The following is a 55944-nucleotide window of genomic DNA, read 5'->3' on the forward strand; positions in this document are numbered from 1 at the left end:
CATCGAGCGCGTCGACGTCGACGTCGCCGCTCGGCTCATTCAGCCAGTCGAGTTCACACCGCAGGAATTCGTCGACCACTACGAGGCTGGGCGGCTGCAGTACGAGTTTGGCCCGGCAGAACAGTACGATATCGTCGACGAGGAATCAGCGGACGCCGAGTCATCCGAAGCAGACCCCGTTGTCGACGGCGGTACAGCAGCCACGAGCGTCCCCGATCATCACGTGACTGTTGGGGACTCAACCCTGGAACTAGCGCCGCCCGATGCACTTCCAGACGACGAGGAAGAGCGACGGGCCATCGAGAAGCCGACGATGACACCGGCGGGAACGATTCTGGCTCGCCCGGCACAAGACGCTGTCTCGCCGCTCGGGGTTCGGTGGTGTGGCGCCGCGTCGCGGAAGCAGGACTGGATGACCTCGCTGACGCCGTTCACAGCGGAGGAAACGAACGGCGACCTTTCGTCCGTCGACGAACCGGGTGCGGCGCTGGCGTCGTTGATCGACCACCTGATGGAGGCGACAGCGCCGACCGCGTTCCAGGTCGTCTTCCAACGGCGTGCCAGCTGGCAATCCGACGCGGAGGTACGGAAAGAGGACCTCGTCGACGGCCGCGACACGTTCTTCCAGGAGGTCGTCGGGTCGTTGCTCGAGGTCGAGGAGCAACGGAGCGACCAGGACGACCGGCAGCTCAGCGAGGCCGTCGAGAAGCGCATCGAGTACATCGACGCGAAGAACGCCAAACGGTCGTTCACGGTCAACATCCGGGCCGTCGGCGTCCCCACCGACACCACCCGCGACGACCTCGATGGTCGGATGGACTCGCTCCTCCCGGTGTTCGACCCGCTTGATGGTCCGTTCTACGAGGTCGAGGGGCAACGCCTCCGGGACAGCGGCTTCCGTGAGAAGACGAAAGAGAAGAAGGCACGGGCCGCTCTCCAGCGCCTCCTCAATCGCGAGTTAACGACGGGCCGGGGGAAGACCCGCCCCGAGCTGGTCCTCTGTGGAACGGAGCTCGCGAACTTCGTCCTCGTTCCCTCCTCCGAACAGTTGACCGTCGAAGGGACGCGAGGAACCAGGGCCGAACAGCAGAGTCGGAACCCGCTCCCGTGGCCGAATCCGGATCTAATCCAGCAGTTCCAAGACGGGATGGCAATCGGCTACGCGCTCGACGAGAACGGTGAGCCACGGCCGGATCCCATTCGGATTCCGCCGGACCTGTTGCCGACGCATTACGGGCGGTTCGCGTCGACTGGTGGCGGGAAGTCGAAGGCCATCATCAACGACGCCCTTTCGCTTCGCGAGTCGACGGGTGGCCCCGTCGTCCTCGTCGACCCGAAGGGGGACGGAATGTGTGAGAACTACCTGCGCTGCCACTACGAGCGGTTCGGTGGCCTCGACGACGTCTACCATTTCCGCGTCCCGGAGACCATCCCCGCGTTCTCGTTCTTCGACATCCGCCCGGCGCTCGAAGCGGGCCGCAACCGTGAGGACGCGATTCAAGACAAGGTCGACCACTTCCACGACATCCTTCGGATGATTATGGGTCGCGAGCAGTACGGGCAGGCGTTCGTCGCGAACGAGATTCTGAGCTATCTGATCAAGGCGCTGTTCGACGAGGAGTACGGGAGCGACGTGTTCGGGCTGGACGATCTCTTCGCTGCTGCCCTCCGGATGCAGCGTGACCAGACGATTCCCCCGGTTTCAGCGGACAACCAGAACATCGAGGAATCGCTGACGCGCCACTTCGCGAAGGACAACCACCAGTTCCAGGTGTCGATGGACGCCGTCGGGAACCGCCTCGACAAGCTCAAAGAGGACGCGCATCTCCGCCGGATCTTCAGCCACGTTCCCGAGCAGAACGACGCCGGCGAGTACGTTGACAACCGCTTTGACTTCCGCGAGTTCCTCGATGAAGACGCGACCATCATCTTCGACCTCGGCGACCTCCGGCCGGAGGCACAGCGCGCGATCACACTCCTGCTGTTGAGCAACCTCTGGGACGCCGTGCAGGTGCGCCGACGCGACAGCCAGACCGACTACGAGAAGCTCACGAACCTCATCATCGAGGAGGCAGCGCCGGTCGCGTCGACGAAGCTCGTCTCCGAGCAGCTACTGCCGCAGGGCCGATCGTTCGGGCTGAGTATGGGACTCGTGATGCAGTTCCCCGAACAGGTGCGGAACCGGAACGAGCGGGCCTACGACGAGGTGCTGAACAACATCAAGACGAAGCTCATTGGCAACATCTCGATCGAACGCGACCTCGCGGAGTCGCTTGCCCACGAGGACCTCAGCCCGACCGAACTCCGCAACCGAATCAACACGCTCCCAAGTGGCGAGTGGATTGCGCAGCTCCCGAGTCCATCGTTCGGCGAGACTGGTCCGCCGCCGTTTTCGCTGAAACCGCTCCCGATTGCGCCGGGGCATCCAGAAAGCGACCAGCCGCTCACAGAGCCCCAGGAAGACCATTTCGAGTCCGTGTCCCGGCCACGGATGGTCGAGCGGACACAGGCCCAGTACGGGCTGACAGAGCCGACTGAGTCGAGCACTTCCCCAGAGGAGACTGGCTGGGGGAGTTCGGGTGCCGAGGCGACGGGTTCGGCTGCTGACGGCGACTCGGGAACGGACACGACGCAATCCGCGTTCATCACCGAATCGACGACCGAGGACGCGTCGACGTCGACCCCCAAACCCGAGACGGACAGCGACCCAGATGCGGACGAGTCAGAGATGAGCCCCCTGTTCGGGCAGGCCACCGAGACGGACGAGGAACGAGCCGCCGACCAAGCAGCGCAACCGGTGAATGGGTCAACGCCCGTCCAGGAAAGCAGCGTGCCCGTTCCTGATGACGAACTCCGAAAGCGGGGTCTCAGTCGTGACGACGTCCGGTTCCTAACTCGGGTTCTCGACGTTATGAACAGAGAGGACGACGAGTACACACTACTGGACAGGATGAGCCAGCTTCGGGACGAATACGACGACCTCCATATGGAGCGGCTCACGGAACAGGACCTCTTGGAAGCGGACTCCGCGGCCGGGCGCAAGTACTACACCGTCCTCCCAGACGGTCGAGACCTCCTCGGGAGAGAGTTGAAGGCGGGGCCAGGAGCGGGCGATCTCGGCGAGAAAACGCCACACAAGGTTGGCGTCCGGCTCCTCGAGCTGTGGCTCCACCAGCGGAACGACATCGTTCGCGTGGAACCGTACTACGAAACCGACGACGGCACCGTACTGGACGTGGCCAGCTTCGACGAGGACGGCGAGCTTGTCTGGGCCGGCGAAGCAGAGCTCGCGAGTAACAACCGGCACGCCCCTGTCGAGGATTACGACAAACTCAGCGCGGTGGACGCCGACGCAATCTGGGCCTTCAACAATCGCGAGACGGCGCTCGACGTCCTGGATAGCCTTGCCGACGCCGATCGGATCGGCGAGCGGGTCAGCGGGCGGGCGGCACGGTCGTTCGCGACCATCAGAGACGCCGTCGACGAGTTCGATGCTGCGGGCCTGACCACCGTTCGGGGCTTCAAAAATCTCGATCAAGAACTCAACCAATGACCTGGCGACAGGCGACCCGCGAGGAGATTTACGCCTACTACGCCGAGGAGTTCCCCCGCTATCTGGACGACCTGCCGGAATTCATCACGGCGACCGGTCCGAAACAGTACGCCATCGCCTTCCGAGAGTCCCACCCGGTGCGCAAAGACGGGGTGCCGGACAAGGACTTCATCCGGCGGGATACGTGGCAGACAGATCCGTCGGGGGACCGAACGACATCCGAGTTCAACGACTTCGAGGACGTCGTCGACTTCATTCAACACCCCGCTCGCAACGACCCGCTGGGGCGGAGCAAGTTCGCGCTTGCTGATCCGGAGGTGCTGGAACAACCGGACCCACGTCCCGACGCCGTCTACTACGCGCTGGATCACTGGGAACGACCCTGGGTCCTCCTCGTCGACATCGACGCGAAAGAGATCGCCCGAGACCGAGCGGACGAGATGGTGTCGGCGGCCGTCGATGATCAGGACGACGATGCGCTCCTCGACGCTGCGGGTATCCTCGACACCGCTCCCGAGGGGTATCCATACGCCTTCGAAGACGTCGACCGCGCCATCGAGTACGGGTTCGAGGTGCGCGACATCTTTGAGGACGATTTCGACGCCGAGGAGACGATGGTCGTCTACAGCGGGCAGGGGGTCCACGTCTACCTGCTGGATACCGACCCGGCGCACCGATACGACGAGCAGAGTCGCGAAGTGTTGAACGACCTCCTCCTCGAGACGTACGACATCCCGATCGATCCCGTCGTGACGGCCGACCGCCGGCGTGTCGCTCGCCTGCCCTACTCGCTGCACGCCGACGTCTGTAGCATCGTTCAACCCATCGAGAGCCCGGCGTTCAACGTTCGGTCGGCGACACCGGAGGTGATCGACGAATGAGTCCGAGTACGCCCACCGACGACGAGGAGATGGCGTATCGGGTTGCGGCACTCCCGCTGGAGTACGGTGAGACCCGCATCAACCAGCTGTTTACGCGTGGCTACAACCGATACGTCGTCGACGGCGAGGACCAACCCGAGGACCTCGTGAACGACGTCGAGCGGTTCGGGACGGCGGCGTTCAAAGAGCAGGTTCGTGCCGATGCTGCCGAGGAGCCGTTCGTCGACGAACCGGGGACGCTTGCTGTGCTCGCGACGCTGAGTGCGATCTGTGTGAAAGAACACCCGAAGTTCGAGCACGCGTCACCCCGGAACATCCAGGTACTCTACGACATCCGGGAGCTGTACGTCAACAATCTCGCCTCCCTCATCCGCGCCCACGGCGATGGGTCACTCCAGCAGGACATCGCCGACGTACTGTACAGCAAGGAGCCAGGTGAGGATGGCCCGCATCCGGGTCGGGTCTGTACAGGCATCACGGAGATGCCGGAGTTCGGGGATGGCCTCTACCTCGAAATCCCGATGGCTGCGGCGTCACGCAAATGCCTTGTTCGGGAGGACGAGGCGTCGACGGGGAGTGACGATGGTGGGGAGATACTGACGCGAGTGAAAGACAACAAGCTGTACGTCCCGGTCGGTGATTTCGACAGCAAGTATCGGGACTACGCTGAGCGGGCGTTCAAGAAGCTCCTGCGGGTGCAAGAAGACGGACTCTCCGACGACCAGCTATCGTGGCTGACCACGAACGAGTCGGCGATTACGGAGCGGATCGACCGCTTCCTCGAGACCGGCCATCACGAGCGAATCTGGCGGAACTGGGACCGTGGAGAACGGACGATCCGCGTCCTCCGACGGGCCCTTAGTGACGCCCCCGACGACGTGGCGCAAAAGGGCGAGTTCCACACGGCGAAGGAGCTCTACCGAGCGGTTACGGCGTACGACGCCGAGGACGACTGGGAATCCTCTGTAACGGACTGGATCTCGAGTCCGAGCAGTCTCGCGAAGACGCTGGCCGACCACGAGTCCCACTCGGCCGTCACGATCGATCGCGACGGGCGCGTCAATACGTACCGAATCGGGCGAGCCGGAACCGGCGCCGAACAGATCGAGGTCCGGGAGATCGAGGACCTCTTCGAACTTCCCTGTATGGCGAATATGGAGGAGCGGCTACACGAGAAGAAGCCCGTCCGGAAGGACCTCTACAACTTCGCGCGGATGGTGATGTGGCTGCCGCAGTACCAAGACAGCAGCCTCGACGAGATCGTCGCGGACCTCAAGGGTGTCTTCTCCCGGTGGCCGTGGTACGACGAACAGGAGACCGAGTACCAGGTTCGATACGAGTTCTCGAACACGATCGACGGCGACACGCCGTTGCCGATGAACTGCGATAACGACGATCTGCAGCGCTACTGCATCGGCCAGGACCAGTGTCCCTACTCCATTTGGGGCAGCCTTCCGTTCCCGGACGAGATGTACGATCAGGTTGAGGAGGAATCCGCTGGGCCTACTGAGCAATTCTAATTCATAGGCTTCCCTCGGGACTCTGATAACTGTGGTACAGCCTGATGCCAGACCCTTCTGGTTCCCCGTCGAGCAATTTCAGCGGCTAACACGACGATAATCGAGTGAATCGGGGTATTTCAGGATTCGAGGCACTGAGTTGAGGAACTTCGAGCGATCCAGAGTGGGTAGAGCAGCGACCCAAAGAAATCCAGATACGCCCGATATCGCTTTCGTTACCCTGTCGTCGAGCAATTTTAGAAGGCATAGAACTGTTCTCGAACTCGTCGAGGTACTTTCTACGCCCTCAAATCAGCCCGACGAAGTTCTTCTACGATTTGAGGGCGTCATAGCGTCTTGCATATCGCGGTTTTCGTCCAAAGAAAGAGGCGATATGCAGTGTGCGAAGGCCGCCGGCTCTCTCAGGCCGAGGGGCCGTCATCGGGATCTTGGATTCAGAAACGTATCAGATTTAGCGCATAGTTTCAGCGGGTGTGTTCAGGTGGAGTCTGTTGCCCCCGGGAGGGGGTGGCGGGGCGCATCAGGTGCCCCCGATAGACGATGGCTTCGGAACGACGCAGCGAAACACGATCAGCGCATCAAGCGGCAAGTACCCCGGACGGCCAGGCGCCGTGGGCAGACCTCGAGGTGGTGGTCCCGACCGACCGAGATCATACGTCGGTCGTTGCCCTCGTGGAGTGTGCTCTCGTCGAACTCACGCACGAGGCCGTGGGCGCCGTCTTCGTCTCACGGCAGGTCGGGCGGTCGACGCGGACGCAGTACGTCGCAGCCGACGACGTCGGCGAGCAGTTCCAGAAACGGCACTTCGACGACCGGCTGGGCTGGCACGAGACCACCGTCCCCCGAGGAACCGTTCGCGACGAGCTCATCGCCCAACTCACACAGTCGCCCTCAACGACGGCGGAACAATCAGGTGAGGGAGCAGCTGGCGAGCCGGATACCTTCGTCGTGAAGTCAGTTCGAGAGCTCCGAACGCCGTAGGGGCTAGAATTAACCAACAATCCCGGCCGAAACCGGCACCGTGTTGGTTAACATTGAGGCTGGATCCATTCCCTCGTCCCCGCCCGCCGCCCTGAAACTCGAGTGAGTGAAGCCTGGCGACCGGTCGACTCGAATGGCCGTCGCGACGGGTTTTATCGGGTCGCTGCTCGTCGAGAGCGAGTATGGTCGTCTTCGAGGAGGTCACCAAGCTAAGCGAGCGCCGCACCCAAACCTCGTCCGAGGCGTTTCCGGATGAATCGCTGGCGTCGATTCAGGCGGCCGTCGAAGCCGTCCCAGCAAGCGTCTTCGACGGCTCGACGAAGCACACGGAGGTCGGGGCGTTCGATGCCGCAATCGCTGACGGCCTCTCGCAGTACGAGTACGAAGGGGACGCCGCCGGCGGCTACAACCCGAACTGCAAGCTCTGGTCGCATCAGGGGTTTAACTACAGCGTCGACCTTTACGACGCCGACACTCGCATCGCCATCGAGGTCGAGAAGAGCGAGCGGAAGAACGTCAGCGACGACCTCCTCAAGTTCCAGAAGGGGTACCGCACCCAGAAGGACGGCCGGCCGAAAATCGAGTTCGGCTGTCTGGTGGTGCCGGTGAACTACCTTGGCCGCCATAACCTCTACCAGCACAGTCTGACCAAGCTTGACTTCATGAAGGGCGTCCTGTTCATCGACGACGTCGCTGTCATCGGCTATCGCGACCCCCGACCGGACTGACGCTGTCACTCCTGACTGTTTATCGGCGCCGGGAGGCGTGCAGCGCGCGACAGCGTGCGCGGCGTGACTCACCATGCCTGGTCCCGATCCTCACGACGACACGAGTGCCGACTACGAACAGTTCGAGAAGGAACAGCTCGCACAGGACCGCGACGCCGCCAGCGTCGACACGGCAGACGTCGACGACGCGACGGCCGAGAACTTGGTCAGCGAGCTCATCGACGCGGACATCGTCACTCCGGTTCCCGAAGACCAAGTTCTGGTTCACGAGTCAAGCGGCACCACGTTCGACTCGGCGACGCAGCTGGCCGCCTTCCACCGTGGTTGGGCGGCCGGCCGCGACGCCGACGCGGAGGACGAGTGATGCAGCAGACCCTCGTCGGCTGTGCGTTCTGCGACGCCCCGCCCGGTACTGAGACTGGCGAGGCCCACACTTGGGGACAGGACGAGCGGGTCACCCACCCGATCTGCGTCGACTGCGCGATTCAGACGGAGCCGGATCCCGAGGAGCGCGATCACGTCGCCTGTGACGGCTGTGGCCTGGTCGTCGACACGCTTGCGGCGCTCACCCGGTTCCGGGTGGAACTCGGGCACCTCGAAGGCCCGTTGCAACTGTGCGCCCGCTGTAGTCCGGGCGGGCTCGCGACGTACTGGACGCGTGACCTCGGGGAACACCTCGTCACGACGCCGGCGGAGTGACCCAAACACTCTTTACTGATTCGCTGTAAACTGTAATCAAGAACGATCCGTGTCACGCACTTCAAATCGCGCTGACGGCGACATCGTTCGCGACTTCCTCTCAGTCGCGGACCTCCTCGAGGAGCCACAGCTGGCTCAGCTGTACGCGTACCTCGCTCGGGAGGGAGAGGCAACCGTCCAGGACGTGATGGACGACCTCGAACTGGCCCAGGGGACCGCCTACAGCTACGTCAACAGGCTCGTCGACGCCGGCGTCGTCGACGTCACCAACGACGAGCAACCCCGTCGGTACGCCGCCCGGGAGATCGACCTGACCGTGACGACGGCTGCCGGCGACCGCGAGTACACGATCACGCCGGCGCTGATCGACGCCGTTGGCCGCCGCGAGACGGACGCCGACATCGACACCTACATCGACCGCCACGGCGTCGCCGGCCTCGCGACGGCGCTCACCTACGCGGTTGCTCGGGAGCGTGGGGAAGTGACCCATCGGCTGATGGCGGAGGACCTCGACATCTCGCCGCTGGCTGCGGAGATGATCCTCCAGGCGCTCCGGCCCGTCGTCCACGAGCACTACGACATCGAGGAGGCGGGGGCAGGACTCGACGAGTTGAACATCGACGACGGCGACGCAGCTGACGACGCGTGAGCCGGCTCCACATCGCCGACACCGGCCTGTTCGTCGCGATGGGGCAGCCGTCGAACAGTCGGTACCAGGCCGTTCGGCGGTTCGCTCGCCGGAGCGACGTCACCTTCGTACTCCCCGAACGAGTGTACGAGGAGCTGACCGTCGACGACCCCAACGTGAAGGAGGTGCCGATTGACGCCGCGATTGACGAGGGCTGGGCGACAGTCGCACCGTCGCTCGAGTTTTCAGAGCCCATCGTCTCACGGGCGATGGACGGCGTCCAGCGGTACATCGCGAACGCCGACGACCGGCCCGCGGACGAGGTCGAGCGTGCCGACGCCGCCCTCGCTGCGCTAGCCGCCCAGCATCTCAGTGCCGGGACAGCAACCGAGGTCTACATCTACACGACCGATATTGCGGCTGGGGAGGGGGCTGAAACCGTACTCGGGAGTGAGGGGTACGGGGATTCAGTGACGTTCGTGAACGGATTCCGGTTCATCGAGGATCTGGTCGCCGGAGACGGCTGACGCTACTCGGGGTCGAGATCACGAGCATCGAGCTCACCGGCGAGATACGCTTTTCCTTGGCGAGTGATGTCGTAAACGCCGTTGCCCAGGTGGACGACGAGGCCATATTCGACCAGCGTCTTGCAGCGGGCGTTGATGTGTTGGCGGGAAAAGCGCACGCGATCGCTGTCCGCCATTTCCTTCGGGGTGTCGGGGCCGTCCTCAGAGAGATGCTCCAGAATGCGGTCATCGGCGCGAGACATCCAGTCGGCGTCAAAGCGCATAATCGCTTCTGGTTGCGCCGACAGTATCCCGAACGCGCTAAGTCAAGTAGCAAAGCGTAGCGCTTCTACAGTTGACTCCAAACGTTTTAAGCGCCAGCCACGTTAAGCGTCGAGCATACAGATGCATTCCCCGTCCATCGGCAGTTCGGATGGATCGAGTGACCTCCTCGTCGAGATCATCGAGACACTGGAAGCGTGTGGGCTCGAGGACGACACCTATCAGCTCCACGATTACGTGGACCCGGGTGCGCTCGAACAGCTGATTGCCTCCGCCGATGAGGAGATCGTCGTTCAGTTCACTGTCGAGGGGATTCCCCTTTCTGTCTCACCGGACGGTGTGGACGTCATCGTCGAGGACGAGTCCGACTCGGTCGACGAATAACGACCGCAGCAGTTGAGATAGCGATTACTCTCGAAAGCCCTCGGCCGCTCGACGTCCCGCGACCACCGCTGCGCGCCTCGTCCCTGCGGTGCTTGCGTCGTCGGGGCACGTCGAGCGCCCGGCCCCTTTCAGTCCCACCCGGAGTCTATTGCTGGGCTAGTGGTTCCCATCGGTTGGCTGGTGTGTCCGTACCGGCCCGCCCCGCTCGCCGCTGCCGCCCTCCGCGTCGCTCGCGACCGACCATTCCGGGCGGTCTGCCTGCAGTAGCGGGCGGACTGCCGGGCTAAAGTGCATGTGCCCTCGGCGCCAGCGCTTCACCCGTTCGGGTCCTCCGGACCTCGGCACAGCCGACCGCGACGGACGTGGTTGCGTCGCGGCGAACGGGGAATGCGCTGGCCGCTCGCTCCGGGCGGGTCGGCGCGCGGTGCTGGTTGGGGCCACCTCATGCAGGCGCGCTCTCGCTCGCGCCCGGTAGGGCGCTCGCGAAGGCGCGAGCGAGAGCGCGCAGATGGTTCTGTCGGTCGTTGTCGTCGGAAAACCGCGATGTAGTAGCATCGCGGTGTCGGCGCGTGAGCGCCTTCAGTGGTACCTTGGTGTGATACCAATGTCTAGTAACAACGCTAGCGGAAAGGTCGTTTCGGTGGATGAACAGGCATTCGAGAAAGCGGGCGGTCAGGCGGTCGATGAAGACGGCTTCCCAGTCGTCGACGAGACGCCGGAGTTCCAGGCCGCGGTCGAGCAGGAGACGCAGGCGAAGGTGGATGCGAACCACCCGGATGGGATCGCGGACACGAGCGAAGACCGGATTCACGGTGTCACCCTCGAACAAGAGGAGCGCATTCGGGCGCGGGAAGCGGAACTGGAGCGCATCAGTGCCCAAGCCGAGCTGGGAACGCAGGAGGGCCGGGAGCAGCGTACGCGGGAGGTCGTCAGCGAACTGTGTGGCCGTGACGAGCCGGCGCCGACGGAGCGCACGGATCCCCGAGAGAAGGTGACGCAAGACGAACTCGCGAAGGTGAACAAGCAGGCGATGCGGATCAGCGACGAGGTGCAGGGCGGCTGGTCGAGAGCGGTCGTCGCGAAGCAGCTGGCCGAGAAGGTGGCACGCGGTCGGGACGTCACGAAGGCGGTGCTGGAGACCCTCGAGGAGTTGAAGGCAGCGCCGGGGGCGATCGTGCCCATCGCGGACGTGCCGGACGTCCCGGTCGGTGAGGTGACGGTCGAAGGCACAGTGAGCGAACTTTGGGATCCTAGTTCCCCAGCAATCGCCCAAGTCGGACTCATCGAAGACGAAAGCGGGCGTACGAAATTCACGATCTGGGAGAAGAGCAAGAAGACGGTGGTTCGAGAAGGGCAGACAGTCCGGTTCAGAGCGGTCAAGAAAAATTGGTACCAAGGACGGTGCAGTCTCGCCATCACGGGCTGGAGCAGGATCGAGTTCCCGGAGCGCGGCCGGTGGTGGGAAGAGTAGCCAGCTGACGCAGCCTTCATTTTTTGCTGTGTGCCGGACCGACCCAGACCCCGCCGCCCCACCCTCCGCTCCGTGCTCGCTTCGCTGCGCGCGCAGCCACAACCTCGTTCAGCGGTCTATATGAACGATTCAATCCTACAGAGGGGTCCAAGCCGAGAGACTAATCAATCTCTCGCCAGACAAGGTCGAAGTGGCCGAGGATTAGGTCAACAGTCAGGTTGAACCAGTCGACAGCGGTGTCGGTATCGATCGCAGGAACAGGATCATCAGTAGGATGGATAATGTCGTGGCGCTGTTGGAGGAAGGTCTGGAACCGGTTCCATTCATCGAAGTACGGGTCCTCGTGGCTGGTGAGAGTCACGCCCGAGATGTCGTTCAAGGCGTCCTTTGCTAGATCCTTTCGGCTAATCTTGTTGCCAGTACGGTATTGGTCGACTGAATTGATGGCCTCGGTGTGATCTTGGCCTTGCCATCGATAGTAGAGGTAGATCTGCCGATAGAGACAGTTGTCGACGGCAGATACGAGAAGTGGCCCAGCTGCTAATGGATTGTCACGGTTGATTGCGCTTTTGGCTTCACGGAGAAGGGTGAGCCAGGGGGGATCCCGTCCTTCTGTCTGGAGCAGATTTCGTTGATAAATCAAGGTGATATCATCACCTTTCGCGATGGCATCTTGGGCATCCTCGTCTTTTCGGAGATTGGCAGTGACAAGGACTTGGCGAGGGGCAACCTGAGTAACCGAGACAAGGAGGATATCAGCTAACGTCGCCCGAGTCATTGAGTCTTCATGGCGATCAATCGGTAACCGATCATCTTGATCAACATCACTGCGCTCAGCACCTTGCAGGATTAGCGACCCGCGCTCAATTTCATAACCTTGGTAGAGGTTGCTCAGTTTGTGTTCGGACGTCTCTCCAACTGTGACATCGGTATAGTTCACTCCTTGATGACCGGCGATACCGAAGGGATAGGATCGGTACGAGTCCCCGGTATCTGCAATATCAGAAAGGCAGACCAGAAATGCATTCTCGGGAAAAAACAGTGCGCCACAGGCTGGACACGGTGTATAACTGTTCGGTGTGATATCCCTGAGCGGGATGTTTTGCTGCTCTAAGTGTCGAAGCAGTTGTACGACTCCGATCCGGTGCTCACAGTTCGGACACATGAGATTCGTCGCACCGGCTTCTGCACCGGGCGGGAGGCGAGAAGCGAAACTCATCTCTTAAACGGATTATGCTCACTCGATTATAAAATCGACCTACTGGATGTGTCCCTATCGTCTCAACCATACGCTTCGGCATAGAGTCTATTGTCCCCTCAATGGGTGAGGGGATCGCCGTAACGGCGAATTCCCACTAAACTGGAGAGAACAATGGCAACGAGAGACATCTACGAAACTGGCTTCGACGAAGACATCCGAACGGAGTCGAGCGCGAACCACTGTCCCGAGTGCGACGGACGGGTCACCACGAACGCGGTCGAAACGGTCTGCGAGGACTGTGGCCTGGTCATCGACGAACAGCGCATCGATCACGGGCCAGAGTGGCGGGCGTACGACGACAGGGAGCGCGAGCGAACGGGTGCTCCACTCACTGCGGCCCGCCATGATCGCGGCCTGTCGACGGAGATCGGTCGCGGCACCGACGCGAAGGGGAACGAGATCTCTGGGCAGAAGCGACGGCGACTCGCGCGGATGCGCCGTGAGCAGACACGTGGTCGCTGGCGGTCGAAAGCAGAACGGAATCTCGCCCACGGACTGGGCGAAGTGCGTCGGTTGGCGAGTGCCCTGGAACTCTCCGATTCGGTCCGTGACCAGGCGTGTCAGCTCTTCCGGAGCGCTCAGAACGAGGATCTGCTTCGTGGCAGATCCATCGAGGCCATCGCCGCGGCCAGCATCTACGGGGCCTGCCGGTGCAACGGCCGCTCGCGGTTGGTGGATGACGTCAGCGAGATGGCTCGCGTGGCGGAGTCACGAGTCACGAACGCGTACAAAACGCTCAACGAAGAGCTGGGCCTTCCCGCCGAGCCCGTCTCCCCCAGCATGTTCGTGCCGCGCCTCGCTTCTGATCTCGAGTGTCCGGACGAGATCCGACAGCGGGCCCGAACCCTCGCAGAGCAGGCCGAGGAGCGCGGCGTCACGACGGGCGTCCATCCGGCCGGGTTCGCAGCGGCCTGCCTCTACAAGGCCGGTCATGAGGAGGGGCGATGGCTGACGCAATGTGACGTTGCCGAGTCCGGGGACGTCACGCCAACCACGGTTCGGACGCATCACGAGACGCTCAATGAGCTCTCTGTCTAGACCGGCCAAGTAGGGAGCGAAGGCGCCCCATTCTCCCAGCGAATTGCCTCTACCGCCGCCGGGAACTGCTGTAGTCGGTCATCGAGGACGGCGAGTGGGTGCGCATCAAGAAACGTCGCGCTATGCCGGTCGACAGGCGTGTCTTCGTGATTGAGTTGGATGTGACAGGGCCCAAGGTCCGGATGGTCGGCGTCTTGATGGAAGCCGAGCATCAGATTCCGCTCCGGTTCGACCCAGTTGATGCGGTAGTATTCGTGGTCGACGCCGGCGGGGTACCAGAAGCGAATCTCCAGTCGGGCGGTCGCCGCGTCGTGGGAGTCACCCAAGAACGTCGTCGGATCGACATCCGCGATGACGTACCGGGGTCGGCGTCGAGACGGGCGATAGCGGACCTCTTCACACCCTGGCTGGTTCGTCAATCGGTCGTGAACGTCGCGGAGAAGGGTCCGCTGTGTATAGCGGTCGCGACCGGCAAGAAAGATCATTCTGTGAGAGAAAGGATTAGCTCGTGGCGCGGTCAGCCACGTCGGTCATCTGCTCACGGGCGGCTTCGACGTCGGAGTAGAGTTCCAGTGCGTGCTTGATGAGGCGGCGATCCTCCTCGTTCTCGCGCCAGAACGCGATGACGTCACGGCGCTCGCGGAGCTCGGCACTTGCGAGATCACGGTCGGCGAGCGACTGTTCGAGCTCCTCCCACGTCTCGACGTCGTAGGTCGCCTGCCACTCCTCGATCTCCTCGGTAATCGCCGCCAGTTCGTTGCGTAGCTCCTCGCGCGTGTTCTCCTCAATGAGCGTCCGGATTTCCTCGAAGAGCAGGCGCGTGTAGTCCGGCTGATAGCGCGTGGTCTCGCCGGCCTCGACGCGACGCAGCTGGCCTTGGTCGACGAGATCCTGGAGTTCCTCGTTGGTCGTACTCCAGGCGGCGTCGGCCTGCTCGCTGATCCAGTTAACCGACCGCGGTTCGCGAAGCGTCTCGGCGACCGCCCGAATACGGTCGCGGGCACTCATCGACTCAGCCCACGTCTGGACGCCATCTCGCGGGGATTCGGACATGCTTGGCACCTCTTGCAACAGTGTTCGCGTTGTACTCCCATATATGTTTGTACTCTCTCGTATAATCGAGAGGATATTGCGAGCGAAGGCCTCCGGACGTTGAAATGCGATACCGACAGAAGCTATGAGCCAACCGATGCACAACCGATATTCTGACTTCGAGGAACTGCGGCCGACTGGCGAGGCGTCCCACATTCCGGACACGAGGCTGGACGACGGGTGTGAGGGTGCCCCCCGGCGGCAACGCGTCGCGACGAGCGCTGGTGGCTACCCTGATGCGCCGACGGCCGCCGACGGCGAGTGTCGGTCCTGTGGGGCGTCAGTCCCGATCGGCCAGACGAAATGCCGGTTCTGTCTCACCAACCATCTCGGGAGTGACGCCACAAGCACGAACGAGACAGCGTCGACGACGTTCCTCGGTATCGTCCACCTGATCGTCGAGTCGACCACGTTCTACGGCGCCGTCGCGAAGGGCGGCGCAGCGGCGAACCTCCTCTCCGCCAACGAGGCGGAGCCGGCCGTCGACAACTACACCCTCATCTACGATCTCGACGAAGCACCGGCGCGCCAGCTGGTCGAGCAATGGCCCTCACTCCCCGACGCGGTACAGGTGGCCTCAAAGGAGGGAGAGCGGCTTCTCAGTGCCGCCCGTGACCGGACTGAGTGGCACGGGCAGGGAGCGTCGGAGCGTCAGGAGCAGGCCCCGACGCGGCTCTACGACCAGCGAGGGGACGGCATCCGCGACGCGTCGCGTCTCGATGCGGTCCTCGACGACGCCGACGACGCGGTGTGGCTGGTTCCAGCGATGGCGCTGACCGAATCTACTGGCCAGGCTGTGGCTGATCGCCAGGTGTCGTCGGTACCGACGACGCAGGAACTCGAGTGTCAAACCTGTGGACGGGCGACCGACCATCGGTTCAACACCCACGAGTCGATCCCGGATGAAGCGTGGACGGGACAACCGATCTGGGAGTGCGGGGTGTGTGGCTCGGCTCGCTACGGCCCCAATCTCGAGTAGCCCCAGTGCTCGGCTTCGATTAACCAACAGACTGCGAGTACCGTCGAGGTTCGTTGGTTAAGGCCGCGAGCTCCTCCAAGCCCGACGCCAATCTCGATGGGGCGTCTTTCCGCGCCGGCGAGCGGTGAGGCGCTTTCGATGGAGCAAGAGTTCAAACAAGGATACCGGATGCATCGTATACTCAGCAATCTCAACCGACTCGACGTCGACCGATTGGACGACGCGGATCGAGAGCGAGTCGAGACCGCGAGAGACCTCCTGGAAGAGGTGAGCCTTCTCACGCGGCCGAGCGACGGAGCCGGGGCGGACGCCCACGCAGATTCCTGACTGGAGTCCCCGGCCACGACCAGGGAGGCAACTCTCGCGTCGGTTTATCGCCCCCGACAGGGGTGCGGGGGCGACCCCGTGAACTCCAGACATGGCGACACTGCAAGCTGCGACGACGTCGACTGGCGCGATCGTATCGGATCCGCAGGCAGTCCGCGAGCTCTGTGAGAGCTACTGCTTCGGGACGCTCGACTGGGAGGTGACCGAAGACGGAGAGCTCACCATCTGGGGGTACGACGACTTTGAGGTGTACGAGGCGCGGGAGAACGGCCTCCCAGACTACGAGGGCGGCATCGTGACCCACGAATTCCTGCGAGAACTCGCCAACCACCTCGAAGCCGACGAAGAGTTCGAGATCCAGACGGCGGGGTTCACCAAGTGCCGCTTCCCAGTCCTGGCCAAGCGGTACGTCGTTCGCGACGGCGAAGTCCTCCACGCGGACCTCAGTTCCCTCGACCCGATCGACGAGTAGAGTTGTTCGTCCCCCGGGAGGGGTGCGGGGCGATCCAGTCGTGGTCGCCCCGTGAGGTGATTGCTCGATGGGACACCGCGCACTCGTTGCGTACGAACGCACAGACGGACAGTACACGCTCCACTACAGCCACTGGGGTGCAGCGAACCTGAAGCTCAAGCACCGAATCTCGGCTGAGTCGCCGTTCGGTGGCGACGACACCGACTCCAAATGGGCGAAACAGCTCCTCGCAGAGCTGGCCGATGGCCTCGAGGCAGATGCGGTCGACGGCTACCTCGCCGGCGAGGATCGACCGTCGACCATTGTCGAGCCGAAGCCCCGCGCCACCGGGCTCACCCTCGACGAGATCGTCGCTGACCATCTCGACTACCTCCACCACGAGGCGTTCTTCGTGGTGTCGACGACGTTCGAGGTGACCGCCTATCGGACGCTGTGGTTCGGGCTCCAGTACGACTCGGAGACAGTCGAACAGGGAGAGACGGTCGGGAACGGTGCGCTCGCGACGGTGCGCTGGTACGACGGCGAGCCGGTCGGCGACGGCCACCTGCAGGGCCAGTTCCAAGCCCTGAAAGACGTCACCGGCGATATGCTCGACAAGGGTGTGTTCACCCAGTCGACGGCTCGTCAGTATCTCAAGCAGAAGCTCGGTGAGTGGGTCGGAGAGCGTCAGGAGTTGCGAATTCCGGGCGGTGAAGCACCGTCTACCGGCGCCACGATCAGCCGCTCATAGGCCGATCTGTGTCGACGCAGATGGTGGTTTGTCTGGGGCAGAAAGGACTGAGCCCCACCGTGGGCTCGTGATCTGATGCCCGAGAAACCAGACGCCGATCCATTCCTCGATTGCGAGTTGGGTCCCGACGCAGTCCTCGGGACACGCACCTTCGAAGATGTCCTGTTCAACGAAGAGACGGAGACACCGGTGAACGTACTGACCGGCGAGACACCCGCACACTCACAGGCGACCGTCGAGGAGGCGACGGCGTTCGCAGCGAGCATCGACACGGACACGCCCCAAATCGCGCTCCCGGCCTCCGTCGAGACGCAAATCGAAACCCAGAGCAAGCCCTACACGGCGGCAGCGTTCTTCCACTTCAAGGCTACCGGGTCGCTCGAACTGCACCGTGCCTACCATGCCGCCTACGAATGCGATGCGTTCAGCGTTGATTTCGAGGCGGACTACGAGGCCGGCGACTTGACGATCACCGTCGAGCGTGCGGCCGACTCCTGAACGCGATCTCACGAACCAGATTTTTCGAGCGCCGGCGATGGGTGCCGGCGCACCGAGCAGACAGAGCGGACCAGAGCCCGGTGAGTCGGCGCTCCGAGGTGAACGAAGATGCATATGGTCATCTACGCCTTAGTCGAAGCACCGACTCAGCACGACGCCCTGATTGAAGGGAAAGCGGTCTTCGACCGTCTCGTCGGCGCGAATCCCCACGGATGCGCCGTGTTTGATTACTACTGCACCTTCGACGAAGACGATACGATGGTCGCCGGGAAGGCCCGCTGGGGTGACCTGCCGACGGCAGCCCCCATCAACTCAGAGGAGGGCGGTGAACTCCTCGACCGGGCCTGGAAGGCCACCAAGGAAGAGTTTCAGCGGAATCTCGACCGCGTGAAGGAGGCCCTCGACGAGCTCAGCGACGAGGCGATCATGCGCGACGAGGACCTCGCTCGGCACGCGTTCCACCAGGTCGGCGCCTACGAGGGGCCGTCCATCCCGATGTACGATCAGCACGCACAGGGGATTCGGCATCGCGGCCAGCTGGATCGTGTCCTCGAGGAAGAGGAGGACAGTCAAACGCTCTGGATCGTCCCCGCGGACGTTCACTTCTAACCGACGATGCCACGGATCACTAACTGGGCACGAGAAAGTCGCACACCGACGCTCGCGTATCGAAACACCGAGACCGGCGCACGGGCTGTCCTGCACCGGGCCCCCGACTCCTACCGGTACAAGTGGCGAGGAGCGATCCTCGTCGACGGCTACCCGGTGTGGTCGCGAGGGTACGAGACGAAAGACGCGAAATCATTCCGGGACGAACTCCGGAAGCGCCCTACGCCCGAGCTGAGTTGTCCCGAGTGCCCGAACGACGATGTCCTCGTCGGTGAGAAGTCAGCAGAGGGGGCGAAGGTTCAGCGCTGGTTCGACTGTCCGGACTGCGGGTACGAAGCACCATCACGCATCGTCTACGGGGCCGAGCGGTGACTGAGCGAACCTCCGTCGCGTTGTTTTTCGTCCGGGCAGGAACGGGTGGCCCGGTTCGATCGGGCCGGTCCAACAATGAGCCTTGAAGTACTCAACCGACACAGTGAGGCACTGTTCGAGTTCCTCTGGTGTCCCGTCTGCGGGCACGAGGTGTTCAGTCACATTCCCTTCGAGGGCGTTTTCTGCAAGAACTGTAACACGCAGGTCGTCCTCCAAGAGTCCCGAGAAACGCGTGGCTACGAGGAAGCCGTCCTCGCCTGCTTCGACACGGACTCGACGTGGAACCTTCACGTCGACGAGAAGCTACGAGGCGACCTCCCTGACGGCTCGGCACGGGTGAAGATACTCGGCGCACCAGGTGCCTACAAGGTCGACTGGTGGAGTCCAGCACCGGGGGACGACTGGGAACCGGTCGAGCGGGGCGAGTTCGACGATGTCGAGGAACCAGACGAGGTGTCACATCTAGCGTAGCAGCTGTCAGTCGCAGCGGCGAGTTTGTTGTTGCGCCGGTGATGGGTGCCGGCGCACACGCGCCGGCGGTGATCGATGTCGACTCGAAGTCAACTCCGATTCGTCCAACGAGTCGAACAGCCTGGTGAAAGCGATAGCGACGCTGAACGGATCGCACAGGTGTACCGCCATTCAGACGGGTATCCGGCGAGTGTCCTTCGGGATCTCGTGCAACTGAAGGACCTTCTCGATGCGACGCGCGCCGAACGCGGCCCAGCCTACACAGCAGCGACGTTCGTGTTCCTCGATAAGCTCTCGACGGTCGAGCTCTATCTGGACGGCGACCCGGAGCGAACGATCGACGAAGCGCAGCCAGCAGACCTTCTCGAGACGTCCAACATGGAGCACCTCGATCAACCACTGTTCCTGCTGGGCCACGGCGTCGAGAATCCAGCTGACGGCATCCACGGCGACGAGGAGTTCCTCTACGTCGTGGAACTCCCGACGACGAACGCATTCGACGAGCCGGCCGAGTGGACAGTCAAGGTGAGCGGCCATTCAGCGTTCCCCCGCTGGGACGGCCCGACCGACGAAGCCTTCGAGCGGGCGACTTGGCAGTTCGAAGGGGCGCTGACGGTCGCTCTCGACGATCTGCTCGCTGAACCCGTGTAGGAAATGTTCTAATCGGTAGCCCTAGAATTGTAGAAGTCTCGAAGGTAGGTAGGTAGTTCTTCGAGAGTGTTTTTGTGGTTGTCCGTAGTTACGTTGAAACAGCATCCAGACAGTCCGTGAGTGTCGTGTAGGTCTGCTCTACGGACCCGATCGTTCTGCCCTTTCCCAACCCCTCGCCAGTGTGCTGAACGATCAGTTGGGAATGAGCAACGGAGTTTCGCAACTTGGTCAAATCGTCAAGCTGGCTCGACGCTCGGTGATCACTCGAAAAGTCACAGGCATCCCAGCAGGCCTCGATACTGCTGATGATTGTCGCAAGCGTTGAGAACTGGGCGTAATGGATTTCATTGAGTTCGATGTTTGATCGGCGGGCGTCAGCGTGTCTCTCTTCGATATCTTCCACAATATCCGGATCGAGGGGTACACGATCCTTCCAGTCGGGGGCCTCGTCAAGAACGAGCTCACGGAATCGCTCTTCGAGTAATGTGATGCGATCGAAGAGGTGGATCATCGCCGGCGACATGTTCAGGTCGGCACGCGTCAGGATGCCCGTCAGCCGATTCCGCCCGCCCAGAAAATAAAACGGGGCCTCGTAGAGTGCCGAAAGTACCTCATCGAACGTGGCGTCGGTACTGATGATCTCCTCGAGTGTTACTGGGCTCGTGTGGGCTGCAATTTGATCGTCGGCCGCTGCTTCCTGCAGGTGGTCGAGTTTGACATATCCGACAACTGTCTCTCCGTCGATTACGGGTGCGACATCATATCCCTCCAACTCAAGCCAGTCAGTGGTCGCAGCGACCGTGGCATCAGGTGATTGTGACGCAATTGACCGCGTTGCGAGATCACCCGCGGTACAGACGTAGAGGTCTCGTCCCATTATCCCAGCCCTCGGCTTCGCGGCGAATAATCCTTCGGCCAGCACAAGAAATAAGTAGAGGTAATCACCAAGTATAAATTGATGAGTATAGGGCATTTTTTCGATGCAGGCGGATATCTCGACTACGGGGACGCAGTTGCGTTGCTGCCGGTGGAAGAGTTGCGGGCGAGAGTTTACACCCACCGAGATGCGGAGTGTGCGCTCGGAGACGCACCATCCAATTCCGTGCTCGCTATCAGACCAACGGGGTTGGCGAGCAGCTACGCGTTGACTCAGCGGCCACTAACGGCAATCGAGGTCGCATCGCTGGATAACGGGCTTCGGAACCAGATCGGCGAAGCCGTCGATGTCAATCTGGCGCAGTTCGAACTCATCCAGATTGGGAGAGCGACGACACCTGCACAGAACCGGAGTCTCGCGGAGTTTTGACGGCTACCGACGACATCTAGATCACCCCGAGTATGACGAAGAGGCCGATGACGAGCAGCAGCGTCGCGACCACGCTTCCCCCGGCCAGTATCTTGTTCTCCATCGCCTTCTCGTGGAGCGGCATGTCGGCGTACTCCTCGCGGAACGCCTCGAGGTTCTGGTCGTCGTAGAAGTACTTCGTCTTCAGCGCGAACCGCTCGGTGACTGCACAGCCCGTACAGACCGGCTCGCCTTCCAGCCGCTCCGTTTTGGTGTGGCTGGGGCAGGCGATGGCCCCACAGTTGGAACAGTACGTGTACGTCTCGTCGAGGCCGCTCGTCTCGCAGTGGACGCACCGATTGATGCCGTCCTCGGCGGTCACTCGTGACGGGCCTGCCGCGTAGTACTCGTATGGATAGGTGTACGCTTGGATGTCGGTGGTGTGCCGAACCACGGGGAGGTACACCGGCTCAATCGACTGGACGGAGATGTCCGAGCGGTTCGGCTCGCAGGTCTTGTTGTACGTGACGTTGTTGTCACCGGTGTAGGTCACCGTCGTCGTGTGGTGGTGCTGGAGGCGGTCCACGGCCCACTCCTTGTACTCCGTTTGGGTCTGTCCGAACCGCCGCTCCTCGACGTCGTCGAACACCTCTCCGAACTGCTCGGCGTCGAGATCGACCGTCGCGTGGAGATTCTCGGTGACCAGCGTCCCGACGTCCTCGTCGACGACCTGCGGCTGCCCGCGTTCGGCGTGGGCGACGAATCGCGTCCGGTCGTTGATCCGATGGATGACACCCACCGACGTCTCGAAGATGGCGTTCGTGTCCGCGGTGACCGCGACCACCGGGCGGAACGACACCGACGAATGCGGTTCTGGAAGATCGGCGGCTTCGATGTTTTCGATGTCGCGGAACGCCTCCGCGACGGCCGCGTCGACGTCGGCGGCCGGGGCGTACGGGCGGAGCGTCTCGTCGCAGAGAATCTCGATGCGCCCGTTGTAGAGGTCGAGGCCGATCTCGTCGGCGATCTCCCGGAGGTCCTCGCCGTCGAGTAACTCGATTGGGTGTGGGTCGTCGTTTTGCTGGAGGCGGTCGGCGTACTCCTGAGCCGGGTTCGTAAACCGGCCGGTCGTGACGACCATTCCGCGTTTGGGGCCGTCGAAGTCGAACGTCGCGATCGCCGAGTGGAGTTTCTGGACGACCGGCCGCCCGACCGTCCCCGTGTGCTTACACTCGACGATGATCGCACGCCGCGTGCCGTCGACGACCTCCTCCATGAGGACGTCGCGGCCCTCGTCAGCGGTTCGGTCGGCCTGGCGGACGTTCTCGTAGCCGAGGTTGCGGAACACGTCCTCCATCACGTCCTCAAACTCGAACCCCGAGAGCTCGTCCAGTACAGCCATCCTCAATTATGTGGACAGTACGTGCAATTGCCAAATACGTTGCCGAACGCTACGCCGTCCTGTTTGTTGAACCCCCAGAGGGGGTGCGGGGGTCACCGAACCACCCGCGAGCAACGATGAACGGGAATGTACCTATGGCCAGTTCGGAATCGGTTCCAGTAGCATCGCCCGCACAGTCTCACCGAGACGCAGTCGAGTACGTAGGCTTCCGCGTCGACGGCCAAGCCGTCGTGCTGAACCTCTCGGAACATCGGCGACTCTCCCTCGAGCGCAGTCTGGACCTCGTCAACCACAGTCCGAGCGGGTTCGAGTGGGGATACAGTGGTAGCGGGCCTGCCCAGCTCGCGTGCGCACTCCTGCTCGACTATTACGACGATGAGCAGGTCGCCCGTGAGCACTACATCGCGTTCCGGAATCAGGTGATCTCACAGCTGGAGTGCAACGGGGCCGCGGCGTGCTGGCACCTCACCGGCGAGGAAATCGACGCCGCGATGGCGACCCTTACCGACGACGTCGTCGCCCTCGCCGATGGCGGACGGCCGTCGCCGACGCTCCCCGAGAACTGGCGAACCGTCTCTCGCCCGGACCGGCGGGTCTTCCAGCGCGCTGATCGCGACCACTACATCGTGCTCGGGGATGGAAGCGACGAATGGCTTGTCGTTCTCTGTAGCCAGGGCGACCGTACATATCCTGCCCCGCTCGCACATCGAACGGTTATCGAGGAGGCTGACGTGGAACGGGTAATCCGAGAACTCGCCGAAGAGAGCAACGACCTCATCGAACCCCCGGAGGGGGAGCACTGATGGAGACACTTCGACTGGCGCGAGCCACCCACCAGCTCCTCGAACGTGGTGTCGAGGCGCTCGAGAAAATCGGGCGCGAACTGGAGCGATACAACGACCGGGAGGAGTGATTCGTGACCCAAGCACAGTTATTACCGCCAGAATTACCAGACTGCTCTGGTAATCAGATAATAATCAGATATGGATATCCCCACGGACCGTTCCGAATACCTACCCGGTTTTCCTTTCAAAGCGACACGGGCTATCCTCGTCGTCCTCGGACTATGTCTGCTCGTCTATTCAGTCCCCGTTACGGGGACGTTTGACCAAGTTGATCCTGTAACGCGCTCAACGTCAGTACCGCTTGAATATACGACTACAGGAGGAGAAACCGAGTACGGGACTTTCGATATCCAAATCACGACTCCGACAACTGGCGTCGCTACAAACGGAAGTGTCCGGATACGGATGCAGACCGGGTGGGGGAATCCATATGCCAACACAGAGAGCCCGCCAAGAGCACCGCTTGAAGTCGCCGTTATCGCCGCACCGACATCATGGCGACCCGAACGGGCGGCCAGAGAGGGGACAGTCCTCTTTGCGAACACTTCCACATACGAGCAGGGCGAATACGCGACGTTCGAACGAGTACTACACTTGCCAGCGTCAATCGCACCGAAAGGGGTCGGACCTACGGAGGCGACATTATACTATTACGCGGCGTCAAACGCTGGAACCAATCGTTTTGAGATACTTCGAACCTACACAGTATATCGACCGTTCTGGGAACGGCCACGGGCATGGGGACTGCTCGCTGCAATAGTTCTCCTAGGTGCAACACTACCGACGTTCAACCAGTCGGTTCGTAACCGTCTCGCCGAACCGGTGCAACGCTACGCTGATCGACAATGGCGCCAGGATCTCCTTTCCAAAGCACAGAGACTCGACGACAAGTTCGACACAGAGACTACAGCCAGCGCGGGATCACCAGTTGAACAGGCTATTCAAGCAGCTCCGCGTGAGAATCTTCAGGATTGGAGTCAGAGGCTGGAACAGTTCGCAGTACTGGACCAGACGCTCTCAAGACTTCCTTTCGAGGAGTTACCGGTTGCAAGGACAAAGGTTCGGTCACTCGCAGCCCAGACGTGGAGTGACAACGATCCCGCAACCGCGAGCGATCTAAATGACGTGCTTACGGGGATTGATATTGGCTTTGAAGTTAGAATTCGTGGCCAAAGCTACGATGGGGCCAAGCTGCTTGACCAAACCCTTGCTGACTTTCCGTCCTCGGAAGATGACCAGCTTGAACAGGCTGCTGCAGAGATAAATCGATTCGAGGACGCCCGAGCAACCGTCGAACAGTGGAGTCAGCCCAGTAGTAGTCCGGCAGACTCGGCGAAAAGTAAGCTGGCTGTTCGTGTCGATAGCCAAGTGGTTGAGCCAACAGCGATCTGGGAACGTCTTGATACCATCTTGACTGAAGGAACTCTCGATCAATTCTGCGAGCAAGCAAAGGCGGTTGAAGATTTCGCAGCTAAGACCGAACCACTACGAAGCAACAGTGGGTCGTCTCATCCCTTATCAGCTGGCCAAGCACAGGATACAACGATCGAGGACGCCTGTAATGCGGTTCGGGAGGGCGATCTAGATGCCATCGAGAAGGCGATGGTGAAGGCAGAGGCATGGGTCGCCGAGCAGGAAGTGGCACAGATGTTCGCAACTACGGACTTGTCTCACAGTTCTATCGACCCGACTGATGTCCAGAATCGGGTTGACCAAGCCCGCGCCACTAACGACTACACTCGCATCAAATCAATCAGGGATGAAGTAATGGCCCAGCTTGACTCGACGTGGCAGCCATCGGATCTGCTTTCATTAACGCCAACGCAGTTTGAAGAGGTTCTGGGACAGCTTTATCAAAAGAATGGATACGACGTCCAGGTCACACAGCAATCGGGAGATAGAGGAATTGACGCTATTGCACGCAACGGCAGGCGAACAATCGCTATTCAGGCCAAACGCTACGATCCTAACGGGGCCGGGAACGTGTCTGGTCCAGAGGTCCGAAACGCAATCGGTGCGACAGTACAAGAAGGCGCAGATGTCTGCGTGGTCGCAACATCGTCTGGATTTACTCAGGACGCAAGGCGGGCTGCTATGGAAACAAAAGGTGTAGAGGTACAGCTACTGTCTGGACGAGATGTAATCGAAAAGCTCTCGAAGAGTCAAATTCCAAATCCGACCTAAGTTCGTTTTCCGAAAGGCAAGAACATCCGATCGAGTCTATTGTCCCAGATTCTATAGTAACATCCGGAGGCAGAAGGCGCCGATAGGTTACAAGCATCACCAGCGGGCGAGAACGGGGGCTCTCAAACATCGAGCGCGTCAGCGACGATCTGCAGGAGAAGGTCGACCAGTTCGAAGAGGGGGAGGACGCGCTTCGTGAGCGGTTCCAAGAGGCGATGGCCTGACGCCACATCGGTGACGTAGTCGTCTGTTCTGTTTTTCTCGCCCTGGAGGGGTGGAGGCCAACCGAGATGGAACAGTCCACGATTAGCGACGGGAGTGACGACGAATTCCCACCCGAGAAACGTCTTGAAGCACCGAATTACCGATTGATCAAGGCCGGTATCGCGACGATCCCGGATATGGAAACCCTCCAAGAGTGTGTTGCCTACGAGAACGCTCACCAGAATCGGACGCAGATCCTGCGCCGGCTCAAGTGGAAGGCTGAAGAGCTGCGTGAGGACGAAGAGTAAGCCCTGTGCTTAACCAACATATTCCGCATTAATTCCCTATTGTTGGTTAAACCGCTGTACCCCGGTTTTTCAGGCCCCTGAACGGGTGCGGGGCAGCCAGCAGCGGCCTCGCGAGCCTAATCATGTCCCTTGATCTGAGCTCCAGCGCCAGCACCACCCGCGAAATCGCCGCCGCCAGACAAGCAGACTATGTGGCGTTTCTGCATCGAGCTCCGTTCGTCGGCGATGCTCTAGCCCTCGGATTTCTCCCCGGATTTCGCGAGGACTGTGGGTACCAAGAGACGCAGTATCAGAACCTCAGCCTCTTCGTCGGGATGCTCGACAACGATTTTCGGAATCCCGATCTGGAGCGGTTCATCGACCGCTTCTACGAGTACGAACCAGAGGTCGGGGTCATCGGGGACGTCGACGAACTCGACGACGTCGACGCCCACGTCGCTGCTGCTCGTGAAATCCAAGCGAGCTATCCCGAGGCCCAGCTCATCGTCGTTCCGAAGTCGCGGGCGGTGATCGACGCGATACCCGAGAACCTCGTCCTTGGCTACTCGCGAGGCTATGCTGACCGGTTGGCCCACGAGTTCTCCGACCCAGCCGATTGGAGAGGGCGGCGCGTCCACATCCTCGGCGGGAGTCCACCCAAGCAGCTCGACGCCATTCGACAGCTGACCCGACCGACACTCACTGACGAGCCACCGGCCGACATCGTCGGCGTCGACTGGAACGGGTTGCATCGTGGCGCACAGTTCGGTGAATTCTGGACGGCCGACGGCTGGGACGACAGCGGTCGCGACGCCGACCACGTCACCGTACGAAAGACGGTGCGCCACAGCCTCGCTCGCGTCCGTGAGTTCTGGAGGACCCACGGAATCTGGCCCGAATCGACACCGCAAGACGAGGGGCTCAACGTCGAGTACGAGGGACCGAGTCCTGCCGACCTCGTGGGCGCCGCCTGTACCGAGTGCGGGGCGAATGTCTGGCGAACTCGCCGCGGCCCGTACGTCGCCGAATATGATACCGGCGCTATCTGTGGATACTGCAGCTACGAGTGCTACTTCAGTCACCGTCACCGGAACAACCTGAAGGAAATTGCCGGCGAGCAGAGCGTCTACATTCCGCCGGCGTGACTTAGCGACCTGTTTTTCGAGCCCCGGGAGAGGGCGGAGGCTCGGTCGTGAACCTTCGTCCAGAGGTGACTTTCCGTGAGTCAGCAACAAACTGCAGACGACGTTTCAGTCGATGAGATTCCAATCGATATCTCGAACACCCAGTCCGGGGATATCGATCCCGCCGATGTCCCCGACGAAATCGAGTCGATCACCCGTGGTCTAGCGAGCGAACAGCCGCCGACGAACCCCCTGGTCGTTCTCAAAGCGGTTCGCTGGTGGTACATCCATGGCAAGGGTGGAACGGATCCCGCCTTCAGGTGGGCCATCGAGTGGACGCGTCATCTAGCGACCGACACGCCCAGCGACGTCGATCGATTCGACGAGTTCCTCGAGTACCTCGTCACGGTCGGCTTCGCTGACGAGACCCACGAACTCCGCTAACCAAGAGGGCGATTTTTTATTCGCCCCAGAGGGATGCGGCGCGTTCTGAACTGATGCAATCGTGGTAAACCCGATTCGGTGAACACAATGGCTACGACCAGTGACTCGTCGGTTTCCTTTGAGGAGACCGACACGCGAGACGACGAGATGAACAGCACCATCGAACAGTGGATCGACGAGCTCGTCGCCGGCGTTGACGACGCGCAGGCGAGCGAGGAGTTCCAAGAGTGGCTCGACGTCCAGAGTCGCTTTCACGACTACTCCTACCGGAACACGCTCCTCATCAAGCGGCAGTGTCCCGAGGCGAGCCGGGTTGCGGGCTACCGGACGTGGCAGGAGGAGTTCGATCGTCACGTCACGGAGGGCGAGTCGGCCATCTGGATCTGGGCGCCGATCATCACGAAGCAGTGCCCGGAGTGCGAGAACTCGCCGAGCTACCACGAGGACAGTGACTGTGAGTACGACGAGACGCCGCCCGAGGAGTGGTCCGAGGGCCTCGTCGGATTCAAGCCCGCGCCGGTGTTCGATGTCTCCCAGACCGAGGGCGAGCCGCTTCCCGACCTGGACACGGCAGCGACTGGGGACGCCGGCGACCTCGTCGAACAGCTGACTGCCGCCGCTGACGACCTCAGCGTGACGGTGCGAATCGTCCCAGCCGAGGAGTGGACCCACGGCGAGGCGAAGGGCATCTGCGAACAACTGAGCCTCGTCGACGTCCAACCGCTCGTCGAGGTGCGAGATCGGGAGAACGAGGCCGACCTTGCGCGGACGTTGATTCACGAGTACGCCCACGCTCTGCTCCACTTCGACGTCGACGACGACACCGAGCGGGCAAAACGCGAAGTCGAGGCCGAAGCCGTCGCGTACGTCGTCGGGCGGTACTGTGGGCTCGACACCAGTGGGTCAGCGTTCTACCTCGCAGCCTGGGAGTCGGACGACTCCGAGGTCGTTCGCGAGCGGCTTGGACGGATTAGTACCACAGCAGAGAAAATCGTCGAGATACTCGAAAATTGAGGAATTAACCAGCACTCGATCCGGTACTCCGCTGTTCGGTTGTTATTAGACTCAGTACCGCTTTGTGTTGCCAGCGTATCGGGTGGCTGTTTTTGTCACTCGGCACTTTAGATGAGATTGTATGCCGGCACCAACGGGAACTGATGGAGTCGGACGAGCTGTCCAAGAGGTTTTCGTGCCGCCGGTGGGCGTTTTCATCATCGTCGTGGTCATCAAGGAGTTCGTGGGGCCGGTGGTAGCAGGACTGGTGTACCTGCTCATGCTTGTTGTTATCTTCTTAGGGATCTACACCTCGGCAAAAAATTGGAACATCCGCTACACGATGGGGTTCGTCCTATCTGGTATCGTCCTGATTTGGATGGCTCCCAGCATTATCTCGACAGTAATCCATCCCGTATTCGGGTTGCTTGGTACCCTAATCGGGATCGTATTCCTTGGCGGAATGGCACTCCTATTGATCGAAAAAGCTGGCCTTGATGAGGTGTTGAAGAGGTAGAGAGAGGCGGCGTTTGCTTCTGTACTAGTTCTTCTCGTAACAGCTGCGTTGCCGCCGGTCGCTGCAGCACGATTTTAAATGATATGTGGTCTAAGTATTTTAGACGAAACGATGTCATCACTAGGGCAACAAGATGAGAAAATAGCGCGGGAGATTCTGAAAGCGCTCTATGATCAGTTCAAAGACGTGCAGTACCGTGGCCTGACAGGGGATGGATTGTACGAGGCATTGGAGGAGTACGAGCAGGACGACGTGGCTTATGTGGCGGAGCGAATCGATGGAGAATACGTCGAAGTACAGGGGGCACTAGGGCAGCGAATCAGCACAATCCAGATTACTGCGGCAGGGATCGAGAAACTGCACGAAGACGGGTGCGAAACCATCATCGACGGCAACACCCGGTACGACATCCTAGAGGAATTGTACCAGCTTGATCGAGAGAACACCGGGGTAGTATTCGCCGAGCGAGACGAACTAATTGACGAAATTGGGGATGAAACGCTCGTCGACCAGAACATCTGGTACCTGAAGGAGAAGCGACTCATCGAGACGCACGGAGGGGGCGGCGGACTCTTCTACCACGGCGCCAGGATCACAGACCGTGGTGCAGATCGGTTCGAAGCATATCGGAACGATGGTGTCGAAATTCCGCGGACAGGGACGCACCGATCACTTCGGCAGGCCTCGATTGGCCCTAACGAGTCGCAACAAGCTGAGCACCTGTTCCGGGATTTCGTGGAACTTGCGCGAGACGAGGTGATTATCATCGATCGGTACGCCCGTGAAGGCCTCTATGATCTGCTCCAGCACGTGCCGAACGGCGTCGAAATCAAAGTGATGACGACGGATCGCGTGACTGGAGGGGGCTACCAGCAGCGCGTATCCCAGTTTGCGCAGCAGCACTCAGATATCGAGGTCCGGTATCTCTCGGACAGCGACTGGGATTTCCATGACCGCTACATCATACGTGACCGGGAGGATGGTTGGGCATGGGGTCACTCGTTCCACGACGCCGGTGATACGCAGCACACCGCCTCTGAGCTCCGACCAATCAATCGGGAATCCATTGAGTCCCAGTTTACGGCCGCTTGGCAGAACGGGACGGTGGTCGTATGACGGATATGGTAGCCAACATCGATTTACCCACCGACGAGGCCGGGATGCTTCCCCGTCAATGCCCGAGCTGTGACGGTCAGTTCACGATCCATGGAGAGACCTACGAACAAGAACACTATCTGAATCTCCGGTGTCCATACTGTGACTGGATCGCGGAGTTCGACGAGTTTCTCACAGAGGAACAGGCAGAGTACGGGAATGCTGTTGCAGAAAATGAGGCGAGGCAGATGCTGGAGGACCAGTTCGCAGATATGTTTGAAGACGCATTCAGCGGTACGGGATCAAGCGATTTCATCGAAGTCGAAACGAATACAGACGATATCGATTTCGGTCACCGGAACACCCCCTCGCCACACCTGGCTATCGAAACAGACCAAGTGACGTGTAGTGACTGCGGATTCTCCTTCGCTGTCGAGGAGGGCTCAGGGAACATCTCTTGCCCTGTATGCCGGTGAATTAACCAGTTTTCGGCATTATTAGCAAAGATACTTTTTCAGCACCAGTAAGTCGGTTTTCTACCTCGCTGCGTGGGAGTCGGACGATCCCGAGGTCGTTCGCGAGCGGCTCGGACGGATCAGTTCCACAGCAGAAGAGCTCATCGAAGTGCTCGAAAGCGAATCTTCGTCCTAATCTAGTTAACCAACAGAGTGATGGATTCCTTCCGCTCTGTTGGTTAAGTTTTTCAGCGCCCGCGGAGGGGCGGAGGCGCATTCAGACCTCCGTCGAATGATGACTGAACCCTATCTCACGACGGTCCTCGAGGAAGCCGAGCACGTTGCCGAGCAACACGACCAGGTCGCTCGAACCACAGACAACCAAGCCCACGAGTACCTTCGATACGCCGTCCTCCGAGTGCTTGAAGGCGAGTCGGACCACCTCCCAGCAGACTGGACGCCGATCGACGGCGTGACCGTCGGCTACGGCAGCGACGAGGCGATGTACGACAGCTGGGGCTCCAGCGAAGACTGGTGGGAAACTGTCCCGCCCCAGGAGGCGTGTACACGCTTCCGGGTGTTCTTCCCGGACGACCACCAGACGGTTCCCCGCGACATCGTCGACGTGATGGCCGCGCTCGGGGCCTGGCGAGTGTGGACCGGACGTGCAGCCGCGTGCGGCTCCTACGACCATCGCGAGCGCCGCGAGGTCCACTACCTGTGGCCGGAAGACCATCCGGTGGAGGAAGTGCTCCACGAGCGGCTCAGTAGCCCTGCGGAAGCCGTCGCTCCCGACGGTGGCCGAACGGGCGACGTTCGCGACCGACTGGTCGTCGACGAGAACGCAGAGTCGAAGGACGATCTCGAGCCCCGCACGAAGCGTGCCGTCGCCGAAGCGATGGACGTCTCACTCCTCTCGAAAGGTGGCCGCTACGAGGTGCAGTCCGCATCCGGTAACAGGTACGAAGTCGACGTCGTCGACGAATCGTGTACCTGTCCCGACTGGCAACAGCGTTCACCCGAAGGCGGCTGTAAGCACCTGCGTCGCGTCGATCACGAGATCAAACGGGGCCGCGTTCCCCGACCAGACGGCCGCCTTCCTTCCCCGTAGGGTCGTGATTTAGCTACTCCACGGGACGGACTGTGTCGCCATCCCAACGAACCCGGTCGAACGTTGAGAGATACGCGATCCGGTCGTGAACTTCGTCGATATCTAGCTCCAGTTCGGCGGCCAGTTCGTCGACGGTCATCGGCTCGTCGAGTGCCTGGAGGACTTCGAGCCCCCGGTAGTACCTATTCGTGAGCTCCTGGACGCGGGCCTCGATCGGCGTGGTCACCCCATACCGCTCCTCGAGTTCGACTAGGGCCTCGTTCGCGAACGTGGCGAACTGATCGTCACCCAGGCGTTCGATCTGGGCTTCGAGTTCATCCCGGACGACGTCGTAATCGAGGCCGGCCTGCACGAGCATATTCATATCCTCGATGTCGTCGTCGCGGCCGGCGATCGCCTTGAACAGGAAGATATCCTCGTTGCTGACTAGCCGGACCGTCAGTCGGTCCGTATCGAGGAACGGCTCGCTGCGCTCTTGCATCCCATCAGTGAGCACGAGCTTGTTCGCGACTTGCTGGTTGAAGATGTCGAGGCGACATCCATCATCGTTCTCGACGCAGCTTGTCGCCCCCAGCGCCCGGTAATCTGGATCCAGCGATTGAACCTCCGCATACCCGAGATCCATCAGAACGCCCCACAGCTGGCCGTACGCGTCGCCGTCCGGGACGACCAGATCGATATCCTTCGTCGCCCCCTTGAGGTCGCGCAGCGACATCGCACCACCACCAATCAGGTATACCGTGAGCGGTTCAGATAGCCCGTCCCCGATTCGCTGGAATTCGTTCTCGATGTACTCACGTCCGAATGTTGGTCTCATTGTGGTAGTGGCACCTCGTAGTCAGCAGCCAGCTCCTGGAACTCGTCCCACGCCGGGAGCCGGGCATCGTCGACCTCGCCGTGCGTCTCAAGGTAGCGAAGCAAGGCGTCGATTTTGTCTTCGAGGCCATACTTCGCCGCCTGCTCTCGGAGATCCTCCTCGTCGACGTCGACGTGGCTGAGCAGGAGGAGACAGTACGAGCGGTGGCGGCTTCCGTCGTTGATCAACAGCGTGTGACAACACAGCTCCGCCGGCGAGACGGCGTCGATCTCCTCGGAGTAGACGTAGTATCGATGGCCAGTGAGTAGGAACTGGAGACCGAAGGCCGCGAATCGAGCGAGGCCGGTTTCGTGGAACGCCTCCGCGTCAATCTCCGTCTCGGTCTGGGCGAGGAATTCGTCGTAGTCCTCCCAGAGAATCGTCCCCTTCGGGGCAACGGCTTCGAGGCGTTGGCGATGGAGATGGTGTGCGAGTTCCCGGGCGAACTCGTGGAGGCGGTCGAAATCGGCGTTGAAGTCATAGCGGCCGTCGGCCGTCCCGACGAGACCACGGTCACGAAACCGCTTGAGGACACGGTTGACCGTGTTGCGGTAGTTGTCGCTCCGGTCAGCGATCTCGGAGACGGTTCGCGGCTGGTCGATGTAGTACAGCACCTCGAGTGCCTTCCCGGTCAGCAGTTCGGGGAACTCGATGTGGGAGTGCTGGCGGACGAGGTCTCGATAGAGTTCGACGGCGCGAGCATCCGACGGGACGACTCGTTTTCGCCGGCCATCGCGTTCCGTGTAGACGAGCCCCTTCTCGACGAGGTCGGCGACGGCACGAGAGAGGTAACTCTCGCTGTGGTCGAGCTTCGCCGCGAGCTCGGAGATCGTGTCGCCGCGGTCGACCGTGGCGAGGACCTCAAGTTCAATGCGCCGGAGCACGGTGTAACATTGCACGAAACTCGTATATAAAGAAGTTTCGAGTAGTGTTACATCCAGCAGGTGCGAGAACCCTCTCCACCGACTTAACCAACATAACTATGGATTCGCGGGTCGTGTTGGTTAACACGAGAGTAGCCGATGTCCTACGAACCCCCGACCCCACCGGCGAACCTCCCGACGGAGATCGTCAACACGCTCAATAAATCGAACCCGGAGCAGCTCCGAGACGTTGCGACGTACGCTGAAGCACTCGCCGAGCACAAGGAACGAGAGGCCCGTCTCGAGGAGTCGGCAGATCAAGACGAGGTCGAAGAGCGACCAGACGATCTCCCGGACGGTGTCCCTGCCAAAGCGACGATTACGATCAAGGAAATCAACGACAATCGCTACTACTACTGGCAATGGAGGGAAGGCGACAAGGTGACCTCCAAATACAAAGGCCCAGTCAATCCAGACGAATGAACTCGAACAGGAGGACACTCCCCGTTTTCGAGTTGTAAATGGGAGAGGGCGCGGAGACGGCACATCACATCCAATAGAACGTCGGATTTCTACGGTCACCCACCCCCCGTTTTCGAGTAGTAACGAGACATCCCGGCGACTGACACCCCCCATTTTCGAGTTGTAACGCATCACGCGGGATACGAACACTCCCCGTTTTCGAGAAGTAAGTGTGGGGAGGATACGGGCCAGATTAGTTCTTACTCCGGAATTGCTTCAGCCGTTCGCGGACAACCGCGCTGATAGTCGCCTCTTCGTGAGCTAGATCTTCGAACCGAGAATCCTCACGAATCGTCTCCATAATCGTTTCCGGATCTTCAGAGAGGGAGAAATACATATGCACTCCTCTACCTCGACCCTTACCCCGTCTCTCGAAGTCCAATACACCGTACGTACTCTGCTCAGTGACGTGATTGACGAATGTCTCGCGACTGTACTGATCCGCATCCATCGTATCAGCAATGAATTGGTACGTCTTGAACGCAGGTCCAGCAGGGATCCACTCAGGATGTTCTCTTGCGTAGTTAGCAGTCGCCGCCACAGCGTAGATGGAGAGTTTCTTTTGAGTAGAGATCCCGCTTATATGGCGGAGCTTGCGGTTTTCGGTGTACTTCTCCTGAGCATCACGGACATCAGTCTCGATAACCGTGTCAGCCCCACGCCGCTCGGCTAATTCGCCAGCCCATCTGAGGAGATCAATCGCTTTCCGTGCATCCCCGTGCGTTTGGGATCCGAACGCAGCAACAAGCGGAACAACGTCATCTGCAAGAGAGTCTGGTTTGAAGGCGTCCCGCCGGTTGCGGAGAATACTACGGAGTTGGTTCGCATCGTAATCGTCGAAGAAGATATCGTCAGGGTTGTAAGAACTCTGTGCGCGGCTGTTGAGGTCCTTCATGAAGTCGGCGTAGTTCGTGATCGTCGTGAGCGAGATGGGACCATCAAAGTCGGCGAGTTTTCGAGCCCGTGAAAGCTGGTAGATGAGAGAATTGTACTCTGCTTCCTGATACGGCCCTTCGAGCATATCGATCTCATCGAGGATGAAGATGACTCCGTCGTAATACTCTCGCATGAGTTCGTACAGTCGCTCGAGCTTCTGATCCGTTGAGACGCCGGTTTGGGGAACGCCAGGATCGACACCGAGGTCGTCGGCAGCAGCTTTCACTAACCGGTAGACGGCCCGATCTGCAGTCTTCGGTCCCTCGCAGTTGATAGAGAGGACCCCGAATGTCTTGCCTTGGGATTCACATAGTTCGACGATCTGTTTGCAGACTGCATGAATGATGAGCGATTTCCCCGTTCCAGATGGCCCACTCAGGAGCATATCGGGAATCCCCTCATTCTGGAGAACCGGTTTTAGATTGTCGACGACACGGCCCAGCTGGTCGTCACGACCGACGATACGATCCTCGTCGATGATGGTATCTGACCGGACGAGGTCTTTGTTCGCGAAAACGCCACCGGACGACTCGGTTTGGAGCCGATCACGAATTGAGATGCCGCCACCGTCGCCGTTAGTTGCTTCTTGAGACGAATCGGCGGAATCTGATCCGTTCTCGAAGGTCGATTGTGACGTGCCAAGAGATGCCACCTCCTCATCCGTCGACTCAGAAGTTTCAGGATCGCCAGCAGAAGATTCACGATCCTCCTCACCTTCCGGATTATTCGATCCTGCTTTACGTCCCTCTCGTCCCATTATGAACCCCCTCGAACTCTGGGTATAAAAATATGGACCCTTGTGGAGTTGTAACCGGGCGAAAACAGGCTATCTAACGACTACAGCCCCATATCCACTGAATGGGTCAGATACCGTCTTCGGAATCTATCGCCCTCCGTTGTCGAGTTGTAACGGTTCGACGAAGGACGCTATCGTCGAACCTCCTTGATGACCCAGACCCCCCGTTTTCGAGTTGTAAGACGTTGAGGGGCGGTAACACACCTGGTTCGATTCTCCCACACTCGCGTTGTAACGAGAAGTGAGTCGAGGTGGGTCTCGGAGCAAAATCCAATTAATCCGGATTTTGTGAATGATGCTCTGGGTGAAACGGTCTTTCTCACACTCCCCGTTTTCGAGTAGTAAGCACCGGAATGGTCGCAAAAGAACGACGCTCGTAGGACCCGTTCACGAATGAGAGGAATACCGGGTTTTGGACATGATTGCTGGTGAAGCTACTTTGGTGATCTCGAATGTTTCACCCCCTCCCCCCTTTTTCGAGTTGTAAGTCGCGGGGGAACAGGCCATCCAAGACGTAGCGTAGCGAGAGTTGAGGTAACTGAAGTTGGCATAGAGGCGTCGAGACGGGAGAGTACACGGAATCAGAACCACGGACGAGATGAGGAAGTCATCTACTTCCCGAGATGTCAATCGTCTAGCTGAGCTTGACGATATGTTTTCTTTGTCTCTAGTGCGGTTGCGGTAAGGTAACGTACAACATAAACTTTCGCATTCCTAGTCACAAGTTAGAATATTAGACACTCAACCTCTCTATCGTGTATATTCGTCACAATTGGCTGTTTTGGAACCTCTCTTGCTGTTCACCCCCTCCCCACCACCACAAGTTTACAACTCGAAAAAGGGGGGAGGGGGTTCGTCAGGTCCAGTCCGTGATACCGACTACACGTGTTCCGTTGAGCTCTCGTCGGATGTCGTTCCGATCCCACCCGAGCGGTGAAAGCACGCTCTCGACAGCTCTGACCAGCTGCGTCTCGTAGTACGAGGCGTCGTAGGTCTCGATCGCTTCGTGGGCGAGGGCGACCCGGTCTCGCGAGGATTTCTCGTCGTCGACGACCACATACTCGATATCTTGGCCCGGGTGGACTGCCAGGTCCTGCTGGCGAGCTCGCGTCAAGGCGGCCACGTTCTGAGTATTCTGAGAGTACCCCTCCAGCGGCTTGGAGACACGATTCCGCTCGACGAGCCGCTTCACTGCTACGTTGCCCGCCTGCAGTTCATCGATCGCTCGTTCGAGTCGTCCGAGCACCGCGTCCGGTGACCGCGTGGCATCGAGCTGATCGAGACAGTCTCGCTGGACGTCCTCGATGAACGACGGGGTTGAGCGCTGCCGGGCTTCGATACCTCTGATCTTGAAATCGTCGTCGCCGGCGACCTTCCCGAAGTACTTCGTCAGCGCGCCGGCGTCGCTCTCGCGCTGCGGCACGAACGCCACCCAGTCGTAGTGAGCTTCGTGTTCCAGCCGAATTTCGACGCGCTCCGTGATCTCCGTCGCGAGCGTCTTGAGGTTCTCGCGGTCCTCGTCGTCGACGTCGGGGTCCGGGGTCACCCAGATGGAGTCGACGATCCCGTGGACGACGCGCCAACCCCCGGTTTCCAGCCGCTGTTTCGCCGTCAGCAGAATCTCCCGAGCGAACGCGTTGATCGCCTCGTGGCACTCGATGCGGCCGAACTTCGCGTTGCTGAACCCCTGGTAGCCGAAGCAGGCGACGAGGATCCACTTCAGGGCTCCCGACCGCCCCTCGAGTTCTGCCAGTCGGTCCTCGTCGGGGTCGTCCCGTTCCTTCTCGCCACGGATGACCGCCTTGATCTCGTCGCGGGCGTCGATGATCGGCTGGAGGACGTCGACGAGGTAGCCCCGGTCGTCACAGATCGAGTACCCGAGGCCGGGGACGTCGTCGCGGTCGCTGTGGCAGTCACACCGGATGACGTCCGGCGAAACGTTCCGAGTACAGATGATGTTCGGGTACAACGAGGAGAAGTCGAGTTCATGGACGTTCTCGTGGAGGCCGACCTCGGGCGCGAAGATGAAACCGCCGCGGTCGGCGTCGTGGAGCGTTCCCATCGGCTTGTAGAACTCGTGACGCCAGGAGTTCCACGGGACAAGGACACCGCGGTCGTGGGCCTCGCAGATCTGGATCGCCGTGAGCACGTTCCCGATCGACGCCCACGCGAGCTCTTGGACGGGCTTGTTCGAGCGCGACACGAGGTCGAGGACGCCGTTGAGGTTCGTCTCCCCGTAGAAGAACGTGTTCGACTCGTCGATGATCGCTCGGCCGGGGACGTTGTACCGCGCCGGCGAGTGGCCGACGCGACCGTAACTCGAGTACGTCGACCGGCTCGCAAGCTGCTGGTAGTCGACGTCTGGCCACCGACTCAACGAGAAGTCGTCGACGCCGGCGTCCGTCGCCATCTCGTGGAGGGTCGGGACGATCTCGCTCGTCGAGCAGACCAGGACGTCCGGATCATGTGCGTCGAGCGCCCCCTGGACGGCGGTCAGGATATCCGTCGACGAGCCGGTGACGGTGTCGCCGGCAACGGACAGCTCCCCATAGACATCGTTGCTCGTGTCGGTCACCGGAACTCTGAGCCGGAGTGTCGACAGCTCGCTCGCCGGCGTCGGATCAACGCCGGCTTCCAGACAGTACCGGAACTCCCGCGAGAAGTCGACGTTGAAGCAGGCGAGATCCCCGACTGGATAGGCCGACAGCTGGCGTGCCTGCCGGGCGAGTGGGGTGACGCGGTCGATGTGGGCGACGTCGACAGCGAGAACGGCCTCCTCGTCTCGTCGAAAGTCGGGCCGTCGCGCAACTATTTCGGTCGCGACGACGTCCGGGTGCTGGTCGTACACCGACTGGAGAGTCGTGAGATCGAGATCGGCGTCAGGGTCGCGAGGGGCGACGTAGAAGCGTGGGGTGTAGTCATCGCGCTCGGTCGCGACGGCGCCGTCGGCGGTTGCCTCCCACTCCAGAACGCGATCGTCATCGAGGAAGTCGATACTGAACGGCATCGTCACGAGTTCGCGTCCGGTGGAGTGGCTTCCTGGTCATCGCGTGCTGCGACCGCGGCTTCGAGCTCCTCGAGGCGTTCCTCGTGGTGGTCGAGGCGGGCCTCCTGTTCGAGATCGATGCTGAGCAACGCCGGCAGGAGTGGGTTTTGGTGATTCAATAGCCCGCTCGCGTCGGCGTGTTCGCGGGCGTACTCGAACAGCCGGTCGAACCGGGGCTGGTCGCGACGCCGCAGCGCCCGCCGGAACTCCGCCCAGCGCTCTTCGATGGCCCGCAGCGCATCGCGATACGTCGGGTTCGTGCGCCCCATCGTTATCGTCCTCCGGTCCCGGTCGCGGTCCACGCATCGAGCAAGGGATCCGCGGTAGCCGACACCGTCTCACCGTCAGCTGTGACGCCCGTCCCGACACTCTCCGGAGTCGGCGTCGACGGCGCCGGTGTCGTCGGTTCCACGCCGACCTGCGTGGCGCGTGCCGCGAGCAGCTGCTGCCAGTACGCGAACGTCGTTTGGTAGTACGCGCCGTCGTCGACGGGGTAGACGAGCGTCTCGAAGTCCTCGCCGACGACCCGTGGGCCCATCCGAGTTTGCTCGCACTCCAGATAGTGGTCGGCGACCGTCGCGACTGACTCGGTGAATTCGTTTCGTTCGTTTCGCGTAACGAGTACCGGGATGTCGTACCCCTCAGCATAGGTCGACAACCGGGCGAGAGTGCGGGCTTGGAGGGTTTTCGCGTGGGTTTCGCCGAGGGTATCGTCGGCGCGGTACTGGGCGTCGACGGCGGGCGCGACGATGAGGGCGGGCGTGTGGGGCGACGTGTCCTCGTCACGACTCGGTTCCCCCTGACCGGCCGCCCCGGCGTCAGTGGTGGACATCTGGATCGACTTGTTCACTGCCGCCGGGAGATCACAGACGGCGCCGTAGTGCTGGTAGGCGGTGAATCCGCGTGCCACGTGGATTCGGTTGAGCAACCGTTGACTGGGCGCGATCTGAGCGAGTGTCGTCGTCGTCGCGTGTCCGTTTGCGTCGACCCAGAAGGCGGGCCCGTCGTGCAGGAGGAGATGGTCGAGCACGAGTGACTGCAGGATCGGGACGCCGCGGCCTCCCTCGACGTCGAGCAGCGTGATGCCGTCGTCAAGCTGTGGCAGCAGCATCTCGTCCGTAGCCGGATCGGCCTGGTCAGCAAGGGACCGATTGCGATCAGCTCCCCGTGTCGGCTGGTCCACCGCCAATCGGTTCGACGTTGAGTGTTCTCCCATACTCGACTAGTTGTCTACGTTCCCGATAAGCCGCGGCGTGTCGCTTCCGCGTTTCAGGGAAGGGCTGGAAGGTATGTAGAACCGGACTCAGGCAACGGATTTCTGCCATCGTTCGACCGTTTCCGAGAACGTTTCCAGAGAGGAAGGCGGACAGCATCGTCGGATTAACCAACAGGCCGGGGGATCACAGCTCAATTGTTGGTTAAGACTCTATGATCCCACGATGATATCGCCCTCACGTAATTCTGCTGACGGCCCGTATATCTCCCGAGCCTACGATCTGATGTGATCGACGATTGTTCTCAGCGCGGTTACATCGTCGTTATTGTACTGTTTGAGTCGATCCCAGTCTGGTTCTTCGCCGTCGAGGAGATATCGTGTGTACTTGCTCCCGACCACAAATCCATCGACGGTTGGGTCTTGATACTCAAAGCCGAGTGCGCTCGCTACGACATCCAATTTATGCTGATTGAAGGGACCGAAGAGTTCCTGTTGGGCAGTAATCCCGAGGTCGTGCGCTCGCTCCAGATGGTCGATCCCCTCAGTAATGCCGTGTTCGTCGAATCTGCGACTGAGACACTGTTCGTCGAAGTAGTTCCCTCCGTAGTAGATGATCGGCTCGGAGCCATGATCATCAAGGTACTCAGACAGCTCCTGAAGGAGTGCTGACTCGTCGTCCGGCTCGAAGAATTGTCGGTACGCATCGTTCTGGTAACTGTAGGTGCCGACCAGCCAGATCCGATCCTGCTGAAGATCCGTTTCTATGTCCAAGAGGAGAGGCTCCGTATCGTGAAGGTCGTCGAAGGCGGACTTGTTTAGAATCACGACCTCATCGTTTTCGAACGCCTGTCGATGAGCAATCCACCGGTCCACGTGCCATGACGAGGCTCCAGGGAGGGCTTCGAGATCGGCACGCCGTTCTTCGGTAATCTCATCTGGGCTAGTGATTCCTAACTCACTGAACTGTTCCACTCGGTTTCTCCCGACCTGGACGAGATCAGTCAGCCGGCTTCCTAGCAGATGGCGAGTGTCGTAGAACTCGTACTCGATAGACCCGTTCGAGGCGTCGATGGTGATGAGTGCGTACCTTCCAGGGTCGTCTACTCCGTCGTGGGATGCGATGTTGATCACCGTGCCGTACTCGAGGGTTTCAGCTCTGCCTCCGAATTGATGGCAATGACCGCAGACGGTGACTGGGGGCTGGATGTCGTCTATGAAGCTGCTGACGGCCTTCGACCCGATATGTTGTTGCCCGAATCGCTTCCCGATATCGAGAATGCCGAAGGGAGGTGTGTGAGTGACAAGAATCGGAGTTCTGTCTTCACAAGCGGTGCGGTGTTCGGAAAGGTGTCGCTGGACGTCGTCCTCGGTATAGGTGATGAGACCAGGTCCCTGGGTTGATCCTTCTTGGCCGATGAACACGAAATCCTCGTAGATGTATGGTGTCCTGTGGAGGTCGGTGGTAAATTCCGAATCGAATTGTGGACCGGTTGACGGAGGGAAGTCGTCGTTTCCTCGGACATAGAGCGATTGTTGATGCTTCGTGAGGCGAGCAAGTTCTGCCAGATGATCTGTGCCAGTATCGGCGTTTTTGAAACGTGAAAGGTCGTCGCCGGCATACAGTAGTAGATCTGGAGTAGGTTCTACAGTTTCGAGAATGGTGTAGAGATCGTCAAGAGGTTGAGAGCGCCAGTCAGATACAGCGAGAATGTGGGTCATTTTGGTTGAGCGTAGTTAGTGTAACCTCTTCTATCGTTTGTTTAGGTGTACCGTTTGGCATTAGGAGATTCTTCGCCCCCTTGTCGTTAACCAACAACTCAGGCTTATCGGGACAATCTGTTGGTTAACGGTGAGATTCCTGTGCGACCACGTTGAAGATGCTTCCCTCCGAACTCCTCGGTATGTGTGGCCGAAACTCGCTCTTCATCGACCAGGCTGACTTCGAGGCCCGCTTCGATGCCGAGGTCGTCGCGGACGGCGGGTACACACCCCGATACAACATCGCTCCTGGTGACGACCTCCACATCATCACGAACGAGGCTCCAGACGAGATCGATGCCTACCACTGGGGGCTGATTCCGTTCTGGGCGGATGAACCCGAGGAGGGCATCATCAACGCTCGCTCCGAGACTGCCGACGAGAAACGTGTCTTCGAGCGGGCGTGGGAATCCCGCCCCTGCCTCGTCCCCTCGTCAGGGTTCTACGAATGGAAATCGCCGAACGGCGGGTCGAAACAGCCCTACCGGATTTACCGCGAGGACGACCCCGCGTTCGCGATGGCCGGGCTCTGGGACGTCTGGGAGGGCAACGACGAGACGATCTCGTGCGTTACGATTCTCACAACGGATCCGAACGACCTGATGAGCTCCATCCACGACCGGATGCCGGTCGTCCTTCCGCAGGACGCGGAGTCCGACTGGCTCACCGCAGATCCCGACACCCGCAAGGACCTATGCCAGCCGTATCCGAAGGACGATCTGGCCGCCTACGAGATCTCGACACGAGTCAACAACCCCGGCAACGACGATCCGCAGGTCATCGACCCGCTGGACCACGAGCAATCGGGCCTCGGCGAGTTCAGTTCCTGATAGCTAACGGGGTCACGGTTACTGCATCGGCGACGCCGCTGCCGAATCGACGAGCGAGTACTCCCGATCTCGACTCGTCCCCTCCGCTTCGAGGAGGTTGTACTGCTCCATCTTCGAGAGGTACGTGCGGATAGTCCGCTTCGTCCGTGGATCATCGACGTCCTCGGAATAGCGCTCGTGAATCTCGCTCGGCCCGACCGGGCCGTGTTCGCGAACGATGTCGTAGACGACCCGTTGGTGGGGTGTGAGTGAATCGAGGCTCTTCTGCTTGATCTGGGCCCGGGCATCCTCGGCGGCGTCCAGGAGGATGTCGTCGGTGATGCGCTCGTGGTTCTCGCGATCAGCCTTGCCGGCGGCTGTTCGGAGGATGCCGATTGCGAGACGGGCGTCGCCGGCGGCGGCGTCGGCGATTCGGTAGAGCTGGTTGTCGGTGATGACGTCCTCGTCGAGCCCCCACTTCGCCCGCGCACTCAGGATGTCGTACAGCTGCTCGTCGTGGTACTTGTCCATCCGGACGTGCTCGCTGGAGCGCAGCCGACTCACGAGGCGGTCGTCGACGCGGCTGAATAGCTCCTCTTCCTTGTTCGCGATGCAGATGATTGCGAACTGCGGGAGGCTGTGGAGATCGTAGATGACGCTGGGGTCTTCGAGCTGGTCGACCTCGTCGAGGATGACGACCGTCCGCGGGCCGTCGTGCTGTTGGAGGCGGTCGACGAGTTCATCGTGCGGCGTTGACTGTCGGTGGATGTCGATGGTGGCGCCGAGGTCGTCGAGGATCTGGTAGAGCGTCCGGAATCGGGTGTAGTTGCGCCAGCAGTTGACGTAGGTGGCCTCGACGTCGAGGACCTCTTCACGCAGTCGCTCGGTGACGAACTGCGAGATACACGTTTTGCCCGTTCCGCTGGGTCCGGTGACGATGGCGGTGTCGGCGGGTTCTCCGTTCGTGATTGGTTCGAGGACGCTGGATAGGTGGTTGACTTCGGCGTCGCGATGCTCGACTTCTCGAGGGACGAACCCGGCCCGAAGAACGCGAGCATCGCGAATCATCTGTTTCTGACAGTCTGATTCTGGGTCTGGTCATAAAAGCCTGACCGGGTTGTTTCCGGAAATACCCCTGGTAATGTCCTCTTGGGTATCTGAAAACCTCCGCTGTACCCCGATATTGTGTTTAAGGAAAGGCGAGGCTTCCGGAAACTTCCGGAAACCCATCTCTTCTTCAACTCTCGAACAACGGGATACCGGAGAAATGGTCAATATACTTGAGTGACAAACACATCCAATACACGCACCTCTTCGATGCCATACCTTGGAGTTCTAAACGGAACACGGGTTATCCCACCACAAGTAGCCGACGGCACGACTGTTACCTGTCCTGCGTGTGACCAACCGATGGCTGTTGTACGGTCTCACGAACGAGGTTCTGCTTTCATTTCTCGTCATTTTCGGCACCACGAACAGGAGGGTCGTTCTGAGATGGGGCAAACTGGCGGTCAGGCGACCTTTGCCGACCTCATAGACGCCGGCGAGTGTACCGGTGAATCGGACGAGCATATGAAGATGAAGTCGATTGCGTATGCTCGATTGGAGCACGATTTCCCCGACGCGACAGTTGAGTTGGAATCCGGCATTGACGGACGAATTGCGGATGTCTTGCTCACATTCGACACTCCCCGAGAACCCTATGGAAAAGGTATCGCGATAGAAGCTCAGTATCGGAATCAGGGCAAAGATATTGAGGCAGTTACTGACCATTATTTACAGCATGATTATAGCGTTGCGTGGCTCGATGAGGACGATTTCTCCGAGTACGATGTTGATCTCTCCGGTATACTGACCGTCTGGCCCTATGCGCTTCCGTCGCGGTCTGATACAGAGGGGTATCCGGAAGTCATCAGATGGCTCTGGCAAGAGAAGTCACCGTCTGTTTCGTTAGAGATCCCTATTCCCGGAGAATATTGGGCATCGTTCGACAAGTCGGATGAATGGGTGACTGTTGCTCAACAAGATCTTCGACGGAAGGGACGCGCTTGGGCGACCCTTTCTCGCTCACCAACGGGTCAGCTAACTCTTCAGCTTGGAAAGAAGGACTGGGGCTGGGATGGAGACACCCACCGAGTCACCGTCCAGCTTGAAGAATCGGATACCCAGGAACTCCGCTCATTTTCTGAAAACTTAGAACGGCTAGCGTTTGGACCGGATCGCCCGCCTGAGGGAGATCGAGAACGCCCTTGGCATGATTTGACGACGGCTTGGTTCGCCGGCTCTCCTCGAGTCACCTCCTGGCTCTCGGCTTCCCTCTCACCCGATGACGATGTGGTCCTCTCGTTAGGAAAGAAACACCCAAAAGAGACTGATCGGGTTAGTGTCCAGATCGACGAGACTGCGACTCAGGCCCTGAACGAGCTAACCACACTTCTTGCGAGGGCTTTCGAACTGGAAGCTTGACTGCGGTTAGAATGGTTGGTGTTCGAGAATGTGCTCCATGATGAGCTGCTCCCGGGCATCCACGAACTCCTCAAACGTCATCTCCTTGGCGCCCTCCGGGATATGATGAGTCTGCTTGTAGTCGTCCGTACGGGATTTCATCCAGTCCTCGAAGTCATCATCGGATTTCATCTTGTTCGTCTTGTCGATCAGCAGCTGAAGGTTCCCTACTCGGTCAGCATCCGCCTCCTCGGGGAGAACTGATTTCGGGATAATGTGGTCAATATCGTAGTCCTTGCCTCGCGCCGGTTCATCGGGATAGTGCGAAAGCTGGAGGAGGAACTCGATGTCCCGCTTGCCGTATTGGAGCTCCTCGAAAAGTGTGGTAAGCTTTTCTTCGGTGAAACGGAGAGAGGTCCCGTAACTGGACGCCACTTCATCACTGATCCGTTCTAGTGGGAACTCCGAGCTCTCTTCCTCTCGGATAACGTCCCGGACGAGTTCTGCGATCTGGTTCGATGATTGGCTGGTGAATCCGTTGAGTCGAGCCGCGCAGATGTAGTAGAGAATGTCACGACGCCGGCCGCGACCCTTGATGGAGGTCGAATCGAGCGAGGGATTCTCGTTCTGGTAGAGATAGTAGGCGATAGGCGTGTAGAGGGCGGGACTGAGGATGTAGGTCACCGTCGGATAGTAGCTGTTCAAGAGCTCCGCAAGTTGCTCCATCGTGTTCGAGAACGTATCCGTGAGCCAGATATCCTTGAGATTCCGCAGCAGGTCAAGCGTGTAGTTATCGAATCGGTATTGAATCTCATTGCCGTTGATCGCGAGCAGCACCTTCTGGATGTGCTTCGTGGCAAAGGGCGCGTTCCCACCGTCGATGATCCCATTCAGTTCGTCGACCATCGCGTGAACCTCGTCACGGGCGTTGATTTCCGGCGACTCTTGTTGCCAGCTACTGGTCATCAAGGAGAGGAGGATTTCGGCGCGATTCGGTGTCACTCCGCCTTGATTGATGCGAACGAAGACGTCGCGAACACGGGTGATGTCGTTCTCGTCTTCGGTAAAGAAGTGGAGCTTCTCGTCCTTGTGGACTGCCCGGTAAAGGTCCTCGAAATTGCGCTGGGCGTTGAGAATCAGACTATCGGAATTCTCTATCTCCGGGTGATCTTCGACTAGCTCTCGGATCTCACTCTCGATCTCCTGCCGTTCCGCATAAAATTCGTCGTTGTCCGAGATAGACGTAATTCGGTTGACCGGATACCAATAGGCATTCGCGGTTGCTGACTGCTCGGATCGGAAGGAGAAGTCGTATTTATTACCGAGTTCCGAGTCTGCCGTCTGCGGATCAGAGAGGAGGTTGAGATAGAGTCGCTTCTGGACCCAGGAACTGGCCTTGTTTCGAGGGTGGTTGTGTTTCCGCTCGTAGAATGATCCGGTGAGTCCGATATTGAGCGCGGTCAGCCGCTGCTGGCCGTCGAGAACTAGTTTGACCGGTGACGGGAGTGGGTCTTCGGAATTGTGCGGGGGGTTCCGATGGGTCGGGGTTGTCAGTGACTGCGGAAAGTTTGGTTCGTCGACGTAGTGAGTGACGAACCGATATTTGGGCTGAGCCTGCGCTTCCTCGGCGGAGAGGTTCCACTGAAGAAGTGCACCGATCGGATAGTCCCGTAACAGGGAATCAAACAGATCGACGATGTCACTTGTTTCCCAGACGAACTCGCGCTGAATCGCTGGTAATAGGTAAGAATAATTTATATTTTCCACGACCTCAGCGATCCGCTTGGTTTCCATATCTCGATTTGTCGTATGCGGGTTTTATATAACTACATAGTGGTAGTCGCCTATCATTTATATTGAAACAGGGCCACTTTTTGATACGGAAATGAGTTTGAATATTCCACTTCCAGCGGGTCTCGGGGATCACTCTTGGCTCGAAACTCTTGCTCAACGTGAGGAGATCGATCAAACGATTCCCCTCTATATTGAAACAGATGACGGGATCGAGGTCGTTGCTGTTTCGTTTCTCTGTGAAGACTATCTTCGGATGATTTACCGGGCACCTAGTGGGTGGCAATTGCTCACAGAATACGAGTTGTCTGAAGATCCGATTATTCACGTCGACGACCTCCTTGATGCCGTCGTTACATTTGTGGGTAAAGACGCGAGAGTCGCTCAAAAACTCGCTCAAGAACTCGGCGAGGCGATAGAGGAGCATTGGAAGATGGGATTTGTTCCGTATAGTCAATCAGGGAAGGGAGACAAATTCGAGGAACTCAGACAGGACTGCGATTGCTCAGGGATTGGCGACCCGTCAGTTGGACGTGTTCCGGGGATGTCTGAAATTGAGGAGTCAGCGGAATTCCGCTGTCGTGACTGTATGAGATTATACGGTATCGAGTATCAGGGCCGTAGATTGGATCTCGACGAGGTGTTCAGTGCTGAGTGGCTTTTCACCGATTCAACTCCGGATGACATCGTAGAAATCGGATCTGAAGATTCCTTTCTCGCATATTCTGATGGTCGCCCAATAGACAAGACGGAGCGAGTCATCGGCGCGATGACCAGCTATGGTGGTGACACGAGTTCATCATTCGCCCGATACATCCCTGAGAACCACCAAGGATTGCTCTATATTCGAGATGACGACGCAGCTGGTTACGTCACTTGGGAAGAACTCGATGGGATACAGGTTCTTCGACAGCTGTTTGTCCGGGATCGATACCGGCGCCGGGGAATTGCTAAGGAGTTGATTCAGGCCTGGTGTAAGGAGTACTGCGAGGATGGGATCTACTACATCGACGAACCGAATGACAAGAGTCGGTCTCTGTTTTCAAAACTGGGTCATATTGACGGCGACGGAGAGTACAAAGCGATCGAACTCTACCCAATTCGTGGCGTCGGGAACAGTCTCGACGCTAGCCAGACTCTCCCTCAATAGTTTATACACACTCTCGTCAACTTAATCAGCCAAATCTCGAATCCCCTCTACCACGCTCTTTCCTCGCCAACCCACGATCTGATCTGCGTGGTCTTCAACGAAATTAGGCATCTGCTTGTTTCCGTGTGGTGTAACGCCGAGAATTGGCTTCCCTTCGATTTCAGCTAAAATAGTTTCTTTCTTGATCCATTTACTGTGGGCGACGTACATACCACCGAGTATTATCACGACCGTGGCCGGCTTGATCTGGTCTTCTCGAAGTGCCTGTTCCAGCTCCTCTTCGGTGTCGGCATCTATTTCCTCCACCTTCGGGACTGAGTAGTTTCGGAAACTGAAATTCGGATAGTCGCGAAGCAGTTCCACCATCCGATTGTACTCGTCGCTGTATTCCCAAGAGTGCGAGATGAACAATCTATATTCGCTCCGACGATTGCTTGAGGATCTGCTGTTGAAACTCATTACTATGTGCGGATTGTTGACGGCTCACTCGTTTAGTACTATGGCCCACTCTGGTGCCGAATCTACAGTTGTCGATAGTTCAGTGGGAAGAACTTATACTATTTAAAAACAGAATGACCACACGGTCATGAGTCAAAACACCTCCTCCCCATTGAAAACCACCTGGGAGGCTGCATTCGACGATATTCGCGGCAGTCCGAATTCCGAATCAGCAGTGCGATTCGTTTTGAAGTCGGCCGTTAGTGGTCTGCCTACTGGATTCTACACCGATGACGAAGATCGTCTGCTGCCGACCTACAAGGGGCACGATCTCGGAACTGAATTCACAGTTCGAGAACTCGGACCTGTTTATACAGTCACGCAAACTGGGGATGGCAGCCTCCCAGAGCTCAGTTCCTCTCGATCGTCGCTGTTTGAACCGAAGGACCAACAGTCCGGTCTTGTCCCGACTGATAATTCTCTGAGCCGCAGTTCTGCAGACACGCAGAACCAGCAGGGTCTCTCGTCTGGACAAAAGCTCGCTGGCGGCGCTTTGCTCCTATATGCGGCCTACAAAGGGCTGGAAGCCTTGGCCTCCGCAGGTTCGTCTACTCAAGAGTCCTCTTCGTCTTCAGGCGGAAATACTGGCCAATCACTCCCTCGCTTAGCACGCGCCGCGAACCGACTTGACGACAAGCAGTACAACGTCTTTGTCTCCCATTCTTGGGAGTACGACGATCACTACGAACGTATTGTCGATTTCCTCGACGAGGTTCCGTCGCTCAAGTGGCAAAATCATAGCGTTCCCTCAACCGACCCATTACCGGTGGACACTGAGTCTGCTCTTCGTTCTGAACTACGAAATCAAATGAAGACCGCGTCGGTCGTGATCGTTAGCAGTGGGATGTACGGGGCCCACAGCAAATGGATCCCTGAAGAATTGGAACTCGCTGAAGAACTGGATAAGCCGGTCATCGCAATCATTCCAGAGGGACAATCGAAGATTCCGTCGAAGATACAGGAAATCGCAGACACTCAGGTCGGGTGGCGAAAAGCCTCTCTCGTCGACGCGCTCGCTGACCATGCCTGATTCAGCCGATGAAGCTGCGGTCACTCCCAAGGAGGAGGGGACTGACCCTGACGAGAAGGACACGCCTGAAACAGAACCCGAACATTCTGAGGAGGTCACTGGGGGGGATCCTGATGAATCATCTGAGGAAGGCGATGTCACTGCTGGTCCCTTAGCCGATCTGAGCGAAGATGAAAAAGACCGGGTGATGGAGCAGTACATTCACTACGGAGAGGTGGCAATTGAGACAGCCAATCAGCGGGTCCAAATGAACCGCTTTTTTGGTCTGATTTTGACCTCGATACTCGCCGGCCTCTTTGCGCTTGCCCGTGGCGACCTCACCACCACTAATGCTGTAATTGTCCTCTTTGCATCAGGATTCGGCAGTCTGATCTGCTACTTCTGGTATCAGAGTCTTCAATCGTACCGTCGCCTGAACAAAGCTCGATACGCCATCTTGAACGAGATCGAGTCGGTCCTGCCAGTTCGTATGTATCTCGATGAATGGCGATATCTGAAACGTGAGAAACCCGACCCAGAGATAGTTGATCCTCGTCCAGCAGAGGATGCCGACCACCGGTCGCATACGATTGTGGAACAATGGTTCGTTCGTCTACTGGCCGCCGGATACGTCTCTGTAGGGGGGTACGCGGGCGGGTTCATTCTCACATCTCTTGTCCAAGAATCCGTTCCCTCATTGCCAGCTCCATCGATAATTGGCTTTGGTGTTGGTGGGATTTTCTTGGTTGGACTAGCCACCCTCTTTTGGACACAAACCCGCTGAAAACGCTATGAGACGCTTCAATACTGGAGACTCGGTTCGGATTGACATCCCGGACGAGACGGATCCAGATCATAACCGACTCCACGGGCGTCGGGGAACAGTTGTTGAGGTTATTTCAGACGATGCAGGTGCTGTAACTGGGGATGAACGAGAGGGGTATCTCTTCCGCGTTAACTTGGAGGATGGGGAGACTGTCGACGTCCGATGGCGCGATCTTCGCCCCGATTAATTGATTTTCAGGTAATCGTCCACCCAGTCGTGAAACCTGACTCGGAATAGTCTAAGTAAAGACTATATTATGTCGGTCAGTTAGCCCAAGCATCGCGCATGACTCGCAAATCAATCGCCCGGAATTCGGGTAACTCTGGGCGAGTCAATATCTCTGGCTCGGAGCTCGAAGAGCTTCAAGCCGAGATCGGCGACGATGTCGACGTCGACGTTGCTGATACTAAAGACGTCGCTCACGCGCTCATCGACAGTAAGGACGCAGATCGGTTCCTCATCGTTACACCACGATAATTCATGCAAACGGCACTCACCTACCGGACGAATCGCGACCTATTCTCGAACTACTACCTCGACGAGCATCTCCCCGAGACTGAGGCATGGGATGAAATCGGCGACGACGAACTCCGCGAGGCGAAAGCGGACATAATGGAGCTGTGGGATCGCGAGAGCGGGACTGCACCCAAACGCAACGAGTCCCAGCTCGAAGAAAAGTTCATTCGGCCGATGTTCCGGAAGCTGGGTATTCCCTTCGAGGTCGAAGAGAGTACCAGCCGGACCCAGCGACGCCCTGACTACGGTTTTTTTGAGTCCGAGGACGCCGCCCGTGGCGCGTTCGAGCGCCGTGAGGAAGGTGGCGATTTCTACAAGGACGCCGTCGCCGTCGCGGACGCCAAGCGCTGGGGTCGTCCACTCGACACCCGTGGGAGCGGAGAACACGAGCGGGACTTCGAGAACCCGAGCTACCAGATTCACGTCTATCTGCAGGAGACTCCGGCGCGATGGGCCGTGCTTACTGATGGGAAGAAATGGCGGCTCTACTACGGCCCGACGAGCCACCGCCTAGACTCCTACTACGAGATCGACCTGCCGACCGTCCTCGAAAAGGGCGATCTTGAGGATTTCAAATACTTCTACCTCTTCTTCAGGCATGGCGCGTTCCTCGAGGATTCCACCGGCGAGTGCTTCCTGGACGAAGTCTACGACGAGTCTAACGTCTTCGCCCAGGAGTTGGGGGCCGACCTCCAGGACAACATCTACGAGGCGATCAAGGTCCTCTCGGAAGGGTTCATGCAGTACCCGGACAACGACCTCTCCGAAGAGGATCTTGACCTCATTCACGACAGTTCTCTCATCTACCTTTATCGGCTGATCTTCGTCCTCTACGCAGAGAGTGAGGGTCGTGACCTGCTCGATACGAACAACGAGATCTACGAGGAGTCGTACAGTCTGAATACGCTCAAGCAGAACGTCGCTGAAGAACTTGACAGCCCGAATCCGAAGTATCGCGACTGGCAAGACAACCTCTGGGACCGACTGGACGAGCTGTTCAAACTCATCGACCAGGGCAGTCAGTCGCGCGGTATCCCTGAGGAGGACCTTTACATCCCAGCGTACAACGGCGGACTGTTCAGAACTGACCCGGACGAGGACGACAGCGTCGAAGCCCGGTTCCTCGCGACCCACCAGGTCGGGGACGCCTACCTCGCTCAAGTGATCGAACTGCTCACCCGGAGTCAGAACGGCAACGGCGGCGGGAAGATCTTCGTCGACTACTCATCGCTGGACGTCCGCCACCTCGGGAGCATATACGAAGGGCTTCTTGAGTACCAGCTTGACGTCGCCGACGAACCGCTCGCGCTGGAAGACGGTGAGTACGTCCCCGCCGGCGAGGGTGTCGAAGTGATCGTCGAGGAGGGCGAAGTCCACCTCACGACTGGCTCTGGTGAACGGAAAGCCACAGGGTCCTACTACACGCCGGAGTACGTCGTTGAGTACATCGTCGAGGAGACTCTCGGCCCGCTTGTCGACGATATCCGAGGCAGTCTTGTGGGCCAGAGTGCGTTCGACGGGGGTGGCTTTGCTGAGGAGTTCGCTGAGGGAGTGTTCGACCTGAAAATCCTCGATCCCGCGATGGGGAGTGGCCACTTCCTGACGAGTGCCATCGACTATCTCGCCCGCGAGATCATCGACGCCCAAGAGCGCCAGGCCGCCCAGCAGGGTATCGAAACCGTCGACGAGGGTCACGATATCAACTGGGCCCGCCGGCAGGTTGCCCAGCGCTGTATCTACGGCGTCGACTTGAACCCACTCGCTGTCGAGCTCGCCAAGGTCTCGCTCTGGCTCCGGACGCTCGCGGCTGAACAGCCGCTCGCATTCCTGGACCACCACCTAAAAACGGGGAACTCGCTGGTCGGCAGTGACATCGAGGAAATCGAGGAACTGGAATCTGATGCTGGCGGTGGCGGGCAGAACGCGACGCTCGCGGACTTCGGTGTGGCTCGAAAGGGGACCATCGAGCAGCTAATGCGGATCTATCAGGACTTCATCGCCATTGAGAACCAGGACCTCGCCGATGTCAAGGAGATGGAGGCTAAGTACGATGAGTTCGAGCAGAACAAGCTTCGACAGCGGCTTGAGGCGATGACAAATGTTCACACTGCAGAGGACTTTGGGTTGGATAATCTCCCGTCTGACGCGTATAAGCAGATGGCTGCTGCCCTTGAAGACGATGAGGAGTGGAGTGAAATCCAAGAGATGCAGTGGTTTAAAGACGCGCAAAAATGGGCGGATACTGATGAGTACTTTCACTGGAAATTGGAATTCCCAGAAGTTTATTACACAAGCGACGGTCAAGATATAGACTCTCCTGGGTTTGATGCAGTCATCGGTAATCCACCGTATGTACGTCAAGAGTTGATTACCAGCTTTAAAGACTATCTCCAGAAGGAGTTCTCTGTGTATCATGGTCGAGCGGATATTTACGCATATTTCGTGGAACAGGCAACCGAACTGGTCCGTGAACAGGGTCGTCTCTCATACATACTATCACATAAATTCACAAAGGTGAAATCTGGGAAGGGCCTTAGAAAATTAATCGGCGATCACCAAATTGAGGAATTTATTGATTTTCAGGATCTTCCAGTCTTCGGTCCGGAGGTTAGTGCCTACCCTGCGATTATGATTCTCTCAAATGACTCCCCAACACAGCCGTTCAAATATGCGCAAATAGATGATTTAGAATTCACCTCTTTACCAGATAGAGTTGAAGAAGTCCGAAAAGAAGTGGATCAATCATACTTCTCTGACGAGGAGTGGACCTTCCTTGGGCAAAGAGAAAGGGAGTTAAAAGAGAGAGTTTCGAAAATCGGGGAGCCAGTTGATGAGGCAATTGGGGATCCTCTTGTTGGAGTGAAATCTGGACTCAATGATGTTCTGATTATTGATGAGGACAAGATAATCGAACTTTTCGGAGGCACAGAAGATACAGAGCTCTTCCGACCCATTATCTTCGGAAAAGAAATCAAGCGATTCAGACCTCCAAAGCCGAACAGCTATATTATGTACCCCTATGTCCGGACAGAAGATGGGGTCAAAGTAGCAGATATAGATAATTATGACGTGACGGCGAATTATCTTGAACAATATAAAGAGGATCTCGTTGATCGGGCTATTATCGAGGACAAATATCCGAAAGGGGAGATGGAGTGGTACGAACTACAGCAAGTGAACAAAAATGTTGAACCTTCCAAGGAAAAAATCGTCTATCCTGATATATCTAGAAGGGCTCATTATACAATTGATTCTAGTGGCAGTGTCGTAACCACAACTGGGTTCATACTCCAATCCTCTGATCGATACTATCTGGGATTACTCAATTCTGCCCTGTTGGAATGGATCCTTGCTGTAGAATGTGCGAAAGCCCGCGGGGGATACCTTCGGCCCAAGGCTCAATACGTGGGAAGTCTGCCAATCAAGGATATTCGCCCGGACGAAAGGATATACGAGTCTAATGGGACGAGTGATGCCGAAATAGCTGGACAGATAGAGGAACTTGTACAGGAGCTACTGGATTTAAAAGATGAACTTGGGAATCTCAATCTTGATCTCCTCGATTATATTGGTGGATATGACGACGGTGACACGTTGGGTGATATCTACTTCCCAGCAGAAGGGGTTTCAGATTCAATTCTAACGGACACCACTGATGAGCGGGACAGTCTAAGAATAGGGAGCGTTGAATTACGAGAACGTGATGACAGCCTCACGCTTTTAGCTTCAGCTCGGTACAAACCTGAGGACCCGGATGATTTTGAAACCGATCAGTGGGGGTACACCGAGACTGATCTGATTCCTGCGATGAGGTTCACAAATTTATCTGACACGGCTCGGGCTTTGCTTAGCGAATTTATTCCCATAGCAGTGGATGAAGCTGGAGGTTTCGCAGATTTCAGAGAAACGGCAACATCAACGAACTCCTTGGTAGATCGGTTGGTGTCTCTGACGCTTCCGGATGTCAATAGTTGTAGAAACGGGCTGGAGCGATTTATTGACGTGAAGGCGAGGTCTGAGGAGATCCAAGAGAGAATCCAAGAAGCAGAAGGCCAGATTGACGATCTCGTTTATACGCTCTATGATATATCTGAAGAGGAGAGAATTCTCATCGAAGATGCACTATCTGACCTGATTGAGGAATGACTGAATTTGAGGTCGGCGACCACGTCAAGTTCGCTGGCGGGCGTGGAGAAATCACGAAAATAGAGGAACGGCCCAACGGCGGGCACCTCCTCCACGTCTACACCTCGGAGGGGCAGCTCCGCAAACTCCCCAGCGGCCTCCCTCACATCGAGAAACTCGATTCGCTTGTCGACCGGCTCGCAGCCGGCCAATCCGACGCCCCGCTCCATTACGATCTTCGGGAGCGGGCGATCCGACTCGATCTCGCCTACAAGTACGACCGATTCCTCTCGCTGACCAGCAACCGCATCGAGATCGAACCCTATCAAGTCCAAGCCGCCTACGAGATTCTCAATTCCTACGACCACCGCTACCTCATCGGCGACGAGGTCGGCCTCGGGAAGACCATCGAAGCCGGGATCGTCATCGAAGAGCTCATCGCCCGCGACCGCGCCGACCGGGTACTCATCGTTGCGCCGGCGCCGCTGACCGTCCAGTGGCAGGAGGAAATGCGCGAGAAGTTCGACCGCAACTTCGTCATTTACGACCGCGAGACGGTCCGTACACATCGGAAGTCCCACCCCAACCAGAACGTCTGGAAACAGGAGGACCTCATCATCACCTCCATCGACTTCGCGAAGCAGACCACCGACGACCCCGAGTCGGACCGCGTCTCCGTCCTCGATGCCCTCCAGAATCTCGA

General features: G+C 59.0%; 59 protein-coding genes and 1 pseudogene (2 of these 60 only partly in view). 43 read left to right on the forward strand and 17 right to left on the reverse strand.

Annotated features, from left to right (window positions below):
* The 9 genes from MUG96_RS23070 to MUG96_RS23110 all read left to right on the forward strand — a co-directional run.
* Positions 1-3553 carry the 3' portion of an ATP-binding protein gene (locus MUG96_RS23070; RefSeq protein WP_246989552.1) on the forward strand. It extends 272 nt beyond the left edge of the window, so the window shows 3553 of its 3825 coding nt (coding positions 273-3825); the start codon falls outside the window, past its left edge; it ends in the stop codon at positions 3551-3553.
* Positions 3550-4434, forward strand: coding sequence for a bifunctional DNA primase/polymerase (locus tag MUG96_RS23075; RefSeq protein ID WP_246989553.1), 885 nt, complete (start codon positions 3550-3552; stop codon positions 4432-4434). The genes MUG96_RS23070 and MUG96_RS23075 overlap by 4 nt, the downstream gene beginning before the upstream one ends.
* Positions 4431-5954, forward strand: coding sequence for a primase-associated protein (locus MUG96_RS23080; RefSeq protein WP_246989554.1), 1524 nt, complete (start codon positions 4431-4433; stop codon positions 5952-5954). The genes MUG96_RS23075 and MUG96_RS23080 overlap by 4 nt, the downstream gene beginning before the upstream one ends.
* 540 nt (positions 5955-6494) lie before the next feature.
* Positions 6495-6935 carry a DUF8030 family protein gene (locus MUG96_RS23085; RefSeq protein WP_246989555.1) on the forward strand — a complete coding sequence of 147 codons (441 nt, stop codon included), beginning with the start codon at positions 6495-6497 and terminating at the stop codon, positions 6933-6935.
* Between the two features lie 182 nt (positions 6936-7117).
* Entirely contained in the window at positions 7118-7663 is a 546-nt protein-coding gene (locus MUG96_RS23090) for a hypothetical protein (protein WP_246989556.1), read from the forward strand.
* 73 nt (positions 7664-7736) lie between these two features.
* Positions 7737-8027 carry a DUF8069 family protein gene (locus MUG96_RS23095; RefSeq protein ID WP_246989557.1) on the forward strand — a complete coding sequence of 97 codons (291 nt, stop codon included), beginning with the start codon at positions 7737-7739 and terminating at the stop codon, positions 8025-8027.
* Positions 8027-8362 carry a DUF7558 family protein gene (locus MUG96_RS23100; RefSeq protein ID WP_246989558.1) on the forward strand — a complete coding sequence of 112 codons (336 nt, stop codon included), beginning with the start codon at positions 8027-8029 and terminating at the stop codon, positions 8360-8362. The genes MUG96_RS23095 and MUG96_RS23100 overlap by 1 nt, the downstream gene beginning before the upstream one ends.
* Positions 8363-8411: 49 nt before the next feature.
* Complete coding sequence (locus MUG96_RS23105) at positions 8412-9011, forward strand: DUF7437 domain-containing protein (RefSeq protein ID WP_008458722.1); 600 nt, start codon at positions 8412-8414, stop codon at positions 9009-9011.
* Positions 9008-9517 (forward strand): PIN domain-containing protein, encoded by a 510-nt coding sequence (locus MUG96_RS23110; protein WP_246989559.1) that lies wholly within the window; start codon positions 9008-9010, stop codon positions 9515-9517. The genes MUG96_RS23105 and MUG96_RS23110 overlap by 4 nt, the downstream gene beginning before the upstream one ends.
* 2 nt (positions 9518-9519) lie before the next feature.
* On the opposite strand, the gene MUG96_RS23115 is transcribed toward MUG96_RS23110, so the two are convergent.
* Positions 9520-9780: a MarR family transcriptional regulator gene (locus tag MUG96_RS23115; RefSeq protein ID WP_246989560.1), complete on the reverse strand. Its 261-nt coding sequence runs from the start codon at positions 9778-9780 to the stop codon at positions 9520-9522.
* A 121-nt stretch (positions 9781-9901) separates the two neighbouring features.
* Here MUG96_RS23115 and MUG96_RS23120 point away from each other — a divergent pair, with 121 nt between their 5' ends.
* Complete coding sequence (locus tag MUG96_RS23120; protein WP_089767343.1) at positions 9902-10162, forward strand: HalOD1 output domain-containing protein; 261 nt, start codon at positions 9902-9904, stop codon at positions 10160-10162.
* Positions 10163-10318: 156 nt separating this feature from the next.
* Here MUG96_RS23120 and MUG96_RS23125 read toward each other — a convergent pair whose 3' ends face one another.
* Complete coding sequence (locus MUG96_RS23125) at positions 10319-10456, reverse strand: hypothetical protein (protein ID WP_246989561.1); 138 nt, start codon at positions 10454-10456, stop codon at positions 10319-10321.
* Positions 10457-10766: 310 nt separating this feature from the next.
* Here MUG96_RS23125 and MUG96_RS23130 point away from each other — a divergent pair, with 310 nt between their 5' ends.
* Positions 10767-11633 (forward strand): DNA-binding protein, encoded by an 867-nt coding sequence (locus MUG96_RS23130; RefSeq protein WP_089767344.1) that lies wholly within the window; start codon positions 10767-10769, stop codon positions 11631-11633.
* A gap of 160 nt (positions 11634-11793) precedes the next feature.
* On the opposite strand, the gene MUG96_RS23135 is transcribed toward MUG96_RS23130, so the two are convergent.
* Positions 11794-12852, reverse strand: a complete 1059-nt coding sequence (locus MUG96_RS23135) for a hypothetical protein (RefSeq protein WP_139175730.1) — start codon at positions 12850-12852, stop codon at positions 11794-11796.
* Positions 12853-13005: 153 nt separating this feature from the next.
* Between MUG96_RS23135 and MUG96_RS23140 the strand changes: the two genes are divergently transcribed.
* On the forward strand, positions 13006-13932 hold the full coding sequence (locus MUG96_RS23140) for a transcription initiation factor IIB (protein ID WP_089767346.1): 927 nt from the start codon (positions 13006-13008) through the stop codon (positions 13930-13932).
* Here MUG96_RS23140 and MUG96_RS23145 read toward each other — a convergent pair.
* Together MUG96_RS23145 and MUG96_RS23150 are read right to left on the reverse strand one after the other, a co-directional pair.
* On the reverse strand, positions 13929-14417 hold the full coding sequence (locus MUG96_RS23145) for a hypothetical protein (RefSeq protein ID WP_089767347.1): 489 nt from the start codon (positions 14415-14417) through the stop codon (positions 13929-13931). The genes MUG96_RS23140 and MUG96_RS23145 overlap by 4 nt on opposite strands.
* 16 nt (positions 14418-14433) lie before the next feature.
* Entirely contained in the window at positions 14434-14985 is a 552-nt protein-coding gene (locus tag MUG96_RS23150) for a DUF7342 family protein (protein WP_089767348.1), read from the reverse strand.
* Between the two features lie 136 nt (positions 14986-15121).
* Here MUG96_RS23150 and MUG96_RS23155 point away from each other — a divergent pair, with 136 nt between their 5' ends.
* The 9 genes from MUG96_RS23155 to MUG96_RS23195 all read left to right on the forward strand — a co-directional run bounded on the left by MUG96_RS23155 (position 15122) and on the right by MUG96_RS23195 (position 20133).
* Positions 15122-16003 (forward strand): biosurfactant protein 1, encoded by an 882-nt coding sequence (locus MUG96_RS23155; RefSeq protein WP_246989865.1) that lies wholly within the window; start codon positions 15122-15124, stop codon positions 16001-16003.
* Between the two features lie 138 nt (positions 16004-16141).
* Positions 16142-16330: a DUF8012 family protein gene (locus tag MUG96_RS23160; protein WP_006183366.1), complete on the forward strand. Its 189-nt coding sequence runs from the start codon at positions 16142-16144 to the stop codon at positions 16328-16330.
* Between the two features lie 91 nt (positions 16331-16421).
* Positions 16422-16802: a hypothetical protein gene (locus tag MUG96_RS23165; protein ID WP_246989562.1), complete on the forward strand. Its 381-nt coding sequence runs from the start codon at positions 16422-16424 to the stop codon at positions 16800-16802.
* A 67-nt stretch (positions 16803-16869) separates the two neighbouring features.
* Positions 16870-17532, forward strand: coding sequence for a DUF6735 family protein (locus tag MUG96_RS23170; RefSeq protein WP_246989563.1), 663 nt, complete (start codon positions 16870-16872; stop codon positions 17530-17532).
* 75 nt (positions 17533-17607) lie between these two features.
* A complete protein-coding gene (locus tag MUG96_RS23175; RefSeq protein WP_246989564.1) occupies positions 17608-18030 on the forward strand; it encodes a DUF8025 family protein in 423 nt (140 codons plus the stop codon).
* A 108-nt stretch (positions 18031-18138) separates the two neighbouring features.
* Positions 18139-18639: a DUF7995 family protein gene (locus MUG96_RS23180; protein WP_246989565.1), complete on the forward strand. Its 501-nt coding sequence runs from the start codon at positions 18139-18141 to the stop codon at positions 18637-18639.
* Between the two features lie 6 nt (positions 18640-18645).
* On the forward strand, positions 18646-19011 hold the full coding sequence (locus MUG96_RS23185) for a DUF7568 family protein (RefSeq protein WP_246989566.1): 366 nt from the start codon (positions 18646-18648) through the stop codon (positions 19009-19011).
* A gap of 75 nt (positions 19012-19086) precedes the next feature.
* Complete coding sequence (locus MUG96_RS23190) at positions 19087-19482, forward strand: DUF7567 family protein (RefSeq protein WP_246989567.1); 396 nt, start codon at positions 19087-19089, stop codon at positions 19480-19482.
* Between the two features lie 75 nt (positions 19483-19557).
* A complete protein-coding gene (locus MUG96_RS23195) occupies positions 19558-20133 on the forward strand; it encodes a hypothetical protein (RefSeq protein ID WP_246989568.1) in 576 nt (191 codons plus the stop codon).
* An 88-nt stretch (positions 20134-20221) separates the two neighbouring features.
* Here the strand turns inward: MUG96_RS23195 and MUG96_RS23200 are convergent, their stop codons facing one another.
* Entirely contained in the window at positions 20222-21010 is a 789-nt protein-coding gene (locus MUG96_RS23200; RefSeq protein ID WP_246989569.1) for a CBS domain-containing protein, read from the reverse strand.
* An 81-nt stretch (positions 21011-21091) separates the two neighbouring features.
* Here MUG96_RS23200 and MUG96_RS23205 point away from each other — a divergent pair, with 81 nt between their 5' ends.
* Positions 21092-21439 carry a DUF8165 family protein gene (locus tag MUG96_RS23205; protein WP_246989570.1) on the forward strand — a complete coding sequence of 116 codons (348 nt, stop codon included), beginning with the start codon at positions 21092-21094 and terminating at the stop codon, positions 21437-21439.
* A gap of 16 nt (positions 21440-21455) precedes the next feature.
* Here the strand turns inward: MUG96_RS23205 and MUG96_RS23210 are convergent, their stop codons facing one another.
* A complete protein-coding gene (locus MUG96_RS23210) occupies positions 21456-22820 on the reverse strand; it encodes a restriction endonuclease (RefSeq protein WP_246989571.1) in 1365 nt (454 codons plus the stop codon).
* A gap of 116 nt (positions 22821-22936) precedes the next feature.
* Here MUG96_RS23210 and MUG96_RS23215 point away from each other — a divergent pair, with 116 nt between their 5' ends.
* From MUG96_RS23215 to MUG96_RS23260, 11 genes and pseudogenes are all read left to right on the forward strand, one after another.
* Positions 22937-23623 carry a DUF6166 domain-containing protein gene (locus tag MUG96_RS23215; protein ID WP_373222137.1) on the forward strand — a complete coding sequence of 229 codons (687 nt, stop codon included), beginning with the start codon at positions 22937-22939 and terminating at the stop codon, positions 23621-23623.
* Between the two features lie 864 nt (positions 23624-24487).
* Complete coding sequence (locus MUG96_RS23220; RefSeq protein ID WP_246989573.1) at positions 24488-25849, forward strand: restriction endonuclease; 1362 nt, start codon at positions 24488-24490, stop codon at positions 25847-25849.
* A gap of 290 nt (positions 25850-26139) precedes the next feature.
* Positions 26140-26361, forward strand: a complete 222-nt coding sequence (locus MUG96_RS23225; RefSeq protein WP_058984724.1) for a DUF8129 domain-containing protein — start codon at positions 26140-26142, stop codon at positions 26359-26361.
* 122 nt (positions 26362-26483) lie between these two features.
* Positions 26484-27485, forward strand: a complete 1002-nt coding sequence (locus MUG96_RS23230) for a DUF6610 family protein (protein ID WP_246989574.1) — start codon at positions 26484-26486, stop codon at positions 27483-27485.
* A gap of 75 nt (positions 27486-27560) precedes the next feature.
* Entirely contained in the window at positions 27561-27908 is a 348-nt protein-coding gene (locus MUG96_RS23235; protein WP_246989575.1) for a DUF8013 domain-containing protein, read from the forward strand.
* A gap of 87 nt (positions 27909-27995) precedes the next feature.
* A complete protein-coding gene (locus MUG96_RS23240) occupies positions 27996-28922 on the forward strand; it encodes an ArdC-like ssDNA-binding domain-containing protein (protein ID WP_246989576.1) in 927 nt (308 codons plus the stop codon).
* A gap of 121 nt (positions 28923-29043) precedes the next feature.
* Positions 29044-29418, forward strand: coding sequence for a DUF8216 family protein (locus MUG96_RS23245; protein ID WP_246989577.1), 375 nt, complete (start codon positions 29044-29046; stop codon positions 29416-29418).
* Positions 29419-29529: 111 nt separating this feature from the next.
* Positions 29530-30534, forward strand: coding sequence for a phospholipase D-like domain-containing protein (locus MUG96_RS23250; RefSeq protein WP_246989578.1), 1005 nt, complete (start codon positions 29530-29532; stop codon positions 30532-30534).
* Between the two features lie 5 nt (positions 30535-30539).
* Positions 30540-30989 carry a hypothetical protein gene (locus MUG96_RS23255; protein WP_246989579.1) on the forward strand — a complete coding sequence of 150 codons (450 nt, stop codon included), beginning with the start codon at positions 30540-30542 and terminating at the stop codon, positions 30987-30989.
* A 43-nt stretch (positions 30990-31032) separates the two neighbouring features.
* Positions 31033-31164 (forward strand): annotated as a pseudogene (locus MUG96_RS24370) (DUF955 domain-containing protein); the annotation flags it as partial.
* A 99-nt stretch (positions 31165-31263) separates the two neighbouring features.
* On the forward strand, positions 31264-32079 hold the full coding sequence (locus MUG96_RS23260; protein WP_246989580.1) for a hypothetical protein: 816 nt from the start codon (positions 31264-31266) through the stop codon (positions 32077-32079).
* A 13-nt stretch (positions 32080-32092) separates the two neighbouring features.
* Here MUG96_RS23260 and MUG96_RS23265 read toward each other — a convergent pair whose 3' ends face one another.
* On the reverse strand, positions 32093-32896 hold the full coding sequence (locus tag MUG96_RS23265; protein WP_246989581.1) for a DUF6036 family nucleotidyltransferase: 804 nt from the start codon (positions 32894-32896) through the stop codon (positions 32093-32095).
* The gene (locus MUG96_RS23270; protein WP_246989582.1) at positions 32893-33819 is read right to left on the reverse strand and encodes a helix-turn-helix transcriptional regulator; all 927 of its coding nucleotides are present in this window, start codon (positions 33817-33819) and stop codon (positions 32893-32895) included. Before MUG96_RS23270 ends, MUG96_RS23265 begins: the two co-directional genes overlap by 4 nt.
* 138 nt (positions 33820-33957) lie before the next feature.
* Between MUG96_RS23270 and MUG96_RS23275 the strand changes: the two genes are divergently transcribed.
* Positions 33958-34281, forward strand: a complete 324-nt coding sequence (locus tag MUG96_RS23275; RefSeq protein ID WP_246989583.1) for a DUF6788 family protein — start codon at positions 33958-33960, stop codon at positions 34279-34281.
* Positions 34282-34513: 232 nt separating this feature from the next.
* Here MUG96_RS23275 and MUG96_RS23280 read toward each other — a convergent pair whose 3' ends face one another.
* The 5 genes from MUG96_RS23280 to MUG96_RS23300 form a co-directional block, all read right to left on the reverse strand.
* Positions 34514-36013, reverse strand: a complete 1500-nt coding sequence (locus MUG96_RS23280) for a Cdc6/Cdc18 family protein (RefSeq protein ID WP_246989584.1) — start codon at positions 36011-36013, stop codon at positions 34514-34516.
* Between the two features lie 895 nt (positions 36014-36908).
* Entirely contained in the window at positions 36909-39059 is a 2151-nt protein-coding gene (locus MUG96_RS23285) for a type B DNA-directed DNA polymerase (RefSeq protein ID WP_246989585.1), read from the reverse strand.
* A 2-nt stretch (positions 39060-39061) separates the two neighbouring features.
* Positions 39062-39367 (reverse strand): DUF8156 family protein, encoded by a 306-nt coding sequence (locus tag MUG96_RS23290; RefSeq protein ID WP_246989586.1) that lies wholly within the window; start codon positions 39365-39367, stop codon positions 39062-39064.
* 2 nt (positions 39368-39369) lie between these two features.
* Positions 39370-40314 carry a hypothetical protein gene (locus MUG96_RS23295; RefSeq protein WP_246989587.1) on the reverse strand — a complete coding sequence of 315 codons (945 nt, stop codon included), beginning with the start codon at positions 40312-40314 and terminating at the stop codon, positions 39370-39372.
* Between the two features lie 273 nt (positions 40315-40587).
* Positions 40588-42033: a ribonuclease H-like domain-containing protein gene (locus tag MUG96_RS23300; RefSeq protein ID WP_246989588.1), complete on the reverse strand. Its 1446-nt coding sequence runs from the start codon at positions 42031-42033 to the stop codon at positions 40588-40590.
* Between the two features lie 182 nt (positions 42034-42215).
* On the opposite strand from MUG96_RS23300, the gene MUG96_RS23305 reads away from it, so the two are divergent.
* Positions 42216-42902: an SOS response-associated peptidase gene (locus tag MUG96_RS23305; RefSeq protein WP_246989589.1), complete on the forward strand. Its 687-nt coding sequence runs from the start codon at positions 42216-42218 to the stop codon at positions 42900-42902.
* A gap of 18 nt (positions 42903-42920) precedes the next feature.
* Here the strand turns inward: MUG96_RS23305 and MUG96_RS23310 are convergent, their stop codons facing one another.
* The gene (locus tag MUG96_RS23310; protein ID WP_246989590.1) at positions 42921-43949 is read right to left on the reverse strand and encodes a Cdc6/Cdc18 family protein; all 1029 of its coding nucleotides are present in this window, start codon (positions 43947-43949) and stop codon (positions 42921-42923) included.
* A 426-nt stretch (positions 43950-44375) separates the two neighbouring features.
* On the opposite strand from MUG96_RS23310, the gene MUG96_RS23315 reads away from it, so the two are divergent.
* Positions 44376-45347: a competence protein CoiA family protein gene (locus MUG96_RS23315; protein ID WP_246989591.1), complete on the forward strand. Its 972-nt coding sequence runs from the start codon at positions 44376-44378 to the stop codon at positions 45345-45347.
* A 6-nt stretch (positions 45348-45353) separates the two neighbouring features.
* Here the strand turns inward: MUG96_RS23315 and MUG96_RS23320 are convergent, their stop codons facing one another.
* A complete protein-coding gene (locus MUG96_RS23320) occupies positions 45354-47120 on the reverse strand; it encodes a DUF262 domain-containing protein (protein WP_246989592.1) in 1767 nt (588 codons plus the stop codon).
* A gap of 91 nt (positions 47121-47211) precedes the next feature.
* Between MUG96_RS23320 and MUG96_RS23325 the strand changes: the two genes are divergently transcribed.
* Positions 47212-48267 (forward strand): GNAT family N-acetyltransferase, encoded by a 1056-nt coding sequence (locus MUG96_RS23325; protein ID WP_246989593.1) that lies wholly within the window; start codon positions 47212-47214, stop codon positions 48265-48267.
* Positions 48268-48288: 21 nt separating this feature from the next.
* Here the strand turns inward: MUG96_RS23325 and MUG96_RS23330 are convergent, their stop codons facing one another.
* Complete coding sequence (locus MUG96_RS23330) at positions 48289-48726, reverse strand: TIR domain-containing protein (RefSeq protein ID WP_256465457.1); 438 nt, start codon at positions 48724-48726, stop codon at positions 48289-48291.
* 127 nt (positions 48727-48853) lie between these two features.
* Between MUG96_RS23330 and MUG96_RS23335 the strand changes: the two genes are divergently transcribed.
* From MUG96_RS23335 to MUG96_RS23360, 6 genes are all read left to right on the forward strand, one after another.
* Positions 48854-49795, forward strand: coding sequence for a TIR domain-containing protein (locus MUG96_RS23335; RefSeq protein ID WP_246989510.1), 942 nt, complete (start codon positions 48854-48856; stop codon positions 49793-49795).
* Entirely contained in the window at positions 49788-50558 is a 771-nt protein-coding gene (locus MUG96_RS23340; RefSeq protein ID WP_246989511.1) for a RipA family octameric membrane protein, read from the forward strand. The genes MUG96_RS23335 and MUG96_RS23340 overlap by 8 nt, the downstream gene beginning before the upstream one ends.
* A gap of 7 nt (positions 50559-50565) precedes the next feature.
* Positions 50566-50787, forward strand: coding sequence for a DUF8139 family protein (locus tag MUG96_RS23345; protein ID WP_246989512.1), 222 nt, complete (start codon positions 50566-50568; stop codon positions 50785-50787).
* 98 nt (positions 50788-50885) lie between these two features.
* Entirely contained in the window at positions 50886-51077 is a 192-nt protein-coding gene (locus tag MUG96_RS23350; RefSeq protein ID WP_246989513.1) for a hypothetical protein, read from the forward strand.
* Between the two features lie 3 nt (positions 51078-51080).
* Positions 51081-55262: an Eco57I restriction-modification methylase domain-containing protein gene (locus tag MUG96_RS23355; RefSeq protein WP_246989514.1), complete on the forward strand. Its 4182-nt coding sequence runs from the start codon at positions 51081-51083 to the stop codon at positions 55260-55262.
* Positions 55259-55944: the start of a DEAD/DEAH box helicase gene (locus tag MUG96_RS23360; RefSeq protein ID WP_246989515.1), read on the forward strand. 2284 nt of this gene lie beyond the right edge of the window; the window shows 686 of its 2970 coding nt (coding positions 1-686); it begins with the start codon at positions 55259-55261; its stop codon lies off the right edge, out of view. The genes MUG96_RS23355 and MUG96_RS23360 overlap by 4 nt, the downstream gene beginning before the upstream one ends.

This window comes from Halorientalis marina (genome assembly GCF_023028345.1).
Classification (GTDB): domain Archaea; phylum Halobacteriota; class Halobacteria; order Halobacteriales; family Haloarculaceae; genus Halorientalis; species Halorientalis marina.

Excerpts from the sequence above, each read along its gene's own strand:
- MUG96_RS23100 (WP_246989558.1), top strand. The coding sequence starts at position 8,027 with ATGCAGCAGACCCTCGTCGGCTGTGCGTTCTGCGACGCCCCGCCCGGT.
- MUG96_RS23120 (WP_089767343.1), top strand. The coding sequence starts at position 9,902 with ATGCATTCCCCGTCCATCGGCAGTTCGGATGGATCGAGTGACCTCCTC.
- MUG96_RS23090 (WP_246989556.1), top strand. The coding sequence starts at position 7,118 with ATGGTCGTCTTCGAGGAGGTCACCAAGCTAAGCGAGCGCCGCACCCAA.
- MUG96_RS23230 (WP_246989574.1), top strand. The coding sequence starts at position 26,484 with ATGTCCCTTGATCTGAGCTCCAGCGCCAGCACCACCCGCGAAATCGCC.
- MUG96_RS23115 (WP_246989560.1), bottom strand. The coding sequence starts at position 9,780 with ATGCGCTTTGACGCCGACTGGATGTCTCGCGCCGATGACCGCATTCTG.
- MUG96_RS23325 (WP_246989593.1), top strand. The coding sequence starts at position 47,212 with ATGAGTTTGAATATTCCACTTCCAGCGGGTCTCGGGGATCACTCTTGG.
- MUG96_RS23250 (WP_246989578.1), top strand. The coding sequence starts at position 29,530 with ATGTCATCACTAGGGCAACAAGATGAGAAAATAGCGCGGGAGATTCTG.
- MUG96_RS23135 (WP_139175730.1), bottom strand. The coding sequence starts at position 12,852 with ATGAGTTTCGCTTCTCGCCTCCCGCCCGGTGCAGAAGCCGGTGCGACG.
- MUG96_RS23310 (WP_246989590.1), bottom strand. The coding sequence starts at position 43,949 with ATGATTCGCGATGCTCGCGTTCTTCGGGCCGGGTTCGTCCCTCGAGAA.
- MUG96_RS23175 (WP_246989564.1), top strand. The coding sequence starts at position 17,608 with ATGCCCGAGAAACCAGACGCCGATCCATTCCTCGATTGCGAGTTGGGT.
- MUG96_RS23255 (WP_246989579.1), top strand. The coding sequence starts at position 30,540 with ATGGTAGCCAACATCGATTTACCCACCGACGAGGCCGGGATGCTTCCC.
- MUG96_RS23355 (WP_246989514.1), top strand. The coding sequence starts at position 51,081 with ATGCAAACGGCACTCACCTACCGGACGAATCGCGACCTATTCTCGAAC.
- MUG96_RS23095 (WP_246989557.1), top strand. The coding sequence starts at position 7,737 with ATGCCTGGTCCCGATCCTCACGACGACACGAGTGCCGACTACGAACAG.
- MUG96_RS23340 (WP_246989511.1), top strand. The coding sequence starts at position 49,788 with ATGCCTGATTCAGCCGATGAAGCTGCGGTCACTCCCAAGGAGGAGGGG.
- MUG96_RS23205 (WP_246989570.1), top strand. The coding sequence starts at position 21,092 with ATGAGTATAGGGCATTTTTTCGATGCAGGCGGATATCTCGACTACGGG.
- MUG96_RS23160 (WP_006183366.1), top strand. The coding sequence starts at position 16,142 with ATGGAGCAAGAGTTCAAACAAGGATACCGGATGCATCGTATACTCAGC.
- MUG96_RS23260 (WP_246989580.1), top strand. The coding sequence starts at position 31,264 with ATGACTGAACCCTATCTCACGACGGTCCTCGAGGAAGCCGAGCACGTT.
- MUG96_RS23195 (WP_246989568.1), top strand. The coding sequence starts at position 19,558 with ATGTCGACTCGAAGTCAACTCCGATTCGTCCAACGAGTCGAACAGCCT.
- MUG96_RS23145 (WP_089767347.1), bottom strand. The coding sequence starts at position 14,417 with ATGATCTTTCTTGCCGGTCGCGACCGCTATACACAGCGGACCCTTCTC.
- MUG96_RS23080 (WP_246989554.1), top strand. The coding sequence starts at position 4,431 with ATGAGTCCGAGTACGCCCACCGACGACGAGGAGATGGCGTATCGGGTT.
- MUG96_RS23290 (WP_246989586.1), bottom strand. The coding sequence starts at position 39,367 with ATGGGGCGCACGAACCCGACGTATCGCGATGCGCTGCGGGCCATCGAA.
- MUG96_RS23295 (WP_246989587.1), bottom strand. The coding sequence starts at position 40,314 with ATGGGAGAACACTCAACGTCGAACCGATTGGCGGTGGACCAGCCGACA.
- MUG96_RS23315 (WP_246989591.1), top strand. The coding sequence starts at position 44,376 with ATGGGGCAAACTGGCGGTCAGGCGACCTTTGCCGACCTCATAGACGCC.
- MUG96_RS23150 (WP_089767348.1), bottom strand. The coding sequence starts at position 14,985 with ATGTCCGAATCCCCGCGAGATGGCGTCCAGACGTGGGCTGAGTCGATG.
- MUG96_RS23085 (WP_246989555.1), top strand. The coding sequence starts at position 6,495 with ATGGCTTCGGAACGACGCAGCGAAACACGATCAGCGCATCAAGCGGCA.
- MUG96_RS23240 (WP_246989576.1), top strand. The coding sequence starts at position 27,996 with ATGGCTACGACCAGTGACTCGTCGGTTTCCTTTGAGGAGACCGACACG.
- MUG96_RS23130 (WP_089767344.1), top strand. The coding sequence starts at position 10,767 with ATGTCTAGTAACAACGCTAGCGGAAAGGTCGTTTCGGTGGATGAACAG.
- MUG96_RS23300 (WP_246989588.1), bottom strand. The coding sequence starts at position 42,033 with ATGACCCACATTCTCGCTGTATCTGACTGGCGCTCTCAACCTCTTGAC.
- MUG96_RS23280 (WP_246989584.1), bottom strand. The coding sequence starts at position 36,013 with ATGGGACGAGAGGGACGTAAAGCAGGATCGAATAATCCGGAAGGTGAG.
- MUG96_RS23075 (WP_246989553.1), top strand. The coding sequence starts at position 3,550 with ATGACCTGGCGACAGGCGACCCGCGAGGAGATTTACGCCTACTACGCC.
- MUG96_RS23125 (WP_246989561.1), bottom strand. The coding sequence starts at position 10,456 with ATGCACTTTAGCCCGGCAGTCCGCCCGCTACTGCAGGCAGACCGCCCG.
- MUG96_RS23140 (WP_089767346.1), top strand. The coding sequence starts at position 13,006 with ATGGCAACGAGAGACATCTACGAAACTGGCTTCGACGAAGACATCCGA.
- MUG96_RS23245 (WP_246989577.1), top strand. The coding sequence starts at position 29,044 with ATGCCGGCACCAACGGGAACTGATGGAGTCGGACGAGCTGTCCAAGAG.
- MUG96_RS23265 (WP_246989581.1), bottom strand. The coding sequence starts at position 32,896 with ATGAGACCAACATTCGGACGTGAGTACATCGAGAACGAATTCCAGCGA.
- MUG96_RS23155 (WP_246989865.1), top strand. The coding sequence starts at position 15,122 with ATGCACAACCGATATTCTGACTTCGAGGAACTGCGGCCGACTGGCGAG.
- MUG96_RS23305 (WP_246989589.1), top strand. The coding sequence starts at position 42,216 with ATGTGTGGCCGAAACTCGCTCTTCATCGACCAGGCTGACTTCGAGGCC.
- MUG96_RS23210 (WP_246989571.1), bottom strand. The coding sequence starts at position 22,820 with ATGGCTGTACTGGACGAGCTCTCGGGGTTCGAGTTTGAGGACGTGATG.
- MUG96_RS23170 (WP_246989563.1), top strand. The coding sequence starts at position 16,870 with ATGGGACACCGCGCACTCGTTGCGTACGAACGCACAGACGGACAGTAC.
- MUG96_RS23335 (WP_246989510.1), top strand. The coding sequence starts at position 48,854 with ATGAGTCAAAACACCTCCTCCCCATTGAAAACCACCTGGGAGGCTGCA.
- MUG96_RS23285 (WP_246989585.1), bottom strand. The coding sequence starts at position 39,059 with ATGCCGTTCAGTATCGACTTCCTCGATGACGATCGCGTTCTGGAGTGG.
- MUG96_RS23180 (WP_246989565.1), top strand. The coding sequence starts at position 18,139 with ATGCATATGGTCATCTACGCCTTAGTCGAAGCACCGACTCAGCACGAC.
- MUG96_RS23330 (WP_256465457.1), bottom strand. The coding sequence starts at position 48,726 with ATGAGTTTCAACAGCAGATCCTCAAGCAATCGTCGGAGCGAATATAGA.
- MUG96_RS23350 (WP_246989513.1), top strand. The coding sequence starts at position 50,886 with ATGACTCGCAAATCAATCGCCCGGAATTCGGGTAACTCTGGGCGAGTC.
- MUG96_RS23320 (WP_246989592.1), bottom strand. The coding sequence starts at position 47,120 with ATGGAAACCAAGCGGATCGCTGAGGTCGTGGAAAATATAAATTATTCT.
- MUG96_RS23345 (WP_246989512.1), top strand. The coding sequence starts at position 50,566 with ATGAGACGCTTCAATACTGGAGACTCGGTTCGGATTGACATCCCGGAC.
- MUG96_RS23200 (WP_246989569.1), bottom strand. The coding sequence starts at position 21,010 with ATGGGACGAGACCTCTACGTCTGTACCGCGGGTGATCTCGCAACGCGG.
- MUG96_RS23225 (WP_058984724.1), top strand. The coding sequence starts at position 26,140 with ATGGAACAGTCCACGATTAGCGACGGGAGTGACGACGAATTCCCACCC.
- MUG96_RS23275 (WP_246989583.1), top strand. The coding sequence starts at position 33,958 with ATGTCCTACGAACCCCCGACCCCACCGGCGAACCTCCCGACGGAGATC.
- MUG96_RS23165 (WP_246989562.1), top strand. The coding sequence starts at position 16,422 with ATGGCGACACTGCAAGCTGCGACGACGTCGACTGGCGCGATCGTATCG.
- MUG96_RS23215 (WP_373222137.1), top strand. The coding sequence starts at position 22,937 with ATGAACGGGAATGTACCTATGGCCAGTTCGGAATCGGTTCCAGTAGCA.
- MUG96_RS23190 (WP_246989567.1), top strand. The coding sequence starts at position 19,087 with ATGAGCCTTGAAGTACTCAACCGACACAGTGAGGCACTGTTCGAGTTC.
- MUG96_RS23185 (WP_246989566.1), top strand. The coding sequence starts at position 18,646 with ATGCCACGGATCACTAACTGGGCACGAGAAAGTCGCACACCGACGCTC.